54 protein-coding genes and 4 tRNA genes (2 of these 58 cut by a window edge) are annotated in these 57,671 nt (G+C 41.6%); 34 read left to right on the top strand and 24 right to left on the bottom strand.

Annotation, left to right across the window (positions count from 1 at the left end; translation table 11 throughout):
• Positions 1 to 368 carry the 5' portion of an envelope biogenesis factor ElyC gene (gene elyC, locus ACN0T8_RS00810; protein WP_417878788.1) on the bottom strand. Its footprint begins 430 nt before the window's first position, so the window shows 368 of its 798 coding nt (coding positions 1–368); it begins with the start codon at positions 366 to 368; its stop codon lies off the left edge, out of view.
• A 112-nt stretch (positions 369 to 480) separates the two neighbouring features.
• On the opposite strand from elyC, the gene cmoM reads away from it, so the two are divergent.
• The 6 genes from cmoM (at position 481) to ACN0T8_RS00840 (ending at position 9,478) form a co-directional block, all read left to right on the top strand.
• Complete coding sequence (gene cmoM, locus ACN0T8_RS00815; RefSeq protein WP_417878789.1) at positions 481 to 1,272, top strand: tRNA uridine 5-oxyacetic acid(34) methyltransferase CmoM; 792 nt, start codon at positions 481 to 483, stop codon at positions 1,270 to 1,272.
• A 32-nt stretch (positions 1,273 to 1,304) separates the two neighbouring features.
• Positions 1,305 to 2,687, top strand: a complete 1,383-nt coding sequence (mukF, locus tag ACN0T8_RS00820) for a chromosome partition protein MukF (RefSeq protein WP_417878790.1) — start codon at positions 1,305 to 1,307, stop codon at positions 2,685 to 2,687.
• A gap of 76 nt (positions 2,688 to 2,763) precedes the next feature.
• On the top strand, positions 2,764 to 3,498 hold the full coding sequence (gene mukE, locus ACN0T8_RS00825; protein ID WP_417879470.1) for a chromosome partition protein MukE: 735 nt from the start codon (positions 2,764 to 2,766) through the stop codon (positions 3,496 to 3,498).
• A 14-nt stretch (positions 3,499 to 3,512) separates the two neighbouring features.
• Positions 3,513 to 7,973, top strand: coding sequence for a chromosome partition protein MukB (mukB, locus tag ACN0T8_RS00830; protein ID WP_417879471.1), 4,461 nt, complete (start codon positions 3,513 to 3,515; stop codon positions 7,971 to 7,973).
• 404 nt (positions 7,974 to 8,377) lie between these two features.
• Positions 8,378 to 8,659 (top strand): type II toxin-antitoxin system Phd/YefM family antitoxin, encoded by a 282-nt coding sequence (locus tag ACN0T8_RS00835; RefSeq protein WP_417878791.1) that lies wholly within the window; start codon positions 8,378 to 8,380, stop codon positions 8,657 to 8,659.
• A 339-nt stretch (positions 8,660 to 8,998) separates the two neighbouring features.
• Positions 8,999 to 9,478, top strand: coding sequence for a hypothetical protein (locus ACN0T8_RS00840; protein ID WP_417878792.1), 480 nt, complete (start codon positions 8,999 to 9,001; stop codon positions 9,476 to 9,478).
• A gap of 278 nt (positions 9,479 to 9,756) precedes the next feature.
• On the opposite strand, the gene ACN0T8_RS00845 is transcribed toward ACN0T8_RS00840, so the two are convergent.
• Both ACN0T8_RS00845 and ACN0T8_RS00850 read right to left on the bottom strand, forming a co-directional pair.
• Positions 9,757 to 10,008 carry a type II toxin-antitoxin system Phd/YefM family antitoxin gene (locus tag ACN0T8_RS00845; RefSeq protein ID WP_417878793.1) on the bottom strand — a complete coding sequence of 84 codons (252 nt, stop codon included), beginning with the start codon at positions 10,006 to 10,008 and terminating at the stop codon, positions 9,757 to 9,759.
• 544 nt (positions 10,009 to 10,552) lie between these two features.
• Complete coding sequence (locus tag ACN0T8_RS00850) at positions 10,553 to 10,792, bottom strand: TIGR02647 family protein (protein ID WP_417878794.1); 240 nt, start codon at positions 10,790 to 10,792, stop codon at positions 10,553 to 10,555.
• Between the two features lie 293 nt (positions 10,793 to 11,085).
• On the opposite strand from ACN0T8_RS00850, the gene ACN0T8_RS00855 reads away from it, so the two are divergent.
• The 4 genes from ACN0T8_RS00855 (at position 11,086) to ACN0T8_RS00870 (ending at position 14,535) form a co-directional block, all read left to right on the top strand.
• The gene (locus ACN0T8_RS00855) at positions 11,086 to 11,994 is read left to right on the top strand and encodes a manganese-dependent inorganic pyrophosphatase (protein WP_417878795.1); all 909 of its coding nucleotides are present in this window, start codon (positions 11,086 to 11,088) and stop codon (positions 11,992 to 11,994) included.
• Between the two features lie 82 nt (positions 11,995 to 12,076).
• Entirely contained in the window at positions 12,077 to 12,466 is a 390-nt protein-coding gene (locus tag ACN0T8_RS00860; protein ID WP_417878796.1) for a DUF2750 domain-containing protein, read from the top strand.
• A 172-nt stretch (positions 12,467 to 12,638) separates the two neighbouring features.
• Positions 12,639 to 14,048, top strand: coding sequence for an SLC13 family permease (locus ACN0T8_RS00865; RefSeq protein ID WP_417878797.1), 1,410 nt, complete (start codon positions 12,639 to 12,641; stop codon positions 14,046 to 14,048).
• A 10-nt stretch (positions 14,049 to 14,058) separates the two neighbouring features.
• A complete protein-coding gene (locus ACN0T8_RS00870) occupies positions 14,059 to 14,535 on the top strand; it encodes a response regulator (RefSeq protein WP_417878798.1) in 477 nt (158 codons plus the stop codon).
• A gap of 183 nt (positions 14,536 to 14,718) precedes the next feature.
• Here the strand turns inward: ACN0T8_RS00870 and ACN0T8_RS00875 are convergent, their stop codons facing one another.
• From ACN0T8_RS00875 to pspF, 6 genes are all read right to left on the bottom strand, one after another.
• Positions 14,719 to 15,507, bottom strand: coding sequence for an ATP-binding cassette domain-containing protein (locus ACN0T8_RS00875; RefSeq protein WP_417878799.1), 789 nt, complete (start codon positions 15,505 to 15,507; stop codon positions 14,719 to 14,721).
• The gene (locus ACN0T8_RS00880) at positions 15,504 to 16,535 is read right to left on the bottom strand and encodes an oligopeptide/dipeptide ABC transporter ATP-binding protein (RefSeq protein WP_417878800.1); all 1,032 of its coding nucleotides are present in this window, start codon (positions 16,533 to 16,535) and stop codon (positions 15,504 to 15,506) included. Before ACN0T8_RS00880 ends, ACN0T8_RS00875 begins: the two co-directional genes overlap by 4 nt.
• Entirely contained in the window at positions 16,535 to 17,422 is an 888-nt protein-coding gene (locus ACN0T8_RS00885) for an ABC transporter permease subunit (protein WP_417878801.1), read from the bottom strand. Before ACN0T8_RS00885 ends, ACN0T8_RS00880 begins: the two co-directional genes overlap by 1 nt.
• A complete protein-coding gene (locus ACN0T8_RS00890) occupies positions 17,409 to 18,371 on the bottom strand; it encodes an ABC transporter permease (RefSeq protein WP_417878802.1) in 963 nt (320 codons plus the stop codon). Before ACN0T8_RS00890 ends, ACN0T8_RS00885 begins: the two co-directional genes overlap by 14 nt.
• Entirely contained in the window at positions 18,371 to 19,993 is a 1,623-nt protein-coding gene (locus ACN0T8_RS00895; RefSeq protein WP_417878803.1) for an ABC transporter substrate-binding protein, read from the bottom strand. The genes ACN0T8_RS00890 and ACN0T8_RS00895 overlap by 1 nt, the downstream gene beginning before the upstream one ends.
• Positions 19,994 to 20,109: 116 nt before the next feature.
• Positions 20,110 to 21,186, bottom strand: coding sequence for a phage shock protein operon transcriptional activator (gene pspF / locus ACN0T8_RS00900; protein ID WP_417878804.1), 1,077 nt, complete (start codon positions 21,184 to 21,186; stop codon positions 20,110 to 20,112).
• Between the two features lie 187 nt (positions 21,187 to 21,373).
• Between pspF and pspA the strand changes: the two genes are divergently transcribed.
• The 7 genes from pspA (at position 21,374) to ACN0T8_RS00935 (ending at position 27,290) form a co-directional block, all read left to right on the top strand.
• Entirely contained in the window at positions 21,374 to 22,039 is a 666-nt protein-coding gene (gene pspA / locus ACN0T8_RS00905; protein WP_417878805.1) for a phage shock protein PspA, read from the top strand.
• A gap of 37 nt (positions 22,040 to 22,076) precedes the next feature.
• Positions 22,077 to 22,307 carry an envelope stress response membrane protein PspB gene (gene pspB, locus ACN0T8_RS00910; protein WP_027696089.1) on the top strand — a complete coding sequence of 77 codons (231 nt, stop codon included), beginning with the start codon at positions 22,077 to 22,079 and terminating at the stop codon, positions 22,305 to 22,307.
• Positions 22,300 to 22,701 (top strand): envelope stress response membrane protein PspC, encoded by a 402-nt coding sequence (gene pspC / locus ACN0T8_RS00915; protein ID WP_417878806.1) that lies wholly within the window; start codon positions 22,300 to 22,302, stop codon positions 22,699 to 22,701. Before pspB ends, pspC begins: the two co-directional genes overlap by 8 nt.
• Positions 22,702 to 22,938: 237 nt before the next feature.
• Positions 22,939 to 23,526 (top strand): DNA-3-methyladenine glycosylase I, encoded by a 588-nt coding sequence (locus ACN0T8_RS00920; protein ID WP_417878807.1) that lies wholly within the window; start codon positions 22,939 to 22,941, stop codon positions 23,524 to 23,526.
• A gap of 70 nt (positions 23,527 to 23,596) precedes the next feature.
• The gene (locus ACN0T8_RS00925) at positions 23,597 to 25,654 is read left to right on the top strand and encodes a BCCT family transporter (RefSeq protein WP_417878808.1); all 2,058 of its coding nucleotides are present in this window, start codon (positions 23,597 to 23,599) and stop codon (positions 25,652 to 25,654) included.
• 207 nt (positions 25,655 to 25,861) lie between these two features.
• Positions 25,862 to 26,464 carry a recombinase family protein gene (locus ACN0T8_RS00930; RefSeq protein ID WP_417878809.1) on the top strand — a complete coding sequence of 201 codons (603 nt, stop codon included), beginning with the start codon at positions 25,862 to 25,864 and terminating at the stop codon, positions 26,462 to 26,464.
• Positions 26,465 to 26,489: 25 nt separating this feature from the next.
• A complete protein-coding gene (locus ACN0T8_RS00935; RefSeq protein ID WP_417878810.1) occupies positions 26,490 to 27,290 on the top strand; it encodes a siderophore-interacting protein in 801 nt (266 codons plus the stop codon).
• An 82-nt stretch (positions 27,291 to 27,372) separates the two neighbouring features.
• On the opposite strand, the gene ACN0T8_RS00940 is transcribed toward ACN0T8_RS00935, so the two are convergent.
• Both ACN0T8_RS00940 and cls read right to left on the bottom strand, forming a co-directional pair.
• Positions 27,373 to 28,569 (bottom strand): cystathionine beta-lyase, encoded by a 1,197-nt coding sequence (locus ACN0T8_RS00940; protein ID WP_417878811.1) that lies wholly within the window; start codon positions 28,567 to 28,569, stop codon positions 27,373 to 27,375.
• A 52-nt stretch (positions 28,570 to 28,621) separates the two neighbouring features.
• Complete coding sequence (cls, locus tag ACN0T8_RS00945) at positions 28,622 to 30,076, bottom strand: cardiolipin synthase (protein ID WP_417878812.1); 1,455 nt, start codon at positions 30,074 to 30,076, stop codon at positions 28,622 to 28,624.
• A gap of 535 nt (positions 30,077 to 30,611) precedes the next feature.
• Between cls and ACN0T8_RS00950 the strand changes: the two genes are divergently transcribed.
• From ACN0T8_RS00950 to ACN0T8_RS00965, 4 genes are all read left to right on the top strand, one after another.
• Positions 30,612 to 31,952, top strand: a complete 1,341-nt coding sequence (locus ACN0T8_RS00950) for a sodium-dependent transporter (RefSeq protein ID WP_417878813.1) — start codon at positions 30,612 to 30,614, stop codon at positions 31,950 to 31,952.
• A 146-nt stretch (positions 31,953 to 32,098) separates the two neighbouring features.
• The gene (locus ACN0T8_RS00955) at positions 32,099 to 32,806 is read left to right on the top strand and encodes a TIGR01621 family pseudouridine synthase (protein ID WP_417879472.1); all 708 of its coding nucleotides are present in this window, start codon (positions 32,099 to 32,101) and stop codon (positions 32,804 to 32,806) included.
• An 18-nt stretch (positions 32,807 to 32,824) separates the two neighbouring features.
• Positions 32,825 to 33,772, top strand: a complete 948-nt coding sequence (locus ACN0T8_RS00960; protein WP_417878814.1) for a class I SAM-dependent methyltransferase — start codon at positions 32,825 to 32,827, stop codon at positions 33,770 to 33,772.
• An 89-nt stretch (positions 33,773 to 33,861) separates the two neighbouring features.
• A complete protein-coding gene (locus ACN0T8_RS00965) occupies positions 33,862 to 34,071 on the top strand; it encodes a zinc ribbon domain-containing protein (RefSeq protein ID WP_417878815.1) in 210 nt (69 codons plus the stop codon).
• Between the two features lie 67 nt (positions 34,072 to 34,138).
• On the opposite strand, the gene gspS2 is transcribed toward ACN0T8_RS00965, so the two are convergent.
• The 4 genes from gspS2 to ACN0T8_RS00985 all read right to left on the bottom strand — a co-directional run bounded on the left by gspS2 (position 34,139) and on the right by ACN0T8_RS00985 (position 36,035).
• Positions 34,139 to 34,537, bottom strand: coding sequence for a type II secretion system pilot lipoprotein GspS-beta (gspS2, locus tag ACN0T8_RS00970; RefSeq protein ID WP_417878816.1), 399 nt, complete (start codon positions 34,535 to 34,537; stop codon positions 34,139 to 34,141).
• A complete protein-coding gene (locus tag ACN0T8_RS00975; RefSeq protein WP_417878817.1) occupies positions 34,537 to 34,836 on the bottom strand; it encodes a YciI family protein in 300 nt (99 codons plus the stop codon). The genes gspS2 and ACN0T8_RS00975 overlap by 1 nt, the downstream gene beginning before the upstream one ends.
• Before the next feature lie 141 nt (positions 34,837 to 34,977).
• Positions 34,978 to 35,376, bottom strand: coding sequence for an acyl-CoA thioester hydrolase YciA (yciA, locus tag ACN0T8_RS00980; RefSeq protein ID WP_417878818.1), 399 nt, complete (start codon positions 35,374 to 35,376; stop codon positions 34,978 to 34,980).
• A 116-nt stretch (positions 35,377 to 35,492) separates the two neighbouring features.
• The gene (locus ACN0T8_RS00985; protein ID WP_417878819.1) at positions 35,493 to 36,035 is read right to left on the bottom strand and encodes a septation protein A; all 543 of its coding nucleotides are present in this window, start codon (positions 36,033 to 36,035) and stop codon (positions 35,493 to 35,495) included.
• Between the two features lie 276 nt (positions 36,036 to 36,311).
• Between ACN0T8_RS00985 and ACN0T8_RS00990 the strand changes: the two genes are divergently transcribed.
• The gene (locus tag ACN0T8_RS00990) at positions 36,312 to 37,037 is read left to right on the top strand and encodes an RNA polymerase sigma factor (protein WP_417878820.1); all 726 of its coding nucleotides are present in this window, start codon (positions 36,312 to 36,314) and stop codon (positions 37,035 to 37,037) included.
• A gap of 36 nt (positions 37,038 to 37,073) precedes the next feature.
• Positions 37,074 to 37,712 carry a hypothetical protein gene (locus ACN0T8_RS00995; protein ID WP_417878821.1) on the top strand — a complete coding sequence of 213 codons (639 nt, stop codon included), beginning with the start codon at positions 37,074 to 37,076 and terminating at the stop codon, positions 37,710 to 37,712.
• A 154-nt stretch (positions 37,713 to 37,866) separates the two neighbouring features.
• On the opposite strand, the gene trpA is transcribed toward ACN0T8_RS00995, so the two are convergent.
• Genes trpA through ACN0T8_RS01025 form a run of 6 tightly spaced genes read right to left on the bottom strand, consistent with a single transcriptional unit; the run spans position 37,867 to position 44,630 of the window.
• Positions 37,867 to 38,676 carry a tryptophan synthase subunit alpha gene (gene trpA / locus ACN0T8_RS01000; RefSeq protein ID WP_417878822.1) on the bottom strand — a complete coding sequence of 270 codons (810 nt, stop codon included), beginning with the start codon at positions 38,674 to 38,676 and terminating at the stop codon, positions 37,867 to 37,869.
• Positions 38,676 to 39,866, bottom strand: coding sequence for a tryptophan synthase subunit beta (trpB, locus tag ACN0T8_RS01005; protein ID WP_417878823.1), 1,191 nt, complete (start codon positions 39,864 to 39,866; stop codon positions 38,676 to 38,678). The genes trpA and trpB overlap by 1 nt, the downstream gene beginning before the upstream one ends.
• 57 nt (positions 39,867 to 39,923) lie before the next feature.
• Positions 39,924 to 41,309 carry a bifunctional indole-3-glycerol-phosphate synthase TrpC/phosphoribosylanthranilate isomerase TrpF gene (gene trpCF / locus ACN0T8_RS01010; protein WP_417878824.1) on the bottom strand — a complete coding sequence of 462 codons (1,386 nt, stop codon included), beginning with the start codon at positions 41,307 to 41,309 and terminating at the stop codon, positions 39,924 to 39,926.
• A 15-nt stretch (positions 41,310 to 41,324) separates the two neighbouring features.
• Positions 41,325 to 42,338: an anthranilate phosphoribosyltransferase gene (gene trpD, locus ACN0T8_RS01015; protein ID WP_417878825.1), complete on the bottom strand. Its 1,014-nt coding sequence runs from the start codon at positions 42,336 to 42,338 to the stop codon at positions 41,325 to 41,327.
• 59 nt (positions 42,339 to 42,397) lie between these two features.
• Complete coding sequence (locus ACN0T8_RS01020; protein ID WP_417878826.1) at positions 42,398 to 42,979, bottom strand: aminodeoxychorismate/anthranilate synthase component II; 582 nt, start codon at positions 42,977 to 42,979, stop codon at positions 42,398 to 42,400.
• A 10-nt stretch (positions 42,980 to 42,989) separates the two neighbouring features.
• Positions 42,990 to 44,630: an anthranilate synthase component 1 gene (locus ACN0T8_RS01025; RefSeq protein WP_417878827.1), complete on the bottom strand. Its 1,641-nt coding sequence runs from the start codon at positions 44,628 to 44,630 to the stop codon at positions 42,990 to 42,992.
• A 524-nt stretch (positions 44,631 to 45,154) separates the two neighbouring features.
• Here ACN0T8_RS01025 and rnm point away from each other — a divergent pair.
• The 3 genes from rnm to rluB all read left to right on the top strand — a co-directional run bounded on the left by rnm (position 45,155) and on the right by rluB (position 47,961).
• Complete coding sequence (rnm, locus tag ACN0T8_RS01030; protein WP_417878828.1) at positions 45,155 to 46,021, top strand: RNase RNM; 867 nt, start codon at positions 45,155 to 45,157, stop codon at positions 46,019 to 46,021.
• Positions 46,022 to 46,116: 95 nt separating this feature from the next.
• Positions 46,117 to 46,737 (top strand): L-threonylcarbamoyladenylate synthase, encoded by a 621-nt coding sequence (locus tag ACN0T8_RS01035; RefSeq protein WP_417878829.1) that lies wholly within the window; start codon positions 46,117 to 46,119, stop codon positions 46,735 to 46,737.
• Positions 46,738 to 46,950: 213 nt separating this feature from the next.
• Complete coding sequence (rluB, locus tag ACN0T8_RS01040) at positions 46,951 to 47,961, top strand: 23S rRNA pseudouridine(2605) synthase RluB (RefSeq protein ID WP_417878830.1); 1,011 nt, start codon at positions 46,951 to 46,953, stop codon at positions 47,959 to 47,961.
• 265 nt (positions 47,962 to 48,226) lie between these two features.
• Here rluB and ACN0T8_RS01045 read toward each other — a convergent pair whose 3' ends face one another.
• From ACN0T8_RS01045 to ACN0T8_RS01055, 3 genes are all read right to left on the bottom strand, one after another.
• Positions 48,227 to 48,547 carry an HI1450 family dsDNA-mimic protein gene (locus ACN0T8_RS01045; RefSeq protein ID WP_027696063.1) on the bottom strand — a complete coding sequence of 107 codons (321 nt, stop codon included), beginning with the start codon at positions 48,545 to 48,547 and terminating at the stop codon, positions 48,227 to 48,229.
• A gap of 217 nt (positions 48,548 to 48,764) precedes the next feature.
• On the bottom strand, positions 48,765 to 49,334 hold the full coding sequence (gene yeiP / locus ACN0T8_RS01050; protein ID WP_417878831.1) for an elongation factor P-like protein YeiP: 570 nt from the start codon (positions 49,332 to 49,334) through the stop codon (positions 48,765 to 48,767).
• Positions 49,335 to 49,578: 244 nt separating this feature from the next.
• Positions 49,579 to 51,984 carry a DNA polymerase II gene (locus tag ACN0T8_RS01055; RefSeq protein ID WP_417878832.1) on the bottom strand — a complete coding sequence of 802 codons (2,406 nt, stop codon included), beginning with the start codon at positions 51,982 to 51,984 and terminating at the stop codon, positions 49,579 to 49,581.
• Between the two features lie 424 nt (positions 51,985 to 52,408).
• Here ACN0T8_RS01055 and uvrY point away from each other — a divergent pair, with 424 nt between their 5' ends.
• From uvrY to ACN0T8_RS01095, 8 genes are all read left to right on the top strand, one after another.
• Positions 52,409 to 53,053: a UvrY/SirA/GacA family response regulator transcription factor gene (uvrY, locus tag ACN0T8_RS01060; protein WP_027696060.1), complete on the top strand. Its 645-nt coding sequence runs from the start codon at positions 52,409 to 52,411 to the stop codon at positions 53,051 to 53,053.
• Positions 53,053 to 54,900 carry an excinuclease ABC subunit UvrC gene (gene uvrC / locus ACN0T8_RS01065; protein ID WP_417878833.1) on the top strand — a complete coding sequence of 616 codons (1,848 nt, stop codon included), beginning with the start codon at positions 53,053 to 53,055 and terminating at the stop codon, positions 54,898 to 54,900. The genes uvrY and uvrC overlap by 1 nt, the downstream gene beginning before the upstream one ends.
• A 45-nt stretch (positions 54,901 to 54,945) precedes the next feature.
• The gene (gene pgsA, locus ACN0T8_RS01070; protein WP_417878834.1) at positions 54,946 to 55,503 is read left to right on the top strand and encodes a CDP-diacylglycerol--glycerol-3-phosphate 3-phosphatidyltransferase; all 558 of its coding nucleotides are present in this window, start codon (positions 54,946 to 54,948) and stop codon (positions 55,501 to 55,503) included.
• A 306-nt stretch (positions 55,504 to 55,809) separates the two neighbouring features.
• Positions 55,810 to 55,883, top strand: a tRNA-Cys gene (locus ACN0T8_RS01075).
• A 24-nt stretch (positions 55,884 to 55,907) separates the two neighbouring features.
• Positions 55,908 to 55,983, top strand: a tRNA-Gly gene (locus tag ACN0T8_RS01080).
• A 91-nt stretch (positions 55,984 to 56,074) separates the two neighbouring features.
• A tRNA-Leu gene (locus ACN0T8_RS01085) sits at positions 56,075 to 56,161 on the top strand.
• A gap of 30 nt (positions 56,162 to 56,191) precedes the next feature.
• A tRNA-Gly gene (locus tag ACN0T8_RS01090) sits at positions 56,192 to 56,267 on the top strand.
• Positions 56,268 to 56,639: 372 nt separating this feature from the next.
• On the top strand, positions 56,640 to 57,671 hold the 5' portion of the coding sequence (locus tag ACN0T8_RS01095; protein WP_417878835.1) for an AMP-dependent synthetase/ligase. 780 nt of this gene lie beyond the right edge of the window; only the first 1,032 of its 1,812 coding nucleotides appear in the window; it begins with the start codon at positions 56,640 to 56,642; its stop codon lies off the right edge, out of view.

Raw genomic sequence — 57,671 nt, forward strand, 5'->3', positions numbered from 1 at the left:
TTTGCACCAGGGTAGAGGTTTAAAATACGGATACCTTCGGCAAGACGCATCAAACCATTACGAGACAATTCCGATGTTGCTGGAATGTCATTATCAACAATATGACCACTTCCCAATACCATGACATAGTCAACGGAGCCATCTACGGGTACAAAAGCTTTGTAAGCACGTTCGGTCGGTTTCAATAATGAAGTAGAAATGGGTTGGAATGAAAATAGAAAGATCCCCATTAAAGAAACAAAAGTGAATAAACACCCTAATCCACGTTTGTAAGTGAACATAATCAGAAATAAGCCAATAAAACCTATAATCAGCAAGGCTGGTAAAGGCATGATCAGAGCACCAATTAATTTTTTCAGTTCAAACATTTTAAATAGCCCAAAAATTCATCATTCAGCAGGTAAAACGGAGTAATTGCTTTATTCCTGTAATTGCTGTGACAGAATACACGTAAAATTCAGTTATCTTAAATGAAAAAAAATGGACAATGATCGAAATTTCGATGATATCGCGCATAAATTTGCTAAAAACATCTATGGTTCGGATAAAGGTGATATTCGTCAAGTGATCCTTTGGCAAGATATTGAGCAAGCATTAAGCCGTTTACAACAGCAAAAAAACGCTTTGTCTGTGCTCGATGCTGGAGGCGGATTAGCTCAAATGTCGCAAAAAATTGCTCAGCTTGGACACCAAGTGACTCTGTGTGATATTTCCAACGAAATGTTAACGTTAGCTCAGCAAGATATTGATAGTAATGGTTTATCTTCGCAGTTTCGTTTTGTTCATTCTGCTATTCAACACCTCGATGAGCACTTAACTGAGCAATCGGATTTGGTGTTATTTCATGCCGTTATGGAATGGTTAGAAAATCCGCAACAAGTATTAGCAAGCCTACTTGAAAAGGTGAAACCCGGCGGCATCATTTCAGTGATGTTTTATAATCATCACGGTTTAGTTTTGAAAAATGTAACTTGTGGTAATATTCCTCACATTTTACAGGGAATGCCACATCGCAAGCGCTTTAAATTGCAGCCTCAAAGTGGCTTATTGCCGGAAGAGGTCTATCAATGGATAGAATCAGCAGGCTTCGACATTTGTGGTAAATCAGGTATTCGATGCTTTAACGACTATATCGGAAACCAACAATACATGGGCGAGTATGGGCCAGAAGATGTGTTGGCATTAGAACAGCAGTTATGCCGCACAGAGCCTTATCTTTCTCTTGGGCGCTATATTCATGTGTGGGCACAAAAGCCTCATGCTGCCGAATAGTCCGAGAGTCATTAGTAAATACAGGAATGATAATGAGTGAAATAACTCAATCTCCACTTCAACCGTCGACAGGCGGACAGCCGCTTGAGGACAAAACGATAGGTGAACAGCCCATCGATGAATTGGTCAGCTGGGTGAAGCAACATGACTTTTCATTGAATCTTTCTTCTGAGCGATTAGCGTTTTTGATTGCGATTGCCGTATTAAGCCATGAGAAGTTTGATGAAGAGCTTGGCGAAGGGGAATTGCACGACGCATTTAAAATTGTCACTAACATGTTTGATGAAACAGGTGAAGCGTCGGCATTTCGCGCTAATAACGCAATCAATGAATTAGTCTCTCAAAGGTTGATGAGCCGCTTTGTCAGTGAATTAAATGACGGTGCGAGCATCTACCGTATGTCGCCACTTGGGGTTTCGATTACCGATTATTACGTTCGTCATCGTGAATTCTCAAAGCTTAAGTTATCCATTCAGTTATCTATGGTTGCCGATGAAATGTCGAAAGCTGTTGAAGCGGCCAATCAAGCTTCAGATATTGCGCAATGGCAAAAGCATGTTTATGGCGTACTCAAATATTCGGTAAGTGAAATTTTCGACCGTATCGATTTAAACCAGCGCGTTATGGATGATCAGCAAGTGGGAATTAAAAACCAAATTGCTGAATTACTAAACCAAGATTGGCGTGATGCGATCAGCAGTTGTGAAAGCCTACTGACTGAAACCTCTACTACCCTGAATGAATTGCAAGATACATTACAAGCGGCAGGGGATGAACTACAAACTCAACTGCTTGATATTCAGCAGCTTATCTATGACCAAGAAGGTTTAGATTTCATTGACGCCATTTTGTTCTCATTGCAAACCAAACTCGACCGTATTGTTAGTTGGGGTCAGCAAGCGATAGATTTGTGGATTGGTTACGATCGCCATGTACATAAATTTATCCGTACTGCTATCGATATGGATCAAAACCGTGCCTTTAGTCAGCGTTTGCGTCAGTCTGTGACTGATTACTTTGATATGCCATGGTATTTAACCTACGCCGATGCCGAGCGTCTACGTGATATGCGGGATGAAGCCATGTTACTACGTGATGATGAAGTGACAGGTGAGATTCCAGACGAAGTGGAATACGAAGAATTAACAACCGTTGATGATGAATTGAGTGAGCGCGTCGCCAACATGCTTCAACAACATAAAGAAACCGGTCAGCCGATTGATTTAGGCTCGGTACTACGAGATTACCTTGCGCAGCACTCTCACGCGCAACATTTTGATTTAGCCAGAATGGTGATCGACCAAGCGGTAAGAATGGGGTATTCCGAATCGGATTACCAAGCCATTCAGCCGGATTGGAAAGCGATTAACGATTTTGGAGCAAAGGTACAAGCGAATGTCATCGATCAATATTAATTACGAGGCGCACAGCGCCGATCTGTCTCAAAATACAAGCTATTCACAAGAGACCGACAACTCTCAAGATGCTTACATGCCAGAACAATTGGTAAAAGCATTAGCGAACCCATTATTCCCATCGCTTGATAGTCAATTGCGTGCGGGTCGCCATATCTCAAGTGATGATATGGATAACTACGCTTTTTTAAGTGATTTTGATGGTGAACTTGGCGCTTTCTATCAGCGTTATAATGCGGAACTGGTTCGTGCACCAGAAGGATTTTTTTACCTACGTCCACGTTCAACCTCATTTATTGGCCGCAGCGTGTTATCGGAACTCGATATGCTGGTGGGTAAAATCTTGTGCTTTTTGTATTTAAGCCCAGAGCGTCTCGCCCATGAAGGCATTTTCACCAATCAAGAACTATACGAAGAGCTACTCAATCTTTCCGATGAAAAGAAACTGATGCGTTTGGTGACTAACCGCGCAACCGGTTCGGATCTGGATAAAGAAAAGCTCTTTGAAAAAGTGCGGACTTCGCTACGTCGTCTACGTCGTATCGGTATGGTATTGCCAGTCGGTGATGATGAGAAATTTAGAATCAGTGAAGCCGTCTTCCGTTTTGGTGCTGATGTACGTGTCGGTGACGATGTTCGTGAAGCGCAACTACGCTTGATTCGTGATGGTGAAGCCGTGCTTGACTCAAAAGCTGTTGACCCCAATAAAGCAAATGATAGTCAAGATAAGCAAGATGCTTCTGACGAACAATTAGAAGACTTTGCCGAGCAAGAACAAGCAGAACAAGAACAGAAAGCAGGTGACCTATGATCACGAAAGAAAATATGATCGAAAGAGGTAAATATCAATCGCTAACCATGATCAACTGGAATGGCTTCTTTGCTCGTACTTTTGATATTGATGAGTTAGTGACCACGCTTTCTGGCGGTAACGGTGCGGGTAAGTCGACGACCATGGCGGCTTTCATCACGGCATTGATTCCAGACCAAAGCTTACTGCATTTCCGTAACACAACAGAAGCGGGGAGTTCACAAGCGTCTCGTGATAAAGGCCTATTCGGTAAACTGCAACCGGGCACTTGTTACTCGGTTCTTGATGTTGTTAACTCTCGTCATCAGCGTTTGTTGTTTACTGTAAAACTGCAACAAGTGGCGGGTCGTGATAAGAAAGTCGATATCAAACCGATTCTTATCCAAGGTCTACCAAGCAATGTAAAACCAACCGATGTCTTAATTGAAAGCCTAGAAAACGGCCAAGCTCGAGTTCGTACTTACAACGAGTTAAAAGACAAAGTGGCGGAATATGAAGGCGTGCAAATTAAAGCGTTTTCGTCCGTTGCCGATTACCATAGTGTAATGTTTGAAATGGGCGTATTGCCTAAGAAACTACGCAACACTGGCGACCGTTCTAAGTTCTATCGTTTAATCGAAGCGTCTTTGTATGGTGGTATCTCAAGTGCGATCACCCGTTCATTACGTGACTACCTATTGCCTCAAAATGGCGGAGTGAAGAAAGCCTTCCAAGATATGGAATCGGCGCTGCGTGAAAACCGCATGACGCTAGAAGCCATCAAAACCACTCAAGCCGACCGTGACTTGTTCAAACACTTAATTACTGAATCGACCAACTACGTGGCAGCAGACTACATGCGCCATGCCAATGACCGTCGTATTAAGCTAGATCAAGCGTTAGCACTGCGCAGCGAGTTGAATCAATCGAGTAGTACTCTAACTTCGCAAATGCAATTGATGACGCAAGTACAAGCAGAACTTGAGCAATTAGTCGATCAAGAATCGGGTTTAGAGCAAGACCATCAAGCCGCTGCTGACCATCTACAATTGGTGCAAACCGCGATTCGTCAGCAAGAAAAAATTGAACGCTACCAAGAGGATTTGGAAGAGCTAAGTGAACGCTTAGAAGAACAAATCATGGTAGTGGAAGAAGCGGCAGAGCAAGTTGCCATTGCTGAAGAACAAGCTGAAGTTTCTGAACAAGAAGTCGATAGCTTGAAATCGCAACTCGCCGATTACCAACAAGCATTGGATGTACAACAAACTCGCGCGTTGCAATATCAACAAGCGGTGCAAGCATTAGAAAAAGCGCAACAGCTGACAGGTAATGACAACCTAACCGTGGAGAATGCTCAGGCTCAATTGTCTGAATTGAAACAACGAGAAGCGGAAAGTACATCTACTTTGTTATCGTTAAAACATAAGCTCGATATGTCATCAGCGGCAGCAGAGCAGTTTGAGCAAGCACTTGAGTTAGTGAAAAGCATTGTTGGTGACGTGGCTCGTACTGAAGCTCTGTCACATGCTAAAGAGGCGGTACAGAGATCTCAACAAGCTCAGCAATGGTTACACAATGAATCACAATGGCGCGCACAACAGCGTGACCTAGAGCGTAGCTTAAACGAGCAGCGTCAAGCCTCTGAACTAGTTGAACAATACCAATCTCAATACCAGATTCGCCTTGATGATGAAATGGTATTAGAGCAAGAACGTGAGCGTCACTTAGAGCAACTTGATGTACTCGCCGGTGAACAAGAAGAACTGCGCGATTTACGTGGTGACTTACGTCGTTCTCAACAAGATTCTGAAGCGAAAATTCAAGTTCTGCAAAAGCAAGCACCAGCCTGGATTACAGCCAGTGAAGCACTAGAAAAACTACAATCACAAACCGACGCTGAGCTAACCGATGGCCACGCGGTGATGGCACAAATGCAACAAGTGCTTGAGCAAGATAAACAACAATCCATGGCGAAAGAGCGTTTGTCCGCTCGTCGTGATGAGTTAGATAGCGATATTGAGCGTCTAGCGTCACCATCTGGTTCAAATGATCCTCGTCTAAAAGGCTTAGCAGATAGTCTAGGCGGCGTGTTGTTATCCGAAATTTACGATGACATCACCATTGAAGATGCGCCATATTTCAGTGCGATGTACGGCCCATCTCGTCATGCGATTGTTGTATCTGACCTTGATGGAATTAAAGAAAAGCTGGTGGATTTAGAGGATTGCCCAGAAGATCTTTACATCATTGAAGGCGATGTGGATGCGTTTGATGACAGCACTTTCAACGCCGATGAACTAGATGGCGCGGTATGCGTTCAGTTAAACGACCGTCAGCTACGTTATTCTCGTCTGCCTTCGATTCCACTATTTGGCCGTGCCGCCCGTGAGCAACGTTTAGAGTTGTTACGTGCAGAGCGTGAACAAGTGGCAGAAGAGTATGCCAAAGCGGCGTTTGATTCACAGAAGCTGCAACGCCTATACCAAAGCTATAACGAGTTCGTTTCTAAACACATTCATATTGCGTTTAATGACGACCCAGAGCAGCAACTGGCGGAAGTGCGTGATGGTTTAAATCAAGTGGTTCGTCAATTGGCGTCACTGGATGAAAAAGACCAGCAGCAACGTAGCCAAATGCAAACGGCCAAGCAGGCGCTAGCTCAGTTAGATAAACTGGCTAACGTGATGCATCTCATTGAAGATGAAAGCCTAGCCGAGCGTTTAGAAGAAATTAACGACAAGCTTGAGCAACTATCTCAATACAAATCATTCGCTCAACAACATGGCAAAGCGGCCGAGAAACTATCGAACATGCTGTCTGCCCTAGAAGCGGATCCTGAGCAATTTGATGCGCTGCAAGCACAATATCAGCAAGCGGACCAAAACCTACAAACATTGAAAACTCAATTGTTTGCTTTGGCCGATTTGCATGAACGTCGTCATTACTTTGCTTACTCTGATTCAGTCTCTCTACTGGATCAAAGCAGTGAATTAAGCGAGCAACTAAAACGCAAACTTGAGCAAGCAGAGCAAGCGAAAGTACGTAGCCGTGAAGGCTTGAAACAAGCACAAGGCCAAATGAACCAATACAATCAATTATTGGCTTCTTTGAAATCGTCGCATCAAGCTAAATTGGAAACCGTACAAGAGTTCAAACAAGAGCTGCAAGACTATGGCGTAACGCCAGATATCGGCGCAGTAGAGCGTGCAGAAACACGTAAAAACGAATTGTATGAGCGTCTACATTTATCTCGTCAACGTAAGAGCGAATTTGAACGCACTCTTACCGCGACTGATATGGAAATGAAGACGCTAACCAAACGCGTTAAGAAAATCGAAAAAGAGTACAAAGACCTACGTAAGTTTGTGGTGAACGCCAAAGCAGGTTGGTGTTCGGTGCTACGTTTAGCGCGTTTAAATGATGTTGAGCGTCGCTTGCATCGCCGTGAATTAGCCTACCTTTCGGATAACGAACTGCGTTCAATGTCGGATAAATCTCTCGGTGCCTTGCGCTTAGCGGTTGCCAACAATGAAACCCTACGTGATGCGCTACGCGGCTCAGAAGATAATGCTCGCCCAGAAGGCAAAGTATTGTTCTACATCGCGGTTTACCAACATCTACGTGAGCGTATTCGCCAGGATATTATTCACACTAGTGATCCAGTTGAAGCGATTGAAGAGATGGAAGTGGAGCTGGCTCGTCTAACCGAAGAGCTAACGCAACGTGAAAACCGTCTGGCGATTAGCTCTGGTTCCGTGGCCAATATCATCAAGAAGACGATTCAACGTGAGCAAAACCGCATTCGTATGCTAAACCAAGGCTTGTCCAACATTGCCTTTGGTCAAGTACGCGGCGTGCGCTTAAATGTCGGTATTCGTGAAAGTCATGAAACGCTACTATCTGGTTTGGCTGAACAGCAAGACCAACATCAAGACTTGTTCGATAATCCACGTCTAACCTTCTCAGAAGCGATGGCAAAATTGTTCCAACGTGTAAACCCACATATCGATATGGGTCAACGTTCACCACAAATTCTTGGTGAAGAGTTACTGGACTACCGTAATTACTTAGAGCTGAGCATTGAAGTGAACCGTGGTTCAGAAGGTTGGCTGCAAGCTGAATCTGGCGCGCTATCAACCGGTGAAGCAATTGGTACCGGTCAGTCAATTTTGTTGATGGTTATCCAAAGTTGGGAAGAAGAATCACGCCGCCTGCGCAGTAAAGATATTGTGCCGTGTCGTCTACTCTTCTTAGATGAAGCCGCACGTTTGGATACCAAGTCCATCAATACCTTATTTGAGCTATGTGACCGTCTAGACATGCAATTATTAATTGCCGCACCGGAAAACATCAGCCCAGAAAAAGGCACCACTTACAAACTGGTACGTAAAGTGTTTAAAGATCACGAACACGTACATGTTGTTGGTTTACGTGGTTTTGGCAATGGTCCAAAAGATAAAACCGACCAAGCACAAGAGCTTGAAACGGTAGAGTAGGGGAAAGCCTTACTTTGAAATTAAAACGCCTCACTTCTTTGGAGTGAGGCGTTTTTTTGTTTCGTTTTAAAATTTCCGAGTGTAAGTTATTCAGACAGTTGAATCTCAATACACTTTAGGAAATTCTTTACCATCACATACTTCACTCGTGGCACGGAATGAAAGATTTCGTCATCCTTGAGGAGCCTAAGCGACATCGAGGATCTACTTATCACGCGCTGTAAATCATCTGTAGAAACGATTCAATGCGCTTTAAGTAGATCCTGAATTACGTTCGTGCCTCACTATTCAGGATGACGGATTATCTCACCTATTAAGTGGCTATAAGACAATATCAAGTTCTTGCTAATAACGTTTAGGTGAACTATTGTTTGTACGTTATTTTGTACTAATTGGAGTTCAGTATGAGCCGTATTCATTTCGATCAAGATATTCAACCGCTATCTGAGTTTCGTGCTGGTGCTGCATCTTACATAAAACAAATCAATGAGACTCGTCGCCCATTGGTCATTACACAACGTGGTAAAGGTGTCGCCGTTGTTCTCGATGTTGCAGAGTATGAAGCAATGCAAGAAAAAATCGAACTACTTGAAGAAATGCGTACCGCAGAAGCTCAATTGGCTTCAGGACTAGGTGTTTCAAATGAAGATGCGCGTTCACAAGTATTAGGGCGCATTAAGAAATGAAAGTAGTTTGGTCACCATTAGCACTTCAAAATTACCCGTCATTCTGAACCGTGAGGCACAAGAGTGATTCAGAATCTCCTACCACATGTTGATCATTTAAAGTTCACGCAATTCTGTTTATAAAACCTGCAATTATTGATGAGTTTTACTGATGAGATAAACGAATTATGTCCGTATTTCATGCTGGTTAATTATGAGACAAGTCTGATTTTACCTATTAATTTAGATGTTTAGCTTGTTAATCAAAAAAATGAATGGAATGATTGTTGAAAGAACTATGCGAATTTTTAGTTTATTAAATTGTTATGTTTATAATCGACTCTCAAATATGGAGAAAAAATGAGGAATCTGTTTTTATTTGGAGCGTTGTTTCTGTCAGTAAATGCTAGTGCAGAAACCGTACCCGCACAGCAAGCAAAAGCCAATGGATTTACTACCTGTCAAAATACGGTGGAAGGTATCTCAAAGTTTGTAGTCAATGAAAATAACCATGCTTCTTTAGCGACATGGAATAAGAGCGGTTCAGACAATCGTCTTTTCAATGCGTTAATTTCAGTCAAATATTCCGACGGTCATTCCGCTGCGGTAGTAAATGTTTCACATGGCAAAACAGGAAAATGTGACGGTTCTTATACAACAGTTTTTTACATAGATAAATCATGTAGCGCTGCACGAGAAACGATCTTCAAGGACTGGAAATACACAGGAGAATTAGCTGGTTTGGTAGTTCTGGAAAACCAAACGGGAACAGTCAACAAAATGCTGTTACCTGGTGGTAACGGTTGTGTAGCTATTACTACTGAGGTTGGCTACCAATAAATATAAAAAGTGCTGCTAGGGACAAAGCTTGGGAACTATTTGAGTCTTAACATCGTGCTCCTGTTATTATTAACTTATGTTTCGATGAACTATTGCTATTAAAAAATAAAGAAAGATTTAAATCAAGGCTTCCTCTAAGCTCTAAAGCTTCATAAAATTGGTGCCACTACCTTATCAATGGGGGGCAGACTCTGGGTATTTATACTATCCTATATTCAGCATTTATGCGTCGAGCCCCATACCCAAATAACACATACTGTAGTCGAAAAAGTTAGTTATCACTTGATAAGTTTTCTTTCCGTCCCATTACCAGCCTCAAGTTCAACAATGGATTCTAAAAGATTTCGAGCATTAGCAGGGGAGCTTAATAAGTATGCCGTTTCCTGCATGGCGTTGTAATCTTCTAAAGACATCATCACAACAGGAGCTTCACTTTTACGAGTGATTATAATTGGAGCATGATTATTACAAACATTCTCCATTGTCTTTGCTAAATTAGCTTGAGCTGCTGTGTGGCTAATTACATCCATATTTATATCCCCAAGTGTTCATGTGCGTGAATTAGTATAATTGTGGTTTGATATCAGATAGCAAGCAATAATAACGACTTTGTTAAGTTCATTGCTGTGCAAAAAATTGATACAGAGTGCAAGGCATAAGACTCACGCTGCAACCCTTCCCAACCTTCCCTGGCTGTAATTTCAACTACCAAGCTTACCATTACTGGTAAAGGGAAGGAGCTTTTTAGCTAATGTGGTTAGGTAAGCAATCAACTCACGATATTTGAAGACTCTGCTCTTTTCCTTATGTGCTGGAGTTATTTAGTAAATAAACCAATTTTACTATCGATGTCATCCCGCACATGAGCCTAAGCGAAGAAGATGCGGGATCTCCTACAGCGCGTTGTTATTCAAATTATGGTAAGAGGTAGGAGATCCTGAACTGCGTTCGTGCCTCACTTTTCAGGATGACAGGTTGATATTGTTTTGCTTAAACACAAAAAACAGAGCCTCTGAAATGAGAGACTCTGCCATTGGAAAAGTTTTGATTAAAGCGTTTAGGAAAGCCTAATCTTTACGCCTTAGAAGACAGCACATTCAGTACTTTTAGTGCGTGCTCGGCAAGTTCAATCCCTTCGCTGGTTAGGTAACCACCGTCTGGTAGGGTGCATAGGTTTTTATCAAACAAACTCTTTGCCGCTTGTTGCAGCTCTGGTGCCGCGTCGTTATGTACTTTAATGCCAGTTTGTAGGCTAGTTGGATCGAATTGAAGTAGTAGGTTGAGTTCAATAATATGGTCTGCAATAAATTTCATCGTGATTCCTTACCTTTAAAATAATCTTAGAAACACAATAGGTTGCATTTGTCAGATCTGACAAGCAATAAACTGCAGTTTTGATGCCTTGTTCACTATTACTATCGATCACTGCTGATAAACAGAGCAAAAAGCGATTAATTTTTTAAATATACATTTGTCATGAATTTTTGGTTACTAAATTGTCTGTTGAGCAATGACAAATTTTGAAAATCAGGTAAAGTAGCGGGCAAAATATTTCTGCTGAATAGCTGGAAGAATCCTGAGTATAAATAGTCGTAATAGGAAAATACATGATCCAAGTCGTTGGTCACAAAAACCCAGATAGTGATAGCATTTGTAGTGCATTGGTTGCCACTGAGCTTTTAAAAGCCCGTGGTCTTGAAGCGAAACCCGTTCGTCAAGGCGAATTAAACCGTGAAACTCGATACATTCTTGAGCAAGCGGGCCTTGAGCAACCTGAAATGTGTACTGGCGTTGCAGGTGAAAAAGTTTGGTTAGTGGATTACACAGATGTTTCACAAGCACCAGATGACATTGCTGAAGCAGAAATCGTTGGTATCGTCGATCACCACCGTCTAGGCGATGTGATGACAGTAAACCCACTAGAAGCTTGGATCTGGCCTGTTGGCTGTACTTGTACGATTTTGTTCAATTTATTCAAAATGGAAGAAACAAAAATTGAGAAGCCTTATGCGATTCTTATGATGTCAGCAATTTTATCTGACACAGTAGGCTTTGCTTCTCCAACTTGTACGCCAAAAGATGAAGCGGCAGTAAAAGAGCTTGCTGAAATCGCGGGTATCGACAACCTAGACGAATTCATCAAGAATTTGTTAATTGCTAAAACCGACATCGAAGGTCTAAGCGCAGCAGAGCTAGTTGAGAAAGACTTAAAAGCATACCCATTCAATGGTCGTGACGTGGTAGTAGGCCAAGTAGAGCTTGCGACAATGGAACAAGTTGACGGCATGATTGATGACTTGAACGCCGACCTTGAGCGTCGTTGTCAAGAAGACGGCCTAGCATTTGCCGCGCTTATGTTGACTGACATCACGACTAGCACGACTGAGCTACTATTCAAAGGGGAATGGTCTGCTAAGCTTGAGAAACACGTTAAAGACGGTTCTCTAACCATGGAAAACACGTTAAGCCGTAAGAAGCAAGGTTGGCCTTGGTTGCAAACAGAGCTCGCTAAATAATCTATTTACTAGTGATGTTCGATGAAGATTAATTAAGAAGGCGGGTGGATAACTCGTCTTTTTTATTTAATAAGGGAAAAATATGACAAAAGTACTGAGTGATGAGCGCGTTCAAGAGATTTTAAGTTTTGATAGCGAAAAGCGTTTTACTTACTGCATTAAAGAAGTGGTTGCTAACCGTCAAATCTGGATTTTGGTGGATGAAGATGGCTGCGTGATGTTAAATACCGAAGATGAAGATTGCGTACCAGTCTGGCCAAATGAAGAATTTGCTCAAGCGTGGGCGAATGATGATTGGGAAAATTGTAAGCCAGAAGCCATTTCACTCAATAAGTGGCACAGCCGTTGGACTACTGGTTTAGAAGATGATGAATTATCGGTAGTCGTTTTTCCAAATGCAGAGCAAGAGGGCGTGATTGTCTTCCCTGATGAGTTTGATTTTGAGTTGAAGAAACAAGCTCAGAAACGTTAAAAGTTCGTTGCAAAAATTGTTTATCGAAAGGGTGGCGTATGCCGCCTTTTTTTGTATCTGGTCACAGATTGAATAACGTAAAGCTAATAACGTAAAAATCATTGATCTAGTTCTATATTAAGATCAAGTAGCCGATCGATGATGGGTAGACCTTACCAATAGAGTAAAGACTATGCGTTTGAATCTTCGTTATTTATTACCAATTATGATCCCTTTGATCACCTTATTGCTACCTCTTTCTGCATTTCCATTTGAAGGCATGACTATTATTCAGCAACGCGTTGCGGCGATATTTTTATTTGCAGCACTAAGTTGGATATTAGAACCGATTCCAATCTACGCGACGTCGGTTGCGATTATCTGTTTTGAATTATTGTTGATTTCCGATAAAGCCATTGTGTGGTTTACCAATCAGCAAGCGGTGGATAATTACGGCGTGATATTGAATCACACCGATATTATGGCGACCTTTGCTAACCCCATTATTATGCTGTTTCTCGGCGGTTTCTTTCTGGCTATTGCAGCAACCAAATATCGTCTAGACATTAACCTTGCCAGAGTTTTACTTAAGCCTTTTGGTGAACAGCCTCGCTTTATGATTTTAGGCTTAATGTTGATTACCGCAATGTTCTCGATGTTTATGTCCAATACCGCGACTACAGCAATGATGCTGTCTATTCTGGCGCCAGTAATGGTGCTATTGAAACCGGATGATCCGAGTCGTACTGCCTTTGCCTTGTGTATTCCACTTGCGGCGAATATTGGTGGGATAGGGACGCCAATAGGTACACCACCGAATGCGATTGCATTGAAGTATTTACAATCGACGACCACGATTTCTTTTGGTGAATGGATGGCGTTTGCGGTGCCGTTTGTGGTTGTGTTAATGGCGATTGCATGGACACTGATTTTGGGATTATTCCCAGCGAAGCAACGCAGTATTACACTGGATATCAAAGGTAAGTTCCTCAAAACACCTCAAGCCATTATCGTGTATGTCACCTTTATTTTGACGATTGTGCTATGGCTGATGGGCAGTAGTCACGGCATGAACTCCTACACGGTTGCTATGATCCCCGTTACGGTGTTTTTAGTCACTGGGATTATCACCAAAGAAGACTTAAAGAAGATTTCATGGGATGTGTTGTGGCTAGTTTCTGGCGGTATCGCCCTAGGTCTTGCTCTCGATAAAAGTGGCTTAGCCGCGTTGGTGGTATACAGTATTCCGTTTGGTGAATTCTCGCCTTATGTGGTGCTAGGTGGCGCAGCATTGTTGAGCTTATTGATGGCGAACTTTATGTCGAATACCGCTACCGCCAACTTGTTAATGCCAATTATGGCGGCGTTAGGTGCCACGATGGCGAGTTTAGATGTGCTCGGTGGTCAAGCTATGCTGATATTAGTGGTGACTTTTGCCGCTTCGCTCGGCATGGCGTTACCCATTAGTACGCCACCCAATGCGTTGGCTCATGCAACAGGACACATTAAAACTCAGCACATGGCTAAAATTGGAGTGCTTATTGGCTTGGTAGGGGTTGCGTTGAGTTTTGTATTAGTCGCGGCTTTAAATTTAATTTATTAGTGAGATGAAAATGGACAAATTTACAATTATTTGTGTCGATGATCAGCCAGAGATGTTATTTCAATTAGCCCATGACTTAGCTGAGTTTTCTGATTGGGTGAAAATCAAAATTTGCTCTGATGCCCAAAGTGCGCAAGAGAGTTTAGAAAAATTAGATCAAGATGGTCGTTATGCTTGCGTGGTGTTATCGGATCAAAATATGCCAGGGCAGAATGGTGTCGATTGGCTGCAAAGTCTTGCTAAAGACCGACGTTTTCGTCATACCAAGAAAATGATGTTCTCTCAGAGTCCTACGCAACAAGTGTTTATTGATGCGATTAATCTTGCGCAAGTGGATAGGTTCTTTATCAAACCTTGGGATCAAAAAGAGTTAGTCCATGAAGTGCGAGTCTTACTTACTGAATATGTATTTGATAAAGGAATTGATTACGAGCCTTTGCAACAACACTTAGATCAAGAAACGGTGTTGAAACATCTACGTGGATGATATACCCATGTACTTGAAGCTATAGGTTTGTTGACGGCGTTCATTCACTCTAATCGAATAGGCAAGCTATTTTGATGGGGGCCGTATTCACTTGGGTATATATTAAATGCGATTTCCCCCCTCTTGCTTCGTTATTGAAACAAGAGGGTAGCCTTGTTATTTCAAGTGGTTATTTCAAATGATTTACTTTAAATGGTTCGGCGTCTTATGGAAGTGATTTTCTATCAACTTCTGACTGATGATATGTTGGGGATGGGCAATCACTTGTTGAGTGTCACCAGATTCCACTACTTTACCTTCGTGCATCACTATTAACTTGTCTGTGATGTGCTTAACCACACCAATATGTTGAGAAACATACACAAATGACACGCCCATTTCTTCTTGTAACTCTAAGAATAGGTTGATGATCTGTGAGCGCATTGCCATATCAAGCCCGTTAAGCGCTTCATCTGCGACAATGATTGAAGGTTGAAGTACTAAGGCTCTTGCAAGACAAACACGTTGCTTTTGGCCTGTGGCGAGCATTTGAGGGTAAAAGTAGGCATGTTCTGGCAATAAACCTACACGGATTAGCGTTTCTTTAACTCGATGAATTCGCGCTTCTGGTGACATTTGTGTATTACGTTTGAGTGGCTCTTCCAAAATTCGACCAATTTGAATGCGAGGATTCAAGGAGGTGTTGGGGTCTTGGAATATCATTCGAATTAATTTACAGCGGGTGGAGTAGTCTTTATCAAACAACTGCTCGCCATTGACGAATATTTTGCCATGGCTCGGTTCGGTAACACCAGCGAGCATTTTCGCCAGTGTGGATTTTCCTGAGCCATTTTGTCCGATAATGCCTAAAGTTTGCCCCGGCTCTAAGGTAAATGAAATGGGCTTAACTGCTTTATGAACACGCTTATGAAAGAAACCGGAGCGCGTGACAAAGTTTTTCGATAAATCGATGACTTCTAATAGCGCACTCATACGTGTTTCTCCGTTTTTGCGTTCTTCTCTAACGTTGAACGTTTTTCCATATTAAGTGGAAAGTGGCAACTGAACTTATGGTTCTTAATTTTCTTTCTTGCCGGTATATGAACACATTTAGTTTGCGCGTAAGGACAACGAGGCCCAAGACGACAGCCAATCGGTAAATGCTGCAATGGTGGGATTGAACCTGGTAGAGAAGGCAAGCGACTCTTATGAGGGATCCATTCATTAAAATCTGGCATTGCATGCAATAGAGCAACGGTATAAGGATGCTTCGGTTCAGTCAAAATATGTTTAGTATTGGCCGATTCAACAGATTGACCGCAATACATGACCGTAATACGGGTTGCCCATTGGGTAATGGTTGTGAGGTCGTGTCCAATTAACATGATAGTAGTGTTATTGACTTGATTTAAACGACTCAGCAATCTCAGTATTTGGGACTGAGTAATGGGGTCAAGATCATTGGTTGGCTCATCTGCGATGAGTAGTTTAGGCTTGGAAGCTATCGCCATCGCAATCATAATCTTTTGACATTGACCATCGGTGAGCTCGTATGGGTAACAATTCATCACCTGACGGTGATCTTTAATACCTACTTTATGAAGTAGTGCTTTGGCTAACTTATGACGCCAGTGCCAGCGTTGCCACCATTTGCCTTCAAAGGATGATGAAGGAATCGACTCACGTAGTTGGTGGCCAATTTGTTCTGATGGATCGAGGCAACTACTCGGTTCTTGGAAAATGACCGCAATATCACGAGCAATCACACGGCGACGCTCTTTCGGTGTGAGTTGTAGAAGGTCGATACTGCCAAGCCGCATGCGGTCGGCTGAGATTTTCCACGTATCTTTTGTTAGTCCTACAATCGCTTTTGCGACTAGGCTTTTACCTGAACCAGATTCACCTACTAAACCGCGAATTTCACCTTCATTTAACGTCAGGCTCATGCGTTCAACGGCTTTTACGGTGCCATGTGGCGTTTCGATTTCAATAGTTAAATTGCGAATATCGAGTAATGGCATTATTCGGTCCCCGCGCTAAGTGAATGACGAACGCCTTCACCGACTAAATTAATAATGATGACCGAAAACATAATAAATAGACCGGGTAGTGTGACTGTCCATGGTGCGAGATAAATCAAATCCACTGAATCACCAAGCATGGTTCCCCATTCAGGAGTAGGGGCTTGAGCTCCCAATTCTAAAAAGCCTAGAGCACTAATATCTAGAATAGCCATCGAGGCTGCAAGTGTCATTTCAGTAGCAATCACGGTAGATAAGTTTGGTAAGATAGAGTTCCACAATAAGTGAAAGTTATTTGCACCATCTAAGCGAGCGGCAATGTTGTAGTCTTTTTCCATCTCGGCATTCACTGCAATATAGACCGAGCGAATGAAGCGGGGGATAAGTGCTAAGCAAATCGCTAATAGAATATTAAATTCGCCAGTACCAAGAAATGCCACAAAGATAATTGCCAGTAAGATCGATGGAATAGACATTACGGTATCAAGTAAATGATTTAAGGTGCTTGATAATAAACCTTTAGTCATGCCAGCAAAAATACCGATAGTACAACCGATAAGAGTAGCGATTAGCATAATGAATAGGCCAGAAGCAAAGGTCAATTGCGTACCAATAATTAGACGAGAAAGAATATCGCGGCCAATATCATCAGTACCTAGAAAGTACTCAACACTCCCTTCTGGGTTCCATGATGGTGGCTGTAAACGGTGTACGCTTTGCATCAAAGGATCATGCGGTGCTAACCACTGAGCACTGATGGTAACTAGCAATAAAATAACGAAGCACCATAAGCCAAACATTGCTAGACTGTTTGCTCGATAACTGCGCCAAAAGCGTTCAAATTGACCAGGAATACGGTCTTCTTGATAAATGTTATTTGACAGCATACCACTGCTTCCTTACCAAAGGGTTAACCATTACGCCAATTAGATCCGACAGAATATTGACGAGTAAAACGAAGGTCGCGACGGTAATAACGCCTGCTTGAATTGAAACGTAATCTTTATCAGCCAAAGCATCGAGTAACCAACGACCAATGCCTGGCCAGTTAAAGATGGATTCGGTAATAATCGCATAAGTCAGCATAGTAGAAAGCTGTACGCCTACCTTGGGAATAATCGGCGGAATCGCATTACGTAATACATGCTGAAAGATAATTTCATAGGTTGATAAACCACGGATACGTGCCGCGCGAATGTAGTTTTGCTTACGCACTTCAGCCACCGATGAACGCATTAAGCGAATGACTTCAGTTGTCGGTGCCAGCGCTAATACGATACATGGTAGAAGTAGGTGCATCATTACACTATGAATCAATTCTAGGCGATTCGCTTCATTGGTTATGAAAGCATCAATCGTGGCAAAGCCGGTGATATAAGGCACTTCGAGTAATAAATCATGCCTGCCTGAAACGGGTGTGTAACCTAGGTTCAAAGAAAAGAACATGATCATCATTAATGCAATCCAGAAAATTGGAATGGAATAACCAACCATTGAAGTAAATGAGATAAAGGTATCGACCCATTTTCCTTGGCGCATTCCGGCAATTGTGCCAATAGGAATACCGATGATCAGCGAGACGATCATAGCAAAAAAGCATAATTCTAAAGTGGCGGGAAACACTAATTTGATTTCGTCAATAATCGGATCGCCGTGCAGACTAACCCCAAGATTGAATTGGCTTAATTGGCCTACGTAAGTGAACCAACCTTGAAAGAAATCTTGAATGGCCCATGGCGAAAGAGGATCTAGACGTAAAATACTATAGCCAATGAGCGTTAAAATTAACAAGGTAATGATGAATAAGTTTATGCGGCGCAGGGTGTAAACCAGCATTATTTTTCCCTTACAACGTGTTCAAAGCTACCCGAATTAAAAGGGTTTAATACAAAGCCACTTAATGAGCTATGATGTACTTGATATTGTACGCCATGAGCGATTGGAATGATCGGTAATTCTTGAGTGAGCATAGTTTGCGCTTGATGATATAAGTTTAACCGGTGACGAGTTTGCTCGCTTTCACGTGCTAACGTCAATAAAAAATCAAAATCAGCGTCACACCACATTGAAATATTTAAGCTGGCTCGTTGTGCCTCGCAAGATAATTGAGGTCTCATTAAGCTATCTGGTTCGCCAGTATTAGCTGCCCAACCAGTAAGAACTAGATCAGTATTCGGTTGCTGAGTGAGTGTATCTCGTCGACCAAATTTTTCAGTTAAAATCGAAAGTGTTACTCCAATATCAGCAAAATTACCCTGAAGTAATTCCGCGGTTTTGTGTGGATTTGGGTTATAAGACTGTGCCGCCAGTGGAACCCACATAGTGAGCGTCAATCCATCCTCAAAACCTGCTTGTTTCAATAAGGCTTTTGCGTATTGGCGATCATAACGAATTTGAACGCTGTTGTCTTGATATGCCCATGAATCTGCGGGTAATAATGAGGTTGCGATATAACCTTGACCAAAATAGACCGCATCAATGATGTTTTTTCGGTTAATCGCAAAACTTAATGCTTGGCGTACACGAACATCATTAAGTGCAAAGTGTTGAGTGTTAAGCGAAAGAAATGCCACATTCATAGCTTTACTGATGTTTGAATGAATATCAGTATTGTCATTGATAAGAGTCAGTTGACTGGAAATAGGATCCGTCATCACATCACATTCTTGAGTCAATAACTTGGCAAGTGATCCGGTTCCTCGGGGGCCAAAATCAAACACCACTTGCTTCATGTTCGCTGGATGATGCCAATAATTAGTGTGTTTTGTTAAACGAATTAATTCATTATGTTGAGACTTTTCTAATTGAAATGGGCCAGTCCCAATTGGAAGTTCATCTAATTTTGATTTGTCATCTAGGGTGGCAAGTTGGTGTGCATATTCCTGAGAATGAATAGCAGCAAAAACGGTAGAGAGATTATCGAGAAAAGTATTGTCAGGATGAGAAAGAGTAAATTGAACGTGTTGTTCATCAATTGCCTTAACATCTTTCACTAGGCGAGAAAAACCGATGCTCTGAAACCAAGGGTAGTGGCCACCGTTGACATAATGATAAGGATTCGATGAATCAATAATACGCTTAAAGCTAAACACAACATCGTCAGCATTCATTGGGCGTGAAGGCTGAAACCAAGAGGTTTGATGAAATTGAACATTGGGTCGTAAGGTAAAGGTGTATTGAGTTTTGTCCTCATTCACTTGCCATTTGGTCGCTAAGTTAGACTTAGGTTTAAAATCAATAGGATCGAGCGTGAGTAGAGAGTCAAATAATTGCGGGCCGATCGATTTAATATTATCGCCACCATCGGAAAGCTGTGGATTCAAAAACTGTGGATGAGTAGTGCCACAATAGACAAAACCATTCATTCGGGCTTGTTGGCTTTTTTCGGCATCATTACACCCTGCGAGCATTAAAGGCGCAAATAGTGACAGTAATAAACAGTGTAATGACTTAGACATTGAATTCTTCTCTAAATTATATGCCCAAGTGACTTCAATTTGCCTTGCCTAAAGCTTGTTTTATTCTTGCGGAAACTCGCACCTTGAAGTTACTGGGTATAAACGAACAATATTGGTTAATCTTGTTGATCTTTTCCTATCATGTCATATTTCCTGAGCATTCCCCTAAATTGATGGTAGCTCAAGCCTAAAAGCTTAGCCGCATTTCTTTGGTGGTATTTAGCTTGCTTTAAGCTTTGTTTCAATAGTTGAATATCTTGCTCTTGTTGCCATTGTTTATAGTTTAGCGGGAGGCTTAAAGTGTTTTCTGAATAAATTATAGGTGCGGTGTTTGTGTTAATTTTTGTTACGATGTCACTTTTTATGTCACTCGATGAAGAAACAAATGAAGTTGTAGGTGAGGCTTTTGATAATGAATCAATGACGCGAGATTGGAAAGGATTAAACTCAATCTCGTCAATTTTACCTTCTTGAGTACCATGACGATACACCGCACGTTCAACGACATTCTTTAGTTCTCGAACATTACCCGGCCAAGCATAAACACACAGTTCATTTAAGGCTCTAGTACTAAAGCCGGTAAACAATGGCAAACTGAGTTCCTGACACATTTGAATTGCATAGTGTTCGGCTAACAGTGGAATGTCTTCTAGGCGCTGCCTGAGTGGCGGAAGGTGGATGACATCAAAGGCTAAGCGATCTAATAAATCGGCTCGGAATAAACCTTGCTGTGCCATTTGCAGTAAATCGGCGTTGGTTGCACATACTAGGCGAACATTGGCTTGTAAGGTTTTATGGCCACCGACGCGTTCATATTCGCCATATTCAATCACTCTCAATAATTTTTCTTGCACTGAGAATGGCGCGGTTGCCAGCTCATCTAAAAATAAGGTGCCGCTTTCTGCGCGTTCAAATCGCCCTTTGTGTTGGCCTTTAGAGCCGGTAAAGGAGCCGGATTCATGACCAAACAATTCTGAATCAATTAAGCCTTCGTTGAGTGCCGAGCAGTTTAAGCTGATTAAAGGATGCTGCCAGCGCTTGGACAAGTAATGCAGTCGTTGAGCAATGAGTTCTTTACCGGTTCCTCTTTCGCCAATAATCAGAATAGGACGCTCAATCACGGCTAGTTGTGATGTTTTATCTAAAGCTGCAAGAAAAGCTGCAGATTGTCCTATGATATTTTGTGCTTTCATGGGCGTCCTTTAACGGTGTTAGCTTAATTTACTAATAATTAGCTAAAATAGTCATTTTATGCAAGGTGTTTTCAGTGTTGTGAATTATTGTTATTTAATATCAGTGGGTTAAAAATTGGCACGCTTCATGTATTAGTGTGGAGTAAGTATTGAATTTATTACACGACACATTAAGAAGGAGTCGAACATGGGTATTTTTTCTCGTTTTGCCGACATCGTTAATTCAAATATCAGTTCTCTATTAGATAAAGCGGAAGATCCTGAAAAAATGATCCGCCTTATCATTCAAGAAATGGAAGATACACTGGTAGAAGTACGAACTCACTCTGCGAAAGCGTTAGCAGATAATAAAGAACTGACTCGTCGTATTGAGTTTCTTGAAGAGCAAGTTGAAGATTGGAAAAACAAAGCGTCTTTAGCGATTCAAAAGCAGCGCGAAGATTTAGCTCGTGGCGCGTTAATTGAAAAACAGAAAGCGGAAGAACAGCTTAAAAACTTACGCAATGAAAAAACACTACTCACTGAATCTATCGAAAAATTAGCCGGAGAAATCAGTAAGCTTGAGACTAAGATTGTTGAAACTCGAGCTAAGCAGAAATCGATAGTGATGCGTCGCCAAGCCGCTGGCCATCGTCGTGATATCAAAAAGCAATTGCATACCGGTAAAACGGAAGAAGCAATGTCTAAGTTTGAGCAATACGAACGTAAAATTGATGAACTAGAAGCTGAAGCGGATAGTTATGATTTAGGTGAAAAAGGCAAAGATCTGAACCAAGAGTTTGCTGAGTTGCAGGCAGATGATGAAATTGAACAAGAGCTAGAAAAACTTAAGAAAAGTCTGCAAGATAAGTAATGTTCATTATTTTAATAACAATAATTAGGAGCTGTTCATGAGTAGTTTTTTCGTGGCACCGCTGATTGTATTTTTAATTTTTGTTGCGCCGTTGTGGTTGCTGCTTCATTACCGTAGTAAGCGTAAAGTGGCGCATGGTTTGTCGAGCGATGAGCTTGAGCAACTAAAGTCGCTAGCCGAGCGAGCGGAAAGTGTGCAGCAACGTGTCAAAACGTTAGAAAAAATCTTAGACGCTGAGGCGCCAAATTGGAGGCGTGATCATGGCTAAAGGAATGGATAGAGAAGCGTTATATCGCGAGCCTAAGAATGGTAAGTTAGCTGGTGTATGTGCCGGGTTAGGTCGTTACTTTGGTATGGAAGCCTGGTGGGTACGGATTATAGTTGTGTCAGCTTTCTTGCTTGGTGGTGGGATTTTAGTGCTGTTCGCTTACTTCGGCCTATGGCTGATGCTAGAAAAGCGCCCAGATAATTTAATTGCAGCGGACGAGTTCGATTTCGACCATACCATCAAGAGTAAACCTTGGCAAACAGGGCAGCTACCAGCGGAACTCTTAACCGACCTTGATAAAGAGTATGCGCTATTAGAAAATAAAATTCGTGATATGGAAGCTTATGTGACGTCTGATGCTTACAAGGTTAATAAAGAATTCAGTAAGTTATAGTTTTTAATACGCGTGTTATATCTATACCCAAAGTCATTGGAGTTGCAGTGAGGCGACAAGTGAATGAGACCCATGAGCATAGCTCGCCTATGTGATTGGGCGAAAGAACGCTGTCAACAAAGCTGCAGATTCAAGTACAAAGGGTATACTTTAAATTGATCAATATTAAAATTCCCACCTCTGATTCAGCTATGCTGTGTCAGAGGTTTTTTTTCGACTAACTAATTGGAAAGTTATATGACACAGCAAGTGGATACAACATGTGGTTGGGCAATTAAGCATGACAATGAACGTGAATATCATGATCAAGAGTGGGGCGTTCCTGTGTTCGATGACACTAAGTTATTTGAGTTCATTTGTTTAGAAGGCGCGCAAGCTGGGTTGAGTTGGCGAACTATTTTAAATAAGCGTGCTGGATATGTTGCGGCATTTGAAGGTTTTGATATTGAAAAGTTGAGTCAGTATGATGAAACACGAGTACCATACATTATTGATAATTTTGATGTTGTTAAACATAAAGGAAAAATCGCTTCTGTATATTCTAATGCTCGGGCGGCCAAAGTTCTACAAAAAGAATATGGCTCGTTAAGTAATGCGCTTTGGCAGTTTGTCGATGGTGATCCGGTTCAGAGTGGTTGGACAGATATGTCTCAAGTTCCAGCGGTAACGGAACAATCAAAAGCGATGAGTAAATTTTTAAAGAAAAACGGCTTTAAATTTATGGGTGAGACAATTTGCTACGCTTTCATGCAGGCGGTTGGAATGGTTAATGATCATGTTGTCGATTGCCCATGTTATAGTAAGTGTCAAAAGATGAAAAAATAAAACAATAATCGTTATTACCTTTTGTTAGTAATTATTTGTTATAAAATTGAAAATTAAATAGGAGAAACAAATGGATGTTTCGGCAACTAAACGGAAATCAACAGTGTTGATCCCCGTTTTTATACCCGCCGTTATCGTTATTGCTTTATTGGTAATTGGAACGATATCAAACCCAGAGAGAGCTGGTGTATTTTTCTCTGAATTACTGTCTGATGTTACGACTAACTTCGGCTGGTTTTATATGTTGGCAGTGGCAATATTTTTAGTCTTCATTGTGACAGTTGCTGTTAGTAAGTGGGGTGAGATAAAACTTGGTCCTGATCATGCTGAGCCTGAATATAGCTTTACTGAATGGTTTGCGATGCTGTTCTCTGCGGGTTACGGTATTGCCTTATTATTCTTTGGCGTAGCCGAGCCGGTTTTACACTATGCCGCGCCACCAACCGCTGCACCAGAGACGATTGATGCAGCACGTGAAGCGATGCAAATTGCTTTCTTCCACTGGGGTTTCCACATTTGGGCCATTTATGGTGTAGTTGGTTTAGCACTAGCATATTTTGCTTTCCGTCACGGTCTTCCTCTTTCTATGCGTTCAACCTTGTACCCATTGATCGGTGATAAAATCCACGGGCCAATTGGTCACACGGTAGATGTATTTGCGATCTTGGGTACCTTGTTTGGTATTGCAACGACGCTTGGTTTATCGGTCACTCAGATCAACACAGGTTTACACTACCTATGGCCTGAGATTCCAATTAATAGCACCGTACAAATTATCGCTATTACGCTGATCACTTTATGTGCACTTGTTTCAGTATTAGCGGGTATAGATAAAGGGGTGAAAAACTTATCCCTATTGAATATCGCATTGGCTTTATTATTAATGCTATTCGTATTCGTAGCGGGCCCAACATTGTTTATCTTAAATACCTTTATGCAAAATACAGGTAGCTACTTAAGCAATATCGTTGAGCGTACTTTCAACCTGCAAGCTTATGTATCAAGCGATTGGATTGGTAACTGGACATTGTTCATCTTCGGTTGGACGATTGCATGGGCACCATTTGTTGGCTTGTTTATCGCGAAAATCAGCCGTGGCCGTACCATTCGTCAATTTGTTGTAGGCGTAATGGTTGTACCAACTATCTTTACTTTCCTATGGTTCTCTGTGTTTGGCGATACTGCACTACACATGATCATGACAGATGGTTACCACCACATCATTCAAGAAGTTCAAGATAATAACGCTATTGCTTTGTTCAAACTGTTTGAACGTCTACCAATGACATCGATCATCTCGTTTGTCACGGTTATCTTGATCATTACTTTCTTTGTAACTTCATCGGATTCCGGCTCATTAGTTATTGACTCGTTAGCTTCTGGTGGTGTGCAAGAAACACCAGCATGGCAGCGTACTTTCTGGGTGGCAACCGAAGGGATTGTAGCGTCAGTTCTACTACTAGCGGGTGGTCTAGGGGCCTTACAAACCGCAAGTGTGGTGAGTGCCTTACCATTTGCTATCATCATGTTGATTGCGATGGTGGGTATGATCAAAGCACTACGCATTGAAGGGCACCATGAAGATAGTCAGCAGCAATATATGCAGACTCAACAATCAAACTCTAGCCCTGTAGGTAAAGGTTTGTGGAAAAAACGCCTAGCTAACTTGGTAGATTTCCCTGTTCGCGCAGATGTTGAGAAGTTCATTAGTGTGACTGCACTAAATAGCATGAAGCGTGTAGAGCAAGAACTAGAAGAACAAGATTGGGAAGCGGAAGTTACCTTCGATGAAGAACTGTGCCGCGCACACTTTGAAGTATTCAAAGAGGGCCAAGTTGAGTTCATCTATGAAATTCGTCTACGTGGTTACGACTTACCAGAGTTTGCTTATGATGAAGGTGAAGAGCCGGAAGATAAGTACTACTACCGTGCAGAAGTATTCTTACGCCGTGGTGGTCAAGCTTACGATGTATATAACTACGAGCAACAAGATATTATTAACGACATCTTAAACCAGTTCGAACGTTACCTACACTTCATCCATATTTCTCCAGGGATCCTACCTTGGAATATGGAAGAGCATGATGATGATGTGCCACCTGAACAACCAGAGCCGTCTAAATCATAATCTTTAAATAGTTAAAATCTTTAAATAACCAAATATCAAAGCCTTATCAATTCATGGTAAGGCTTTTTTGATCTTAGCTGTTATTAAAATTACGGTTCATTTAGTGTTGTGTTTGACATGTGAGCCATAATGGCTCATTATTTTTCAAGTTAACACCAAATGAGCTTTTAGGTGTTTCATCTTTTTTCATCCGATGACGGAAAAAATATGACTCAAAAAAAAACGATTGGGTATTTGCGAATGTCGCCCAAAGTGGAAGATATTGATAATCGTATTGATGTGATGACGAACGAAACGCAAGCCGTCTTGTATATCGAACGAGGTATTCGCGGAAATGTTGCTTTAGAGGATAGGCCAGAATTTCAAAAAGCTTATGCTCAATTAAAAGCTGGCGATACGCTACTTATCTGGTGGATGACGGATTTCGGTCTTGGCTTCAAATTAGCCTATGACGTGATCACAGAGCTTCTTAATAAAGGCATTATTGTAAGAACTTACCACCAGAATCTAATTTTTAAGCCAAACGATGAGCAGACCGATACGATGCTTCGATTGATTAAAGGTTATGAAGAAATTGAAACTTATCAGCGCTTAATGGCGGCAGAGTTAGGTCGCAGAAAACTTAAAGGTAACCCGAGCGAGTGGCAAGCCAAATTCAAAGGTCGACGAGCTAATCGTGAGTTACATCAGAAGATTGCTCAGTTACTCACTAGTGATAAAACCTTACAAGCGATTGCTGATGAAACCGGAGCCAGTATCTCGACAGTAAAACGCGTTAAAGCTAAGTTGCAGAATAAAGCTAATCATTAATTGCTGATAGAAAAAAGGAATAGACATGAAACCAAACAGAAAACCTAAACTTGCTACTGTTGTGAACACTTTTGAACTTTCAGCAAATATGCAGCGCGTGATTTTACAGGGCGAAGACTTTAAATCATTACAAGCCACAGACCTAGGCGGCTACATTAAATTAATGTTTCACCCTGAAGGCCATACGGATATTTCAAACCTTGGAGAAGGGGAACGTCCGGTTATGCGCACTTACACTATTAGTGAATTAGATCTTGATAGAGGTCAGATCGCAGTCGATTTTGTAAAGCATGAAGCGGATGAAAAGCACAAAATCATCAGCCAAGAACAAGGTGGTTATGCGATTCATTGGGCGATGAATGCAAAAGTAGGTGACACGATTTCGATTGGTGGCCCGGGAACGAGTCAAGTGATAGACCTGAATGCTGAGCAAGTGTTTATGGTAGCAGATATGACCGCGATTCCCGCGATAACGGAAAAACTGAACAAGCTTGAGCAAAATGCGGTTGGTCATGTAGTCGTGCAATTAACTTCGCCGCAAGATAATCCAAACTGGAAGTTACCAGCAGGCATGCAGTTACACACGGTTATTGGTCATCAACCAAGTCTGCTAAGTGATGCGGTTATTCAGTTATCCATTGATAGCCAAGATGTCTCGATTTGGTGTGCTTGTGAATTCACAGCGATGAAAGCAATTCGCACTCACTTTAATAACCAAGACGCGATACAGCGTGAAAAGAGTTACTTTAGTAGTTACTGGAAGCAAGGCGTGACAGAAGATGGTCACAAAGTGATTAAACGTGAAGATGCGGAGAGTTTGAGCTAAGTTTTTAGTATTCTCAATTTGAATAGAACTCTTGGATAAAGTGCGTTAAGTTTATAGACCTAACGCACTTTTTATTAAAAGGCTAGTTATTTAACTCGGTATTATAAGCCTCAAAACCGCGATCTAAATCTTCAATCAGATCGTCTACGTTTTCTAAGCCGATGTGCAATCGTACTAGCGTGCCTTCAAAGTGCGGATTCGATACCGTTCGCATGTTATCGAAGCTGCTTGGCTCATTGGCGAGGATTAAACTTTCATAACCACCCCAAGAATAGCCCATGCTGAAATGCTCTACGGTATCAAGTAGGGCAGTTGTCGCTTTCTTATTACTGGTCTTTAGTACAAATGAGAATAGGCCATTAGAGCCAGTAAAATCACGCAGGAAGTATTCGTGCCCCGGACAAGATGGTAGTGCTGGGTGGCGAACATGATCGACTTCAGGGCGAGTTTCTAACCATTTAGCAATTGCGATACTGTTTTGCTCATGTTGCTTCAAACGCACGCTTAAAGTACGCAAACCACGCAAGCCGGTGTAGGCATCATCTGGTGATACACATTGACCAAGTAAGTAGCTTTGCTCACGGAGTTGTGGCCAGTATTTTTCGTTGGCAACCGCAGTACCCAACATCACATCAGAGTGACCGACGATGTATTTGGTTGCGGCTTGAATCGATACATCAACACCATGGTCAAACGGTGAAAAGTTAACACCAGCGCCCCAAGTATTGTCGAGCATCACGATAATGTCGTGTTCATGAGCAATGCGAGAAAGGGTTGGTACATCTTGCACTTCCATGGTGTAAGAGCCCGGAGATTCGGTAAATAGAATTTTAGTATTTGGGCGGATTAAATCACGAATACCTTCGCCGATACTTGGCTCATAATAAGTGGTTTCAATGCCCATTTTTTTGAGAATGATATTGCAGAAATCACGGGTTGGTTCATAGCAACTATCAACCATTAAAATGTGGTCGCCATGCTCAACGAAAGACAAAATTGAATTGGTGATCGCAGCAGCGCCGCAAGGGTAGAGTGCACAACCGGCACCACCTTCGATTTGGGTCATGGCTTCTTGAAAGGCGAAATGAGTTTCGGTACCACGACGACCATAAAATAAGGTATGGCCTTGGCGCTTCATCGTGGCTTCGTTTTTTTCAGCAACCGTATTAAATACCACAGTCGAGGCGCGTTGAACGGGTGGGTTGACCACACCGTGAGTCCATTTTTTATTGCGTCCTGCATTGACCAGTTTTGTTTCGTACTTCTCTGATTCTGACATTTAATATCCTTATATTTGTTAGAACTTATCGCTTTCTACTAATCATATTGCCTTATAGCAAAGGATTAAATAAGTAGAAGACTCTTTCTAGCATTCGGTGGGCAAAATTACGTTGTTCCCACCTTTCTTTTGAAACTAAGGTAGATTGTTTTAAGTAATTTTCTTGTACCCAATATAACTCTTTGGTGAATTCATAATCATCGACCGCGAGAGTTAATTCAAAGTTAAGCCACAAGCTTCTCATATCTAAGTTAACACTACCTATTAGGCAGTATTGCTGATCAATGACAACGGATTTGGTGTGTAATAGACCAGCATCAAATTGATAAATATGTACACCCGCATCAAGTAGTTCACTAAAGAAAGACTTGGAAGCCCAGTTCACTAATAGAGAATCGTTCTTCTTCGGTATCAATAATTCAACGGTAATGCCACGCTGAGCGGTCATTTTGATTACTTGCAATAAGTTGTCACTAGGGACGAAATAAGGCGTGGTAATACGAACCGATTGTTTTGCTTGATTAATCGCGAGTGTTAAAACTTGCTGAATGAGATTCTCAGGCATCCCTGGGCCAGATGGCACTACTTGAATTGGATGTAATGCGCCAGTGTTTTCTATTGTACAAACAGGGAAGGTAGGTAGATGGCGTTCTCCGGTTTCAACCTCCCAGTCCCAAGCATGAATTGAGGCAAGTACATTAACCGTAGGGCCTGTCACCCGAACCATTACGTCAATCCATTCGCCTACGCCAGCATCTTTTTTGAAGTATTCCGGATCAACCATATTCATTGAACCGGTATAGGCAACTTCATCATCAATAGTGATAATTTTACGGTGTAGTCGTAGATCCAATCGACGGAAGAACACACGAAAGGCATTTACTGCTAACGCCTGGCGAATATCAATACCCGCTTCCAACATTAATTTATGCCAATGGCTACGGAAGAATTTAGGACTACCTGCCGAGTCAATTAAGATCTGAATATTAACGCCTCGTTTAGCAGCTTGAATCAGCGCAGCATTGACTGAATCGATTAGACCGCCACTTTGCCAGATATAAAATTCCATTCGAATATTGGTTTGTGCTTGTTCAATATCATCAATGATTGAGTGCAGAATTTTATCCGGTGTGTCCTGTAGCGATAGGGTGTTGCCACACAATGCAGGAATAACGGTGCGGTTGGTACAAAGGTCATGAATTTGCGCCAGTTGTAAATTGAGTAAAGTCGGTTGGTGGGCTTGGCATTCATGTAATTGAGTAAACCATTCACCATAAGGGGCAAACATACTTTGTGATCGTTCGGCGCGCTTACGACCGAGGTTAAGTTCGCCAAATAGAAAATAAAATAGAACGCCAACAAAAGGAATGATGTAAATGATCATTAGCCAAGCAAGCGAGACACTCACGGCACGGCGCTTAATCACAACACGAATGGTAACCCCTGCGACGAGAAGCCAATAACTAATCACACCTGCTAGCGCAACAATTTGATAGAACTTTTCCATTTATTCCTTTGATATCACCGACTTCACAGATCTCGATACTACCATTATTTGGTTTGATATTTGAATCATATCAGATTGGTTTGAAAGGTGCTTACATTCCTTTGCCTAAAGGTTAGATGGAGCTCTGAATTCAGCTTCTTGAAGTCTCGTGAGTACATATTGTTGTCGTATGAAAGGAGGGCACTTTGTTATAAATAATATGGGTTAGTTAGACCAATCAGAAAATGAATGGATAGTTAACGCTATACCTAAATAACTTCATTAGCAAAAATTGCTAAATTAAGCGACCAGAGTGATTGATGTTAATCAATTGTTGCGTGAAGTTCTGATGTGTTATGAGGGTTTGATGATTTTATGCTCAAATATCCTCTTAATTGCACTTTTTATACTGCTTTAACTTTAAATCCACCACATAAACTGTTCTACTTGCAACCTTATTGATAAAATTCATATTGGTCGTGTGTAAATTAATTTTTACATGACTGTAAGTTATAATAATTATTGGCTTTAAGCTTAAAACACAACGGAAAGTATTATGGCGTCAGGTTCACGTGCTCAGTTTAGTTCTAAATTGGGTTTTATTATGGCAGCAGCGGGATCAGCTGTTGGATTAGGAAATGTTTGGGGTTTCCCAACACAAGCAGCAAGTAACGGTGGAGCCGTTTTTTTGATTGTGTACTTGGTGATGGTCGCAGTTCTTGCTCTACCTATGTTGATTGCAGAATTAACCATTGGTCGTTATGGACAAGCGAGCCCGTTACGTTCGGTTGCAAGTATTTGGCCTAAGCGTAGTAAAATGCCTGTTGGCTTTGGTTTACTTGGCTTGTTAACGGCTTTAATGATCTTGAGTTTTTATTCGATTATTGCCGGTTGGCTTGTTGGTTATTTAGTGAGTCCAATACTAGATTTGATCGGACTACATACTGCAGCAAATTGGTTAGAATCATTTAACCTTGAAAGAAACCTAGTACTTGCCTTGGTGTTTATTGGTTTAACCATGAAGATCGTGATGAGTGGAGTAACGGATGGAATCGAGCGTTGGTCATCTCGTTTAATGCCGCTGTTGGTTGGTTTATTCATCGTCATGATTGTCTATATTTTGACTCAAGATGGCGCAATGGACGGTTTAAAAATGTATCTTGTTCCTGATGTCTCTCATTTCAGTGCTGATTTAGTAGTAGGTGCTATGGGACAAGCCTTTTTCTCATTATCTCTAGGTGTGACGGTAATGATGGTTTATGGCTCATATCTGCCAAAAGACATTAATATTCCAAAAACCGCGGCGCAAGTGGCCGCGATTGATACGGGGATTGCATTTGGTGCGGGTTTGCTGATTCTACCAGCAATGTTTGTCGCACAAAAACACGGTGTACAGATTTATGATCAAGCGGGTCAGTTATTAAATTCAGATACTTTGGTTTTTACTGTTTTGCCTGCTATGTTCGACTCGATGGGAAGTGTTGGTGTTATTGTGAGTATCCTATTCTTCGCATTAATGTTAATTGCAGCATTAACTTCATCGATTTCAATGCTAGAAGTGCCGGTTTCATGTGCGATTGAAGAGCTTGGTCATTCTCGAAAAAAAGCTGTTTGGTGGATTGGTGGTGTTGCTCTAGTGCTTGCGGCAGCAATTGTTTTTAACTTTGGAACTTTATTCGGTCTCGTTATTACCGTTTCAACCGTTTACCTACAGCCTTTACTAGGTCTTGTTTGGGCCATTTGTGCGGGGTGGGTGTGGAATCGTGCAGGTTTATTGGAAGAGATTCGTCAAGGTAACCCAGATGTTGAGGGTAGCTTTTTCTGGAAAGTGTGGCCAAACTATTTGCGTTACGTATGCCCAATTTTAATGGGATTAGTATTCTGGGTGACAATCTAACTTATCCTCTTTTTTTATTGCGTTAAGTGCCTCGTTTTTACGGGGCATTTTTTATGGGGAATTTTTTGTCTGTCAGATCGGGCTGTCATTCAGTATTGAAACAAGGCAAGGTATACTTCAGCCTCTCTTTATCCGGTAAGGTTTTTATGTTCGATATTCTGTATCAAAATACCGAGTTTTTAGTCATTAATAAACATTCGAATGTCAGTGTGCATAAAGATGATGGTGAGACTTCTTTATTAATTGAAGTGGCCAAATCAGAAATGGTTGAATTAACGGCAGAGCAAAAACTCTATCTAGTGCATCGTTTAGATAAAATGACATCGGGAATTCTACTTCTCGGTAAGCATCAGCAGGCGGCTAGTGAGTTATCGCAACTTTTTGCCAATCGTATGGTGAGCAAATTTTATCTTGCGATTGGGGTGAAAAAGCCAAAGAAAAAACAAGGGTTGATTTCTGGCGATATGGTACGTTCTAGGCGTTCTAGCTGGAAGTTATTAAAGAGCCAAGATAATCCGGCTAAAACACAATTCTTTTCATTGGCAGGAGAGAATGGACAGCGTCTGTTTTTATGTAAGCCGCATACTGGTAAAACTCATCAGATTCGAGTGGCGCTCAACTCTATTGGCTCATCGATTGTAGGGGACGATATCTACACCCCAAGCAACAAAGCTGATCGCGGTTATTTGCATGCCTATTGTTTGTCGTTTGAATATCAAGGGCAAACGTATGAGTTTGTTTGTGATCCAAGCCAATATGAACATTTAGGCCAAGAGTGGCAAACCGAAGTCGCCAAGCAAGCAATTGATCAATGGAATAAACCATCTAGCCTCAATTGGCCAATAATTAAATAATTTATAAGTGAATCAATCATGGAAATCACACAGTTAAACACTTTTTTTGAGCATATCAAACAGCAACTACCACTTTGTGAAGGTGAGATGCGGCGTTTATTTCACGGCCGTGGTCAAACCTTTCAAGGCTTAGAGCAGATCACCGCTGATTGGATTGGCAAACAATTAATCGTGACGTTATTTAAGCCCGTTGAAGACGACTTTAATCAAGCGTTGAAATTAGGCTTAACCGAACTCTTTGCTAGTGATGTTTGGCAATCAGCTGGTGGCACGGGGATTGGTTTGCAGCATAGATACCAACATGGTGCGCCGTTTGAAACGATTACTGGTGAGATTCAAGAGAATACAATTGGCATTGAAAATGGTCTTAAATATAAGCTTGTACTGGGTAAAAACCAGAATATGGGTATTTTCCTAGATATGCGTATAGGGCGTCAATGGGTACAAGAACGCTCGAAAAATAAACGTGTATTGAATCTATTTGCTTATACCTGTGGTTTTTCAGTTGCAGCGAAAGCCGGTGGTGCTGCTCAAGTGGTTAATGTGGATATGGCAAAAGGTGCGTTATCTCGTGGCCGTGACAATCACAGACTAAATGAACATGATATGTCGGATGTGACTTTCATGGGCTACGATATCTTCCGTTCATGGGGAAAAATTACTAAATATGGTCCTTATGATTTAGTGATCATCGATCCACCATCTTTCCAAAAGGGCAGCTTTGCTTTAACCAAAGATTACAAACGCATCTTACGTAAGCTACCGACGTTGCTGAATGAAGGTGGCGAAGTGTTTGCGTGTGTGAACTCTCCAGTGGTGAGTGAAGACTTCTTAATTGATTCAATGGCAGAAGAAGCGCCTGAACTGACGTTTGTTGAGCGATTAGCCAACCCGGAAGAATTTGCTGATGTCGATGATCAAGCAAGTTTGAAGGTCATGATATTTTCATCAAAAGCAGAAAGTTAACCGGCTGAATTTTAGGTAAATTCCTACTGGCAATATTTGTAAAATAATGCATGATTAAATGAAACTATTTGATCCAAGGAAGAGAACCTATGCCATTAGTTCAATGCCCTATATGTGATAAATCGATATCAAAACGAGCGCATGCTTGCCCAAGTTGTGGTGAGCCTGATCCATTTAATAGCCGAGCTAAATTCAAGGCATTGACAACGGTACTCTGGATTGTGGCAATTGTTGGTGGGGGATACCTGTTTTGGGTTTATGGCCTACCTATGTTGATTGATTTAGCCCATAAGTTATAAAAAATTAACCCCCTAATGAGAAGATCACTAGGGGGTTAATTGTATCTACTAGTTAATCGCGTTTAGATTAACTTTCGTCTTCTACTTGCTGGCAAGTTTGTTCGCTAATGCTTTTCTCAACGAGCATTTTTCCACGTTCGCTACGAATGGTGATATTATAAATTACACCTTTTTTCAAAACGGAACGGACTTCATTACTTTTACAATAAGTCTTTACACTTGCGTCGACTAAAGCTGTAGGTGATACGGTGCCTGAGCTGTTGTAAATCATTAGTAGCTCAACAACATTTTTATCTGACTTTGCACTCATTACATTCAGCGGGCCGATTTTGTAAGGTAGTCCAGCTTCAATCACGCTAGCACGGTGATCGGCCATCATTTCTACTTCACTGGGCGTTGATGAACAACCGAGTAATAAGGTTGCGCTGAATAGAGCGAGTAGGGGTGTTTTCAAAGACATTTTCATTATGGTAATACTTTCTTAAATGGTTTGACGATAACTTTCTCATAAACGCCAGCATCAATATAAGGGTCAGCATCTGCCCATGCTTTGGCGTCATCAAGAGAGTTAAATTCTGCAATTACCGTTGAACCGGTAAAGCCTGCTTCGCCTGGATTATCTGAGTCAATCGCAGGCATTGGGCCAGCGACTAATAAGCGACCTTCCTCTTGTAATTGGACTAGGCGAGCTAAGTGACGGTCACGAACGCTCATTCGTTTTTCTAATGAGTTCTCAACATCCTGAGAAAAAATAACATACCACATGGGAAGAGTCCTTTATGTTGAAATTCAAAGTAAGAAGTTAATATACGCGGCTCAAAAAAATAAGGCTACCATTTGACAGTAAAACTGCGCTTGATAGCCTTATTTTGTGTTGTATGCCCAATAGGGATAAACAGGTTAATGTTATTCAGGTTTTACTGCACGAGGTTTACCATCTGCATCAATAGCAACGTAGTTAAAGGTGGCTTCACAAACTTTGTTCTTTTCACCTATACCGTTTAGGCTAACAGATTTAACCCATACTTCTAGTGCGATAGACATTGAAGTACGACCAACCTTAATGCATTCACCATAACAGCATACCACATCACCAACTTTTACTGGTTGTTTGAATGTGATACTTGAAACCGAGACTGTCACAACGCGGCTGTTGGAAAGTTCTTTGGCTAAAATAGCGCCGGCTAAATCGAGTTGAGACATGATCCAGCCACCAAAAATATCGCCATTAGCATTGGTGTCCGCAGGCATTGCAAGAGTACGAAGTACCATAGAACCACGAGGGGACTGAGGTTGAGAGCTCATAATATGTCCTAAATAAAAATTCCATTACAGTTATACCCAATGAACTTAGGTGTATAAATTATGACAGTATTGGAATAACAATCAATTATTCATCAAGCTATATGCCGATAGTTTGTTCAGCTTTCTTCTTTATTTTCTTTAGGCATATGCTTATAGACGTAAACACCTGAAAGAATTGTAAAAGCGAAGGTGGCGATTAACAGGCCAAATACTTTAAAGTTGACCCATACATCAAGCGGTAATTCGTAAGCCACGTAGATATTTAATGCGGCACATACAGCAAAGAAACCAACCCAAGCAAGATTCACTCGTTTCCAAACGCTATCCGGAACGGCAATTTCTTTGCTTAACATGCCTTTGATAACTGGCTTTCCTAAAAAATCAGAAACTAATAAACCAATAGCAAATAAAGCATAAATGATAGTGACTTTCCATTTGATGAAGTTGTCGTTATGGAAAAACAACGTCATACCACCAAAGATGGCCACCATGGCAAAGGTGATGAGCTGCATTTTTTCTACTTTCTTATATAAGAAATAGATAACGCCAACTTGGATCGCAGTTGCGACAATTAAGGCACCTGTTGCGACATAGATGTCATAACTTTTGTAGAGAAAAAAGAAAATAATCAGTGGAATAAAATCAATAATTTGCTTCATGCGAGTGTGTTACCGTTTTTTGTTATATCAATAATGCGCCCAGTCTAACCAATCCGGTCAGAATGAAAACCATTTCGAGATGTTTTGCTACAAAAAAAAGAGCTATTAGGCTTTTATGCCGGTTAAACAGAGGCTTTGTCAGTTTGTTTCATATTTATGAACTAGGTTTAAGCTAGCAATCGTACTGTTTTTTATTCTTTTCTCAAAGAGAATGTCACCAAATTTATATCCATGCGTCTATTAAGATAACAATGCAAAATATTAGATGAGGTAATAATGACAAATTCATCAATACAATCATCCCCAATTTTGGCCGATTTAAAAGATATCAACCTGATAAAACGTGCTCACTCTGGTGATGCAGCGGCTTTTGAGTTAATTGTTCGCAACCATAATCGCGGTTTATTTCGTGCCGCACGAGGTGTGCTTAATGATGAAGAGCAAGCACAAGAAGCGGTACAAGAAGCATATATTAAGGCATTTAAAAACCTAAGTTCGTATGAAGGCCGAGCTTCTCTAAAAACATGGTTAACTCGAATTGTGGTGAACCAAGCGATTAGCATTAAGCGGAAGCAACATTCAGACGTGTTGTTTGATGACAATGTAATCGCTTTTCATTCAGAGTCTGAACATAAAAAAACGGTGACAACGATGTCGGAAAAGCTAACTCCAGAAGCCATCGCAAGTCAGCAAGAAATGAAATGTCTACTTGAAGCAGCCATTCGACGGTTGCCAGAAGGCTATCGAAGTGTGTTTATGCTACGAGCCGTCGAGGGAATATCGGTTTCAGATAGCGCATATTGCTTAGATTTAACGGAAGATGTGATTAAAAAGCGTTTGTCACGAGCCAAAGACATGCTGCGAAACGATTTAGTGCAACAACTTGAAAATCAAGCAGCCGATACTTTTGAGTTTGCGGGTAAGCGTTGCGAAGCTGTTACTTTATTTGTGATGACAGAGCTAACGCGTCTGGGAATGGTGGTGTCAGATAAAGAGGCGTAGTGCCACGTTAATTATCTAAAAAAGAAGGAATATATTATGAAAATGAGAACAGTTTTTTTAGCAGCAACGATTGCAGCATTGTCAACGGATGCAGTTTATGCGGAAACCAATGATCATAATAGTGCCGAGCATGCTATTGAACATCAACAAATGATAAATATGTTTGGCGGAGCAATCTATACCGGTGAGCCTGCGCTCGAGGTGACCGCGGCATTAGTGAAAGCGGGTGGTGGTGCAGAAAATTTCAATTTTGCCAATGCGTTGGTTTCAATGCTTGGTGAAGAAATAGTCAATGCGGAAGTCGCCAAATTAAAAAAGCAATACGGTGAAGAGGCAGTCTATACTTTTATGGGTGGCATGGATACTACGGTAAATTTGGGGTTAAAACGTGCAACTGAAGCGGGTGTTACCTTACCCGAACCTGCAAATCTTTCTGGTGTTGAGTTGGCGAAAACATTAGTGAATGCAGGGACAGCGTCTGATGGTAAATTTTGGAGTGGTTACTTGTTTGATAAAGCGTTATCACATGAGATTCATAATCAAGTGATGATGGATTTAAACGTTAAAGTGAGCTACGAAAGTGATAAAAACACCCATAAAATTTTAAATCAAGCTATGTATGATGTGGCGCAAGCGTTAGGAATGAATGACGTTAAATTAGCCGATTTGCATTAATATAATGTGGTCGAGCTAATAAAGTTAAGTAGAAGCAATAAAGCCAGTCAATAAATGCGTTGACTGGCTTTTTGCTGTTTTTTCTATTGTGATTTAAGCTTTCTGGGTTGCCAATTTAAAAGGTGATTGTTAATTTAAAAACATGATTTCTAAGTTAGGCTTTTTGCGTTGCCGTTTTCATCGATATAACAAAATCATTAAGCTCTGACAGCATGATATCTGGCTTAGTTAGGTTACGCTCGATAATTTTTACTACCGCTGAACCCGAAATTGCACCTGCTGCTCCCGCTTGGATCGCTTCTGAAACTTGAGCTGGCTCTGATATGCCGAACCCAAGAATCGCTGGTGGCGCATCAAATTGATTTAAACGCTCAAGCAACTCATGAACAGGCATGCCTGCTTTGGTTTCGGTACCTGTTACACCTGCACGCGAGAGCAGGTAGGTATAACCTCCACCAAGGTTAGCAACTTGTTCTAGTGTTTCAGGGCTACCATTTGGCGGAGCAATAAAGATGGGGTGAATGCCGTGTGCTTTGGCCGCTTTGACAAATGGTTTACTTTCACCAGTTGGAACATCGGCAACCAATACCGAATCAACACCAGCTTGTTGACAGTGTGAATAGAAATCATCTAGGCCACGTACATACACTAGGTTGGCATAAACCAGTAGGCCAATCGGCGTATCTGGATGTTGCGCACGAATTTTACTGATTAAATCAAAACAGATACTCGGTGTGGTATTCGATTCTAATGCACGAATATTAGCACCTTGAATAGTTGGGCCATCGGCGGATGGATCAGAAAAAGGGAAACCTAGTTCTAACGCATCGGCACCGGCATCAACTAAGGTTTGAATGATCGCCAGCGATTGCTCTGGGTTAGGATCACCAATAGTAACGAAAGGAACAAAGGCACCTTGGCTCTTTTCATTGAGCTGAGTAAATAATTGTTGATAACGGTCCATTATTGTGCTCCTTTCTGATCTAAAATCGCTTGTACAGTGAAAATATCTTTATCACCACGACCCGATAAATTAACCACTAACAATTGTTCTTTTTCAGGTTCTGTTTGTGCCATTTTAAGCGCATGAGCAAGTGCATGGGCAGATTCTAGGGCAGGGATAATACCTTCATTACGTGCCAAGCTTTGGAAGCAATCGAGCGCTTCATCATCGGTGATTGATTCATATTGAGCACGGCCAATTGAATTTAAATGGGCATGTTGTGGACCAACTGATGGGAAGTCTAATCCAGCCGATACTGAGTAAGACTCTTCAATTTGACCATTCTCATCTTGCATTAATGGTGACTTCATACCGAAGAAGATGCCGGTGGTACCATGCTTAAGTGGTGCACCATGTTGGTCTGTATCTATACCTTTACCCGCTGGCTCTACACCAATTAGGCGGACATTGGTTTCTTCAATGAAATCGGCAAATATACCAATCGCATTTGAACCGCCTCCAACACAGGCAATCACGGCATCAGGAAGTCGTCCTTCACGAGCAAGGATTTGCATTTTGGTTTCTTCACCAATCATGCGCTGGAATTCACGTACAATCGTTGGGAAAGGGTGAGGGCCAGCGGCAGTACCTAGTAGGTAGTGCGCTTTATCATAGCTAGCAGACCAATCACGTAGCGCTTCATTACAGGCATCCTTTAAGGTTGCTGAACCAGAGTGTACTGGGATCACTTCAGCGCCCATCATGCGCATACGGAATACGTTCGGGCTTTGACGCTTAACATCTTTCGCGCCCATGTAGACTTTGCATTTCAAATCGAGCAAAGCACACGCTAGCGCTGTGGCAACACCATGTTGACCAGCACCAGTTTCCGCGATGATTTCTTTTTTACCCATGCGCTTAGCCAGTAGCGCTTGACCAAGTACTTGGTTGGTTTTATGTGCACCACCGTGCAGTAGGTCTTCACGCTTTAGATATAGTTTGGTTTTAGTGCCTTTAGTCATGTTACGACATAAGGTTAATGCAGTAGGTCGGCCCGCATATTCTTGCAATAAACCCATAAATTCAGCTTGAAATTCAGGATCTTGCTGAGCATCAATAAACGCTTGTTCAAGTTGATCCAATGCTGGCACCAAAATTTGTGGTACATATTGACCACCGTATTCACCAAAATAGGCATCTAATTTAGCCATAAAAATATAATCCTTGTTAATTATCAATGACGGAGTATTAAGCTCTGCGTCATTAATTTAATAATTTCTTAATGCCTTAAACGCGGCTTCTAGTTTCTGTGGATCTTTTTTACCGGGTTCACTTTCAACGCCGGAGTTAAGATCTAAACCGATACAACCAAGTTGTGCGGCTTCTTCGATATTGTCAGGTGATAAGCCGCCTGCAATCATAATGCTTTGACGATGACTCGTTGACGTATTGCCTTTGTTTAAAAGGTCCCAATCGAAACTCATTCCAGTTCCTCCTGATTGATTACCTACTTGAGAATCTAATAAATGTTTATCAACGTGTTGCTCTAATAGTATTGGTAGCTGATCGGACACCCCATAAGCTTTCCAAATTTTAACGCTTTTTGGTAGTAGTTGGCGTAATTCAGCGACTTGTGCTTGTGTTTCTGCGCCATGAAGTTGAACCGCAGCCAGACCCAGTTGATTAGCAGTTTGAGCGACTTCATCCATCGATTGATTTTGGAATACACCCACATAATGTAATGGCGCGCCACTCATAATCAATCGAGCGTCTTCTATGCTGATTCGACGTTTAGATTTAGCGGCAAAAATAAGCCCACCATAAACACTACCAGAACGGTAGACTAGGTTTGCATCGTCTGGGTGAGTCAGTCCGCAGACTTTATTTTCGCCTAAAATGACACGACGAACTGCCACTTCTAAATTCTCTTCCGACATTAAAGAACTACCAATTAAGAAACCATTCGCAAACTGTGATAGCTCTTTCACTTGCTGATGGTTGTGAATGCCTGATTCAGAAATCACCACAGTATCTTTTGATAAACGAGGTGCGAGTTCTTTAGTGCGTTCAAGAGTAATGGATAGATCGCGTAAGTTGCGGTTATTGATGCCGACGACCTGCGCTTTCAATGCAATCGCACGTTCTAATTCTTCTTCATTACTGACTTCGGTTAAAATGCCTAGGTCTAATGATCGAGCCACTTCTGCTAGCTGCTGATACTCTTGATCGTTAAGTACAGAAAGCATCAACAGAATCGCATCGGCTTGATAATAACGAGCAAGGTACACTTGGTATTTGTCGATCATAAAGTCTTTACATAAGACAGGTTGCGTAACTTGCTTGCGTACTTGAGGTAAAAAGTTGAAATCACCCTGGAAGTATTTCTCATCGGTTAATACCGAAATAGCGCTAGCATGATTAGCGTAGACCGATGCAATGTAGTCTAAATTGAAATCTTCACGGATTAGGCCTTTTGATGGTGACGCTTTTTTACACTCTAAAATAAATTCAGTTTTGCCAGTATGCAATGCTTGATAAAAGTCGCGATCGCTTGGTTGCAAATCTTGCTTGAATGATTCTAAAGGTTGTTGAGCTTTACGTTCTTCAACCCAAATGCGTTTATCCGCGACGATTTTTGCTAATACGGTTTCCAATTCCTTTCTCCTCGATTATCCGTGCGCGGCAAGTTGAGTAACAAGCTGGTACGCTTTGCCTGAATTCATAACCTCAATAGCTTGTTGAGTGTTAGCTTTTAAGTCTTCTTGGCCAAATAGACGCAACAGTAGCGCAACATTCACGGCTACGGCAGATACCTGTGCTTCGGTTCCTTCGCCATTTAAGATTTTAGTGATAATGGCACGGTTCTCTTCTGGTTCGCCACCTTTAATTGCTTCGAGTGGGTGACTATTCACGCCAAAATCTTCTGGGGTTAAGGTATATTCAATAATTTCGCCGTTTACGATTTCATTCACTAGGGTTGAGCCGTGAATAGCCACTTCATCAAGTCCACTACCATGCACTACTGCCGCGCGTTTTATTCCCATACTTGCCATGGTTTTGGCGATAGGGCGAACTAAGCTTTCATCATAAACGCCCATTAATTCAATATTTGGGCGAGCCGGATTAATTAAAGGACCAAGTAAGTTAAAAATGGTGCGAGTTTTCATCGCTTGGCGTACTGGCATTGCGTGACGCACACCACCGTGGTATTGCGGTGCGAATAAGAATGCTACACCAATGTTCTCCACCGCAGATTTAGTATCTTCTGGGCTCATGGCGAGGTTAATACCAAAAGAATCGAGTAGGTCAGAGGAACCTGATTTACTTGATACGCCGCGGTTACCATGTTTGGCGATTTTTACTCCACAAGCGGCAGCCACAAAAGCGGCGGTGGTTGAAATGTTAATGGTATTGGAACCATCACCACCAGTACCGACGATATCGGCAAAATCGCCTTCAATGCTTGGAAATGGAGAGGCATTTGCTAGTAAGGCTTGAGCGGCCCCTGCGATTTCTTCCGGCGTTTCACCTTTAATTTTTAATGCAGTTAATACCGCGCCCAATAGAATAGGATCCATTTCGCCTTTGATAATGGTATCGAAAAGGGAGTGACTTTCTTGCTCGCTTAAATTGCTTTGGGCATATAGCTTGTCAATGATCTTTTGGTTGCTGTTGTTTTGCATAATTAAATCCTTGTAATAATTTTTCTCAGCTCTCAGCTCTCAGCTCTCAGCTCTCAGCTCTATTTTTCTAATGCCCAACGAATTGTGTTTTCTAATAATGTCGCACCATAGGTCGTCATAATGGATTCAGGGTGAAATTGAAAGCCGCAGACTTTGTCATTTTCTTCAACCACTGACATGACTAATCCATCAACTTGCGCCGTTACCGTTAGCGCGTTACTCACATGAGTGGCAACCAAAGAATGATAACGAGCAATCGCAAAAGGTGACGGTAAGTTCTGGTAGGTTGGGTGCTTGTCATGCATCATCATCGAGACTTTGCCATGAATGATCTCACCTGCGCCAGCCACCGTACCACCGTAAGCTTCAACAATCGCTTGGTGACCTAGACAAATACCAATTATTGGCACTTTACCCTTCAAACGTTGAATTAGCTCAGGCATACAACCTGCTTCAGATGGTACGCCTGGGCCTGGTGAAAGCACGACGACCGGGTTTTCTAGTTGATTAACGGCTTGTTCAATGGTTTCCGCTGATAAGCTATTACGGTAAATAGTAACGTCATGGCCTAGTGTGCGAAATTGATCAACAAGGTTGTAGGTGAATGAATCAAAGTTATCAATAAAAAGAATGTTCGCCATGATGATCACCTTAACCTTGTTGACTGTGAGTTGAGTTAGCTTGATGCGCGAGTTGAATAGCGCTAATACAGGCTTGTGCTTTGCCGCGAGTTTCATCCGCTTCCGATTGTGGGTCTGAATCAAACACTACTCCAGCACCAGCTTGTATATGAGCTACGCCGTTTTCAACATAAGCGGAGCGAATCACGATACAAGTATCAAGGTCACCTTCACCGGTTAAGTAGCCAACTGCACCGCCATAAGTGCCGCGGCGTTGTTGCTCTACATCACGAATCAACTGCATGGCGCGAATTTTTGGTGCCCCAGTTAATGTGCCCATATTCATACAAGCTTGGTAGGCATGCAGTGCATCAAGGTCACAACGCAATTCGCCGACTACGCGTGATACTAAGTGCATGACATGGCTATAACGATCGACTTTCAGTAAATCGGCTACGTGACGAGAGCCAGCGGTAGCGATCCTTGCGACATCATTTCGAGCGAGATCGACCAACATCATGTGTTCTGCATTTTCTTTTTTATCGTTACGCAGTTCCAATTCGATACGGCTATCAAGGTCAAAGTTAATTGAACCATCGGTATTTTTTCCACGACGACGGGTACCGGCAATTGGGTAGATTTCGATTTGCTCATTATCCGCATCGTATTTCAATGCGCTTTCTGGTGATGCACCAAATAAAGTAAATAGTTCATCTTTCATGTAGAACATGTATGGGCTTGGGTTGCTTTGTTTTAAAGCTTTATAGGCCGCAAGCGGGGAAGGGCAAGGGAGTGAAAAACGGCGTGATGGCACGACTTGGAAAATATCCCCTTTAACCACAAACTCTTTTAAGTCACGAACGATTTGGCAAAAGTCTTCATCAGAAATATTGGTTTCCACTGACATGTCCGCTACTTCTGTTGCTTGTGGAAGTGGGGCAACATCGGTGCAGTGTTCAGCAATATTGGCTAAGCGTTGCTTTAATTCAGCCTGGATGCTGTTGGTACTATTAAAGGCGGTTGCTTGTACGCTGCAATGTTGAGTTTGGTGATCGAAAATCATCAAGGTTTCTGCTACGTAGAAAACATAATCAGGGCAGTTATCAATGGATTTCGCATTACCGAGATCTTCAAAATTGGCAACGAGGTCATAAGCAAACGAACCTCCAATAAAGATAGCGAGCTTTTTATTGGCACCGAGTGAATCAGGAAGTTGCAGTAAATCAAAGCTATGTTGAACGACACGCAGAGCATCAAAGCTAGAAGATTGACGTAAACGAGAATCTTCATCAATTGCATCGTTAGGCGCATCGAAAGAAAGGGTTAATGCTTTGTCGGTTGCTTGAGTGAGTACACTACTGGTTAAATTTGCTTTGACCGCTTGCAGTAAGTTTTGTCCATTTAAGCTTTTTGCTGTCATGGTAACTTGATGACCACGACATTCAATACGTACTGCAGCATCAATAAGAAGTAGGCTTTTTAGGTTCTCTTTTGAACTGATTTCGGCGCTTTCAAGCAATAAACTATTTTGAGTTTCCAGTGCGTTATCATTGACACATAAAGCATGAAAAACTTGCGTTGGGTCTTCGAGGTAAGGGGTGTCCACTTGAAACACCTCAATTGGGTGTTTGTGGTTGATCTTATCTTGATGAATCTTTGCTGCCTTATTCATAAGACTTCCTTTAATCATGTATTAAAATTCCGTTTGCTTTCACACGTTTATTATGAGTTATAGCGTGTTCAGTGTATAAACTTTGTTTATCATATTTCGTTATTTATCCACGAGTTATTTGTAATGTTTGTGGACTGGGTTAAGAGAAAATAATGTGATTGTTTATAAAATATTCAATTGTAAATAGACAATAAAAAGCCCGCATCTGAGCGGGCGAAGTAGCTTAATCAATCAATAAGTTATGATTACTCTTTTTCCTTCGCCACGATGATATGTGCCAAATTCGCCAACCATTGAAATGAAGGTTTGAAGCAGTCGAAGAAGCGTCCTCAGATAAATCATGAGAATGGGCTACAGTCGAATTTAGAATAATGTTATTATCTTGTAACACATTGCTTGCCATATTCGCTTCCGCTTTATCTTGTCGGGTTATCCCTTAAGTTCTTGTGTACTAGTAAACTAGTTCATTGGTTTTGAGTCAAGCTTTTTTATTTATTAATCTCAATGTAAGGCCATTTATTTTCATGAGAATCGATCTACACAGTCATACGACATGCTCTGATGGACGGTTAAGCCCGCAGCAACTACTCGATCGTGCGGTTGAAATGAACTTAGATGTTTTAGCGATCACCGATCACGATAGTGTCGATGCGATTCCTATGGCACAAGATTACATTACTGAGCAATCTCTACCTTTGCATTTGATCACGGGTATTGAGCTTTCGACAGTATGGCAGAATAAAGATATTCATATTGTTGGGTTGGATATTGATCTTCAGAACCCTGCATTGCAGCAATTAATTGAATCGCAAAAGCAACGACGAGTTGAACGCTCTGAATTAATGGCCGTTCGCTTGGCAAAACACACCAGGGAAGGAGTGTTGGAAGAAGTTCAGGCGATTGCCAATGGCGCATCGATTACGCGCTCTCATTTTGCCAAATGGTTAGTTGAAAATGGCTATGCGAAAACCATGCAGCAAGTGTTTAAAAAGTATTTAACCCGTAATAATCCGGGCTATGTTCCACCAGTATGGTGCAGTATTGAAGACGCGGTTTCCGCAATACATGCCGCTGGAGGTGTCGCGGTTTTAGCGCATCCAGGACGTTATCAATTGACAGCTAAATGGTTGAAGCGTTTAATTGCAGCATTCGTGGCTGCTGGTGGTGATGCGATGGAAGTTGCCCAACCTCAGCAAGCTCTACAAGAAAGAAGAACATTAGCCGACTATGCGATTGAAAATGGTCTACTTGCTTCGCAAGGATCGGATTTTCATTATCCATCACCATGGACAGAGCTTGGTCGTAATTTATGGTTACCGTCTGGTGTTGAACCAGTCTGGAAAGATTGGCAGCAGATTGCACATTTAGAGTTTGGGACGGATAAAGCCTAAATCTAAGCTTAATAGAGAGTGAACCTGATCTCGCCAATGTGATTGAGTCGAAAATTGAATCTTAGACTTAATCTTTATCTCAATTAGGAGTATCAATGAGCCAATTTTTTTATCTACACCCAGAAAACCCACAAGCTCGATTGATTAATCAAGCAGTTGCAATCATTCGCAATGGTGGGGTAATTGTTTATCCTACGGATTCTGGTTATGCACTAGGTTGTCAACTTGAAAATAAAACTGCTTTAGAGCGTATTTGCCGCATTCGTAAAATCGATGATAAGCATAACTTTACTTTGTTATGTCGCGACCTTTCTGAGTTATCACTTTATGCCCGAATCGATAATACCGCCTTCCGTCTTTTAAAAAATAACACTCCGGGCGCGTATACCTTTATCTTTAAAGGAACCAAAGAAGTACCACGCCGTTTAATGAATGCGAAACGTAAAACGATTGGTATTCGTGTTCCAGATAATAAAATTGCGCTGGATTTACTAGAAGCACTGGGTGAACCATTAATGTCGACTACCCTGATTTTACCGGGTAATGATTACGCAGAGGCTGATCCAGAAGATATTCGCGATAAATTAGAGCATTCGGTTGATTTGATCATGAACGGTGGTTTCTTAGGTGAACAACCAACGACAGTAGTTGATTTTAGCGATGATGAAATGGTGGTTGTTCGTCGTGGTGCAGGCGACCCAACGCCATTTGAATAAAGTTCATTTGCTATACTTGATTCCTACATTTAATTGTGGGGCTTTGTTGTTTAAACATTCAGGTATCTAACAAACTAGTGTATACTCTGCTGCCTTTTCTTAATCTTATGATAATTAAAGAAAAGAAACTAATTTTAATTTATTGTTTTATAAAGCTAATTTTAAATTAAGCAATAAAGACGGCTGTGAAGTCGACAAATAATAGGTATATAAATGAGCGAAAAGTTACAGAAGATTTTAGCCCGTGCAGGTAATGGCTCTCGTCGTGAATTAGAAGCGATGATTCAAGCTGGCCGTGTGAGCATTAATGGACAAGTGGCCAAACTAGGCGACCGATTGGAAGATGACAACGCCATCGTTCGTATTGACGGCCACAAAGTGTCAGTAAAAGATTCTGAAGAAGTGATTTGCCGAGTTCTTGCTTACAACAAGCCAGAAGGGGAGCTATGTACTCGCCACGATCCAGAAGGTCGTCGTACGGTATTTGATCGCTTACCAAAAATTAAAGGTTCTCGTTGGGTTTCGGTTGGCCGTCTTGATGCCAACACCGGTGGCTTATTGCTCTTCACAACTGATGGTGAACTCGCTAACCGACTAATGCACCCAAGCCGTCAGGTGGAACGTGAGTACTTAGTCCGTGTATTTGGTGAAGTAAACGAAGAGATGGTTCGTAACGTTACTAGTGGTGTTGAACTTGAAGACGGCATGGCTCGTTTTGAAGATGTTGTCTACGCTGGTGGCGAAGGTATGAACCATACTTTCTATGTGATGATCACTGAAGGTCGTAATCGTGAGGTTCGTCGTTTGTGGGAATCTCAAGGGGTAACCGTTAGCCGTCTGAAACGTGTTCGTTATGGTGAAATTTTTCTAGAGAAAGCATTACCACGTGGTGGCTGGGTTGAGCTTGAACTTAAAGAAGTGAACTACTTGCGTGAAATGGTTGATCTTAAACCTGAAAAAGAAACATTAATTGACCCTGATAAGCATTCTCGTAAACGTGAACGTTCTCGTGGTCAGAAGATCCGCCGCGCGGTGAAGCGTCACGAAGAACGTTCAACTGCACCAAAAGGTCGTGGCCGCAATGCTTCTCGCGGTAATGTCGCGACTAAAGGCACAACCACCAATAAAGTTAACAATGGTGAAGCAGTAGGCGGTCGTCAAGGTAAGCAGACGAATCGTCGCAAGCCATCATCTACCGCTGGTAAGCCAAGAACTCGTCAATAATACCAATCGCACTGATTATCTGATCATTATTGCTTGTGAAAAGCCTCGATAACTGCGTTATCAATTTTGATTGTAGAGCAACTACTTATCGAAAATTTATGCTTTGTTCTCAAGGCTTTTTCCTTCGTAATTTCTGATCACCTAATTAATTTGATTGGTATAATTGAAACACTGATTACGGATATTAAAAGGGCCCATCAAAATTACTTGATGGGCCCTTTGTTCGTTATGCATTTATAGAAATGGGACTATACCCGACCGAGTATTAATCTCTTTTCCACAAAATATGGCAAAATTTATTGTCAGGGTCTCGGCTAATTAGCATGCGAGCAAACACATCATCCAAAGCATCATCGGCTTCATTGACCAATCCTACTTTTACTTCCGCGTAAGTCTCTTTATCAACCTCAAAGCCAACGTGTTGAGCCCAGTCATCACCTGTTTCAACTACTTCAGCTGCGCCGCGCTCTTCAAATTGCATTGTGAATAAGATGACATCTGCTGCTTCTAGGTTATCTGGTGCCATTTCCAAAAAGATGTCATAGCCGACTTCGATTACGTCATCGTAAGAGATTAAATCTGTCATTATTGCCTTAAATATACTTGGTTAATGTATTTCATATCAGTTAAAAAAGTGGTCAAACAAATAAGATTAACCGCTATACCCAAAGTAATTGGAGTTACAGTGAGGCGACAAGTGAATGAGGCCCCATGAGCATAGCTCGCCTATGTGATTGGGGCGAATGAACGCCGTCAACAAAGCTGTAGCTTCAAATACGAAGGGTATAGTTATTTTTTAATAATTAGTCAGCACGGCCCATGAACTTACGTTCAGCGGTATTAACTTTAATTTTGTCGCCACCTGAAATGTATTCAGGTACTTGAACAACAAGGCCAGTCGAGAGAGTTGCAGGTTTAGTACGGGCACTTGCTGATGCTCCTTTAATCGAAGGTGATGTCTCGACGATTTCTAGTTCAACACTTGAAGGAAGCTCAACCGCTACAGGCTTATCGTTTACGATTACAACGCTTAAGCCTTGAGTTTCTTCGTTAAAGAACAAGGCTTCATCTTCAATCGTTTCTTTATTGAAGTGATAAGGCGTGTAGTCTTCATTATCCATGAACACGTACTCATCACCATCAATGTACGAGAACATTACGCTGTGACGGCTAAAGTCAGCCAGAGTGAGAATCTCATCAGCTTTGAAGCTTTCATCTGATTTAGCACCAGTTGCTACATCGTACATACGCATACGGTACAGACTTGCACCCGCACGGCCACTTGGCGTTAATTTGCTGATTTCACGTACAGAGAATACACGACCGTTTAGTTCTACAACGGCATTTTTTTTAATATCACTAGCTTTAGGCATGATTTTTCCTAAGTTATATCTAAGAAGCACAGAGGCTCTTGGTGTTTGAAAGTATGTTTGAGCGAGAAAATATCACGATCTTAACTTAATACCAAAAATAATTATTAGTTTAGCTTATACCCAAAGTAATTGGAGTTGCAGTGAGGCGACAAGTGAATGAAGCCCATGAGTTTAGCTTGTCTAAATGATTGGGGTGAATGAGCGCGTCTAACAAAACTGCAGCTTCAAGTATGAAAGATATATATTAAAATAGACCAATTTGCGGTGCGATGATCGACTCAAAGTCTAAGCCGATAAAAGGCAAAATTGCATCGGCAACCGGTTTAATCTGTTTATCAATATAATGTTGATAATCGATAGGGCTTTCTAAGTAGTCTTTAGGCTCTGGGCCATTGAGCGTAAACAAATATTCTATTCTACCTTTATTTTGATATTGCAAAGGGCGGCCTAGGCGAGCATTCTTTTCATCGGCTAAACGTGCTGCCCTGACTTGTGGCGGAATATTTTTCTGATATTCACTTAGTTTGCGGCGTAGGCGTTTTTGATAGACAAGATTATCGTCATAAACCCCATTTTGCGTATCTTCAACATATTGGCGAATAAAGGTTTGTGGGTCTTCATCATGAAAGATCATAGAATACAGTTTGTGTTGGAAGTGATGTGACAGTGATGTCCAGTCAGTGCGAGCACTTTCCAATCCTTTGAATACCATCTTTTCTTTTCCATCGGTATTGATAAGACCACAATAGCGTTTTTTTGACCCAGTTTCAGAGCCGCGAATGGTAGGCATTAAAAATCGTTGATAATGGGTTTCGTACTCAAGCTCTAGGGCCGATTGCAGGTTATAGTTATCTTTAATATGTTCCTGCCACCACAAGTTAATTTCTTTAATCAGCTTTTGGCCAATTTGATCGGCTTGTTGCTGACTGTGAGGCTCAATTAAAGAGACAAACAAAGAGTCAGTATCCCCATAAATTACTTGATAACCTTTCTCTTCGATTAAGGCTCGAGTTTGCTTCATGATCTCATGGCCACGCATCGTAATAGAAGAGGCTAACCGAGTATCAAAAAAACGACAACCAGAAGAGCCGAGTACGCCGTAAAATGAATTCATAATGATCTTAATGGCTTGCGAAAAGGCCGCTTCATTATTTTTCTTGGCGATATCTCGCGCTGCCCACAATTCTTCAATCATATTAGGTAAAAAGTGTTTGCTACGGTGAAATTGTCCACCGCGAAATCCTGAGACGGCTTGATGTTCTTCTTTACCTATTTCAAGTTTTAAACCTTCAACTAACCCCATCGGGTCAATGAGAAAGGTGCGAATAATTGAAGGGTAGAGTGATTTAAAATCAAGTACTAGCACTGAATGATAGAGTCCGGGATCAGAATCCATCACGTAACCACCAGGACTAGCGAACCAGTTTTCAGAGTGAAGATTTGGCGCGATATAACCGGCACGATGCAATTGAGGCAAATACAAATTGGTAAAGGCAGCAACTGACCCACCAATACGATCAAGCTCTACACCGGTTAACCGTGAGCGTTCAATAGCAAATTGCAGTAAATGAGTTTGCTCAAAAATGCGCGTGACTAAACGGCAATCTTGTAGGTTATAAGTGGCAAGAGAAATTTTATCTTCGCGGAATTGGCGATTGATTTCATCCATACGATTAAACGGATCATGGATGATTTTGCCTTCACCGAGTAGGTTTTGGGCCACAGATTCTAACGTCCACGAATTAAAGTGATAAGTCGCGGTTTTTAAAGTATCGATGCCATCTAAAACCACTCGGCCCGGAATAGAAACAAAACCTTGCTGAGTATTATTGGATTGCCTGAAATACAGCTTTTGTTGCGCTCGACCTAGTTTCAGAGGCAGTTTATGCCATTCCGCTCGCTTGGCTAATAATCGACAATCAAAATCAATCACATTCCATCCAATGATGATATCGGGATCAAAGTGTTCAAACCAATCGACTAAGGCGGTTAAGAGGGCGTATTCGTTTTCTACCCACTGAATGTTAACTTCTGCGTCATACTCCTGTGGCGAACCAATCATGATGACTCGACTGTCCATTTTTGAATCGAGACCAACCGAATACAAGATGCCTTTTTCTGAACATTCGAGATCTAAAGAAACCACCGTGAGATTAGGTTGATAGGATGTCGTTTTACAGCGAGCTTGTGTGACTTTCTTATAATGCTTCTGCTGTGAAAACTGACCGGTAAATTGAATGCCTCCGCGGATAAATCGTTCCATTAAGTAGCGGTCGGTTAGGCGGATATCATCTTCAAAGCAATCGATATTTGATTGAGTTAAGACGTTTTTCGCTTGGTTGGTTAATTGAATGGTGCCAAAGTAACAGGCACAAATCGGTTGCTGGCTAAAAGTTTTGAGTGCAACAGCTTGAATTTCAAAGGGGATGTTTTGTTGTTTTAATGCATTGCTAACGGCCTGTTGGTGTTCTTGTAAGACGAAAAACACACTTCGCTCGGCGGCAATTAATAGTTGGGTCGGGCCGCTATCGGTTGCGACCCAAAGTTCAATTTGCGTCTGGGAGCCAGAATGGTGTAAATCACGAGCTTGTCGTGTCAGCACAAAGCCTTGGTCGATATTGGCGGTATTGATGTCTGATGAACCATTCAAGTGAAAATCTGTCCAGAGTTGTTAAGTGAGAAAGAAGCGGTTAAGTGCTAGCATGATAACAAACTGATTGAGAATGGTGCGAGCTTTCATTGATCTTGATTGGAAACTAGACGGATTAGAACTCTAAAACCGGACTACCCTCAACATGGTAATATTAAATGCCTATTTTATATTAAATCTGGTCTTGCATTCTTGAGTAAACCATTAATAATACATTTGTAATTACTTGATTTCATAAAGCTTACTTTAAGTAATTTTAATCAATCAATTCACATAGAAGACGATATCTATGATGTGTTAGTCACAAAATAGTACGGATTCTGAGATTAACAGTCATTTTGTGACCATAAATAAGTTAGAATGTAGTGACCAGCGATTAATAATCTTGTTGGTCTAGCGATAATCCAAGTGTGGAGATACAAGAGTGATAAATGTTTTCCTTGTAGATGATCACGAACTGGTTCGCACAGGGATTCGACGTATAATTGAAGACGTCCGTGGAATGAAAGTAGTAGGGGAAGCTGACAGTGGTGAGAATTCTGTAAAATGGTGCCGTGCTAATCACGCGGACGTTATTTTGATGGATATGAATATGCCAGGTATTGGCGGCCTTGAAGCCACCAAGAAAATTTTACGTTTTAATCCTGATATTAAAATCATTGTTCTTACAATACATACTGAAAATCCATTTCCAACCAAAGTCATGCAAGCGGGGGCTGCTGGTTATTTAACCAAAGGTGCTGCGCCAGATGAAATGGTGAATGCGATTAGAATGGTCAACAGTGGTCAGCGTTATATTTCACCTGAAATAGCGCAACAGATGGCATTGAGTCAATTTTCAGCACCTTCAGATAATCCATTTAAAGAGCTGTCTGAACGTGAGCTACAGATCATGATGATGATTACCAAAGGACAAAAAGTAACGGATATATCCGAGCAGCTTAATCTTAGCCCTAAGACAGTAAATAGCTATCGCTACCGCTTGTTTAGCAAGCTCGATATCAGTGGTGATGTAGAATTAACGCATCTCGCAATCCGTTATGGCATGATAAATACAGAGACTCTGTAGTGCCAGATCCATTTGATTCTGCTTCTTTTCTATCGACGGTTTCAGATCAGCCCGGCGTTTATCGTATGTATAACGTCGAGGCTGACGTTATTTATGTCGGTAAAGCAAAAAATCTATTCAAACGTCTTTCCAGCTATTTTCGTAAGAACCTAGATAACGAAAAAACCAAGGCTCTCGTTAGCCATATTGCCAAAATTGATGTCACGGTGACGCATACCGAAACCGAAGCCTTAATTTTAGAGCACAACTATATCAAGCAATACCTTCCTAAATACAATGTGCTATTAAGGGATGATAAATCTTATCCCTATATTTTAATTACCAAACACAAGCATCCTCGTCTTGCTTATCATCGTGGCGCAAAGAAAAGGAAAGGGGAGTATTTCGGCCCTTATCCAGATGCAGGGGCAGTACGAGAAACGCTTCACTTATTACAAAAAATCATCCCAGTTCGTCAATGTGAAGACAGCATTTATGCCAATCGCACTCGACCATGTTTGATGTATCAAATTGAACGTTGTTCAGGACCGTGTGTTAAAGGTCTGATTAGTGATGAAGAATATGCGGAAAGTGTCAACTATGTTCGCTTATTCTTGCAAGGCAAAGATGATCTCGTGCTGAATGCTTTAATTAAAAAAATGGACGAAGCAAGTCAAGCGTTAGCGTTTGAGAAAGCGGCTAAATATCGCGATCAAATTCAAGCGATCCGTCGTGTACAAGAGCAACAATCAGTCTCCAATGACAGCGCAGAAGACATGGATGTGATTGGCTTTGCTAAAGAAAATGGTCTGGCTTGCGTTCATATTCTAATGATTAGGCAAGGTAAAGTGCTGGGTAGCCGTAGTCACTTCCCTAAAATCCCTAACAATACCGATGATCACGAAGTATTTTCGAGCTTCTTGAACCAGTATTATTTAAGCCATAATGAAGCGTCGACGATTCCAACTCGAATTACTTATAACGCTGATTTATTCGATGATGAAAGTCCATTACAAGCCGCATTAACCGAAATAGCTGGCCGTAAAGTTACATTCCATGTCAGTCCTAGAGGGATCCGAGGTCGTTATCTTAATTTGGCCAATACCAATGCTCGCAGTGCGTTAACGTCGAAGATTAGTCATAAAATGACGGTGAATCAGAGGGTTAAAGAGTTAGAAACCGAGTTTGGTATGGAACGCATTGAGCGCATGGAATGTTTCGATATCAGTCATACTATGGGTGAAAGTACCATCGCTTCTTGTGTGGTTTTCAACCGTGAAGGCCCGGTTAAACAAGAGTATCGTCGCTACAATATTGAAGGTATCACGGGGGGGGATGATTATGCTGCGATGGGGCAGGTGTTAGAGCGTCGCTACTCCAAGCAACAATATACTGATGAAATATATGCCGAAAAGATACCGGATGTGATTTTTATTGACGGCGGTAAGGGACAACTTAACCGTGCTTATGAGATAATACAAAGACATTGGCAAGACTGGCCGAAAAAACCAGAACTAATTGGTATCGCTAAAGGTGTTACCAGAAAGCCCGGTCTAGAAACATTAATTAAAGTTACCGGTGAAGAGTTCAATTTGCCGAGTGACGCACCAGCTTTACATTTAATTCAGCATATTCGTGATGAAAGCCATAATCATGCGATCAGTGGTCACCGCGCGAAAAGAGCCAAAACCCGAAGAACCAGTACTTTAGAAGGTATTGAAGGGGTAGGCCCGAAACGCCGCCAAGCTTTACTGAAATATATGGGTGGTATACAAGAATTAAAACGAGCAACTGTAGAAGAAATAGCCAAAGTTCCTGGGATCAGTAAATCTTTGGCAGAAATCATCCATGAAGCATTGAAACCCTAGACGTTTTAACGCAACATTAAGCCGCACTCTCCAAGAGACGTAATTATGCGATTTACAATACCAAATATTTTAACTTTACTTCGACTTGCGTTAATTCCTGTTTTCGTTGCCGTTTTCTATCTGCCTTATTCATGGTCGCCTTTTGCTGCTGCAATGGTGTTTTGGGTTGCAGGGTTTACCGATTGGCTTGATGGAGTGCTAGCAAGAAAATTAGGTCAAACGTCACGTTTTGGCGCTTTTTTAGATCCTGTTGCTGATAAAGTAATGGTTGCCGCGGCACTCATTGTAATCACTGAACACTATCACACCATTTGGATTACCATTCCGGCTGCCACTATGATTGCCCGTGAAATTATTATTTCAGCACTACGAGAGTGGATGGCAGAAATTGGCAAGCGAGCGAGCGTTGCGGTTTCTTGGATTGGAAAATGGAAAACATTGTCACAAATGTTTGCTCTTTGGGTTCTCATCTGGCGTTATGATGATTGGATGGTATGGCTAGGTTATGTCACGTTATACATTGCGACAGCTTTAACATATTGGTCCATGTACCAATACTTAAAAGCCGCTAAAGGAGATCTACTGGCTGGCGAGGGTGATTAAGTCAGTCACTTTAAAATTGAATTATCAGAGCCCCGTATATTCTTTATTATAAAAAAGATTATGCGGGGATTTTTGTTTCTAGCTATTTATCTAATAGATAAGTTATGTTTTCTCAATTTTCTGTTAAAAATATCGACAAAATTAGGCATTAAAATGTGCGATATAATGGTTTTTGACTGCAAAATAGACAAACGATTTAAAAATCGAAAAATAGTGTTGACGTGCTTGGCTTAATCCGTAAAATGCCATCCCGTACTCAAGAGGAACGCAACATAATTCGAAAGAGTTAAGTTCTTCACAAGATAAGGCGCCTTGGCAGAGTGGCTATGCAGCGGATTGCAAATCCGTGGACCTCGGTTCGACTCCGGGAGGCGCCTCCATAATCTTGTTTAAATTGATACAAAGCGACACTAGCTCAGCTGGTAGAGCGCAACCTTGCCAAGGTTGAGGTCACGAGTTCGAACCTCGTGTGTCGCTCCAAATTAATGAAATGGAATGTAAGTTCGGTTTCAGATGGTGTTCTAACTTTTCAATTATCTTTGATAAGTCACGGCATCGCAATGAATTGCGTGCCCTGGTGGTGGAATTGGTAGACACAAGGGATTTAAAATCCCTCGGCGTTCGCGCTGTGCCGGTTCAAGTCCGGCCCGGGGCACCATCTATTAAAGTCTACATTTATGTAGCAAATGCGACACTAGCTCAGCTGGTAGAGCGCAACCTTGCCAAGGTTGAGGTCACGAGTTCGAACCTCGTGTGTCGCTCCAAATAAGAAAGCCCCGATCAGTATTGATCGGGGCTTTTTTCATCTATGAAGTTTACTAATTTCGAGGTTCGGGAGATTTGAATGACGCCAGCTCAATTGGTAGAGAAGGTTGAGGTCACGCCTAGTCCATAAAAGCAGGGAACCTCGTGTGTCGCTCCAAATAAGAAAGCACTTCAGAATGCTGGGGCTTTTTGCGTTGGCTGTATTTAACATTGTTCACTTATAAAGCTTATTCTTTGTACTAGCTTATTATGAATATTTTTCTTATTTGTGTTTTTGTGTTCTTTGAGCTTACAACTGTTTCGCTTTTTTCCTGTTATAGGGTAATATTGCGCCAAATCGAAACACCTGTACGCTCAACTGGAATCTATTTATGTCTCTTGATGCTTATCATCTTATCCGTTTGTTTAAACAGCAAGCTCAACAACGTGCAGATCAAATTGCGTTGGAAGGGTTTGAAATTCAGGCTCCATGGAACCTTGTTACTTGGCAGAAGCTTGAAGAACAAACTGATAAACTGGCAAAAGTGTTAATTAAGCTTGGTGTTTCAATCCAAGATAAATGCGCCATTCTTTCGCAAAACTGCCCGCAGTGGACGTGTGCCGACTTAGCTAGCTTAAAGGCTAGAGCGGTGATTGTTCCTATCTACCCAACCAGTACACTCGAACAAGCGCAATTTATTTTAAATGATGCCGAAGCCAAAGTGTTATTTGTTAATGATGCACAGCAGTATCAAATGGCGTGTGAGTTACAAGATACTTTACCTAATATTGAATCGGTGATTGTGTTTGATAGTTCGGTAAAGTTGAAAGTACGCCCAAATCATAGGCATCTTGATGATTTATTGGCGGAAACGTATCAAGTAGATCAATCACAACATGAACAGCTAGCGATTCGAGTTGAGCAAGTTCAGTTAGATGATTTGGTGACGCTTATTTATACCTCGGGTACTACTGGTGATCCGAAAGGAGTGATGTTGGGCTACCGTAATTTTGCTTCTACGATCTCCCAACATGATGAAGTACTAGGTTTTACGGAAGGTGACACCTCGCTTGCATTTTTACCCTTGAGTCACGTATTTGAGCGCAGTTGGTCATTTTATGTTTTAGCGCGTGGCGGTAAGAACGTTTACTTGCAAGATACCAACCGTGTTAAGCAAGCGATCAGCGCAACCAAACCTAATACGCTTTGTGTCGTGCCAAGGTTTTTAGAAAAAGTGTACAGCGCAATTCAAGAACAAGTAACTAAAGGCAGCAAGGTTAAACAACTGATCTTCGCCTGGGCGATGAAGGTAGGTAAGAAGCAGTTTGAAGTAAGCCAAGGCCGCCGTGCATCAAGTGTTTTTCTTGAGTGGCAAAATACATTAGCGACAAAATTAGTCTTTAGTAAGTTGCAAAATGCGCTT

Origin of the sequence: Vibrio sp. (assembly GCF_048266485.1) — a bacterium.
Classification (GTDB): Bacteria; Pseudomonadota; Gammaproteobacteria; order Enterobacterales; family Vibrionaceae; genus Vibrio.

Excerpts from the sequence above, each read along its gene's own strand:
- cmoM (WP_417878789.1), top strand. The coding sequence starts at position 481 with ATGGACAATGATCGAAATTTCGATGATATCGCGCATAAATTTGCTAAA.
- mukF (WP_417878790.1), top strand. The coding sequence starts at position 1,305 with ATGAGTGAAATAACTCAATCTCCACTTCAACCGTCGACAGGCGGACAG.
- mukE (WP_417879470.1), top strand. The coding sequence starts at position 2,764 with ATGCCAGAACAATTGGTAAAAGCATTAGCGAACCCATTATTCCCATCG.
- mukB (WP_417879471.1), top strand. The coding sequence starts at position 3,513 with ATGATCGAAAGAGGTAAATATCAATCGCTAACCATGATCAACTGGAAT.
- ACN0T8_RS00835 (WP_417878791.1), top strand. The coding sequence starts at position 8,378 with ATGAGCCGTATTCATTTCGATCAAGATATTCAACCGCTATCTGAGTTT.
- ACN0T8_RS00840 (WP_417878792.1), top strand. The coding sequence starts at position 8,999 with ATGAGGAATCTGTTTTTATTTGGAGCGTTGTTTCTGTCAGTAAATGCT.
- ACN0T8_RS00845 (WP_417878793.1), bottom strand. The coding sequence starts at position 10,008 with ATGGATGTAATTAGCCACACAGCAGCTCAAGCTAATTTAGCAAAGACA.
- ACN0T8_RS00850 (WP_417878794.1), bottom strand. The coding sequence starts at position 10,792 with ATGAAATTTATTGCAGACCATATTATTGAACTCAACCTACTACTTCAA.
- ACN0T8_RS00855 (WP_417878795.1), top strand. The coding sequence starts at position 11,086 with ATGATCCAAGTCGTTGGTCACAAAAACCCAGATAGTGATAGCATTTGT.
- ACN0T8_RS00860 (WP_417878796.1), top strand. The coding sequence starts at position 12,077 with ATGACAAAAGTACTGAGTGATGAGCGCGTTCAAGAGATTTTAAGTTTT.
- ACN0T8_RS00865 (WP_417878797.1), top strand. The coding sequence starts at position 12,639 with ATGCGTTTGAATCTTCGTTATTTATTACCAATTATGATCCCTTTGATC.
- ACN0T8_RS00870 (WP_417878798.1), top strand. The coding sequence starts at position 14,059 with ATGGACAAATTTACAATTATTTGTGTCGATGATCAGCCAGAGATGTTA.
- ACN0T8_RS00875 (WP_417878799.1), bottom strand. The coding sequence starts at position 15,507 with ATGAGTGCGCTATTAGAAGTCATCGATTTATCGAAAAACTTTGTCACG.
- ACN0T8_RS00880 (WP_417878800.1), bottom strand. The coding sequence starts at position 16,535 with ATGCCATTACTCGATATTCGCAATTTAACTATTGAAATCGAAACGCCA.
- ACN0T8_RS00885 (WP_417878801.1), bottom strand. The coding sequence starts at position 17,422 with ATGCTGTCAAATAACATTTATCAAGAAGACCGTATTCCTGGTCAATTT.
- ACN0T8_RS00890 (WP_417878802.1), bottom strand. The coding sequence starts at position 18,371 with ATGCTGGTTTACACCCTGCGCCGCATAAACTTATTCATCATTACCTTG.
- ACN0T8_RS00895 (WP_417878803.1), bottom strand. The coding sequence starts at position 19,993 with ATGTCTAAGTCATTACACTGTTTATTACTGTCACTATTTGCGCCTTTA.
- pspF (WP_417878804.1), bottom strand. The coding sequence starts at position 21,186 with ATGAAAGCACAAAATATCATAGGACAATCTGCAGCTTTTCTTGCAGCT.
- pspA (WP_417878805.1), top strand. The coding sequence starts at position 21,374 with ATGGGTATTTTTTCTCGTTTTGCCGACATCGTTAATTCAAATATCAGT.
- pspB (WP_027696089.1), top strand. The coding sequence starts at position 22,077 with ATGAGTAGTTTTTTCGTGGCACCGCTGATTGTATTTTTAATTTTTGTT.
- pspC (WP_417878806.1), top strand. The coding sequence starts at position 22,300 with ATGGCTAAAGGAATGGATAGAGAAGCGTTATATCGCGAGCCTAAGAAT.
- ACN0T8_RS00920 (WP_417878807.1), top strand. The coding sequence starts at position 22,939 with ATGACACAGCAAGTGGATACAACATGTGGTTGGGCAATTAAGCATGAC.
- ACN0T8_RS00925 (WP_417878808.1), top strand. The coding sequence starts at position 23,597 with ATGGATGTTTCGGCAACTAAACGGAAATCAACAGTGTTGATCCCCGTT.
- ACN0T8_RS00930 (WP_417878809.1), top strand. The coding sequence starts at position 25,862 with ATGACTCAAAAAAAAACGATTGGGTATTTGCGAATGTCGCCCAAAGTG.
- ACN0T8_RS00935 (WP_417878810.1), top strand. The coding sequence starts at position 26,490 with ATGAAACCAAACAGAAAACCTAAACTTGCTACTGTTGTGAACACTTTT.
- ACN0T8_RS00940 (WP_417878811.1), bottom strand. The coding sequence starts at position 28,569 with ATGTCAGAATCAGAGAAGTACGAAACAAAACTGGTCAATGCAGGACGC.
- cls (WP_417878812.1), bottom strand. The coding sequence starts at position 30,076 with ATGGAAAAGTTCTATCAAATTGTTGCGCTAGCAGGTGTGATTAGTTAT.
- ACN0T8_RS00950 (WP_417878813.1), top strand. The coding sequence starts at position 30,612 with ATGGCGTCAGGTTCACGTGCTCAGTTTAGTTCTAAATTGGGTTTTATT.
- ACN0T8_RS00955 (WP_417879472.1), top strand. The coding sequence starts at position 32,099 with ATGTTCGATATTCTGTATCAAAATACCGAGTTTTTAGTCATTAATAAA.
- ACN0T8_RS00960 (WP_417878814.1), top strand. The coding sequence starts at position 32,825 with ATGGAAATCACACAGTTAAACACTTTTTTTGAGCATATCAAACAGCAA.
- ACN0T8_RS00965 (WP_417878815.1), top strand. The coding sequence starts at position 33,862 with ATGCCATTAGTTCAATGCCCTATATGTGATAAATCGATATCAAAACGA.
- gspS2 (WP_417878816.1), bottom strand. The coding sequence starts at position 34,537 with ATGAAAATGTCTTTGAAAACACCCCTACTCGCTCTATTCAGCGCAACC.
- ACN0T8_RS00975 (WP_417878817.1), bottom strand. The coding sequence starts at position 34,836 with ATGTGGTATGTTATTTTTTCTCAGGATGTTGAGAACTCATTAGAAAAA.
- yciA (WP_417878818.1), bottom strand. The coding sequence starts at position 35,376 with ATGAGCTCTCAACCTCAGTCCCCTCGTGGTTCTATGGTACTTCGTACT.
- ACN0T8_RS00985 (WP_417878819.1), bottom strand. The coding sequence starts at position 36,035 with ATGAAGCAAATTATTGATTTTATTCCACTGATTATTTTCTTTTTTCTC.
- ACN0T8_RS00990 (WP_417878820.1), top strand. The coding sequence starts at position 36,312 with ATGACAAATTCATCAATACAATCATCCCCAATTTTGGCCGATTTAAAA.
- ACN0T8_RS00995 (WP_417878821.1), top strand. The coding sequence starts at position 37,074 with ATGAAAATGAGAACAGTTTTTTTAGCAGCAACGATTGCAGCATTGTCA.
- trpA (WP_417878822.1), bottom strand. The coding sequence starts at position 38,676 with ATGGACCGTTATCAACAATTATTTACTCAGCTCAATGAAAAGAGCCAA.
- trpB (WP_417878823.1), bottom strand. The coding sequence starts at position 39,866 with ATGGCTAAATTAGATGCCTATTTTGGTGAATACGGTGGTCAATATGTA.
- trpD (WP_417878825.1), bottom strand. The coding sequence starts at position 42,338 with ATGCAAAACAACAGCAACCAAAAGATCATTGACAAGCTATATGCCCAA.
- ACN0T8_RS01020 (WP_417878826.1), bottom strand. The coding sequence starts at position 42,979 with ATGGCGAACATTCTTTTTATTGATAACTTTGATTCATTCACCTACAAC.
- ACN0T8_RS01025 (WP_417878827.1), bottom strand. The coding sequence starts at position 44,630 with ATGAATAAGGCAGCAAAGATTCATCAAGATAAGATCAACCACAAACAC.
- rnm (WP_417878828.1), top strand. The coding sequence starts at position 45,155 with ATGAGAATCGATCTACACAGTCATACGACATGCTCTGATGGACGGTTA.
- ACN0T8_RS01035 (WP_417878829.1), top strand. The coding sequence starts at position 46,117 with ATGAGCCAATTTTTTTATCTACACCCAGAAAACCCACAAGCTCGATTG.
- rluB (WP_417878830.1), top strand. The coding sequence starts at position 46,951 with ATGAGCGAAAAGTTACAGAAGATTTTAGCCCGTGCAGGTAATGGCTCT.
- ACN0T8_RS01045 (WP_027696063.1), bottom strand. The coding sequence starts at position 48,547 with ATGACAGATTTAATCTCTTACGATGACGTAATCGAAGTCGGCTATGAC.
- yeiP (WP_417878831.1), bottom strand. The coding sequence starts at position 49,334 with ATGCCTAAAGCTAGTGATATTAAAAAAAATGCCGTTGTAGAACTAAAC.
- pgsA (WP_417878834.1), top strand. The coding sequence starts at position 54,946 with ATGCGATTTACAATACCAAATATTTTAACTTTACTTCGACTTGCGTTA.